The 57,671-nt window shown below is 61.2% G+C and carries 52 protein-coding genes (1 of these 52 running past the window's edge); 10 read left to right on the top strand and 42 right to left on the bottom strand.

Annotated features, from left to right (window positions below):
* Positions 1 to 87: the start of a response regulator gene (locus tag CKO15_RS04985; RefSeq protein ID WP_200193126.1), read on the bottom strand. The gene continues 2,340 nt to the left of window position 1, outside the view; only the first 87 of its 2,427 coding nucleotides appear in the window; the start codon lies at positions 85 to 87; its stop codon lies beyond the left edge, outside the window.
* Between the two features lie 225 nt (positions 88 to 312).
* Between CKO15_RS04985 and CKO15_RS04980 the strand changes: the two genes are divergently transcribed.
* Positions 313 to 4,962 carry a PAS domain S-box protein gene (locus CKO15_RS04980; protein WP_200193124.1) on the top strand — a complete coding sequence of 1,550 codons (4,650 nt, stop codon included), beginning with the start codon at positions 313 to 315 and terminating at the stop codon, positions 4,960 to 4,962.
* 8 nt (positions 4,963 to 4,970) lie between these two features.
* Positions 4,971 to 5,882: a diguanylate cyclase gene (locus tag CKO15_RS04975; RefSeq protein ID WP_200193122.1), complete on the top strand. Its 912-nt coding sequence runs from the start codon at positions 4,971 to 4,973 to the stop codon at positions 5,880 to 5,882.
* Positions 5,883 to 5,904: 22 nt separating this feature from the next.
* On the opposite strand, the gene CKO15_RS04970 is transcribed toward CKO15_RS04975, so the two are convergent.
* Positions 5,905 to 6,354 (bottom strand): YaiI/YqxD family protein, encoded by a 450-nt coding sequence (locus CKO15_RS04970; RefSeq protein WP_200193120.1) that lies wholly within the window; start codon positions 6,352 to 6,354, stop codon positions 5,905 to 5,907.
* Between the two features lie 241 nt (positions 6,355 to 6,595).
* Between CKO15_RS04970 and CKO15_RS04965 the strand changes: the two genes are divergently transcribed.
* Positions 6,596 to 6,745 (top strand): hypothetical protein, encoded by a 150-nt coding sequence (locus tag CKO15_RS04965; RefSeq protein ID WP_200193118.1) that lies wholly within the window; start codon positions 6,596 to 6,598, stop codon positions 6,743 to 6,745.
* 58 nt (positions 6,746 to 6,803) lie between these two features.
* On the opposite strand, the gene CKO15_RS04960 is transcribed toward CKO15_RS04965, so the two are convergent.
* The 3 genes from CKO15_RS04960 to tnpA all read right to left on the bottom strand — a co-directional run bounded on the left by CKO15_RS04960 (position 6,804) and on the right by tnpA (position 11,114).
* Complete coding sequence (locus CKO15_RS04960) at positions 6,804 to 7,880, bottom strand: outer membrane beta-barrel protein (protein ID WP_200193116.1); 1,077 nt, start codon at positions 7,878 to 7,880, stop codon at positions 6,804 to 6,806.
* 263 nt (positions 7,881 to 8,143) lie between these two features.
* Positions 8,144 to 9,982 (bottom strand): hypothetical protein, encoded by a 1,839-nt coding sequence (locus CKO15_RS04955; RefSeq protein ID WP_200193114.1) that lies wholly within the window; start codon positions 9,980 to 9,982, stop codon positions 8,144 to 8,146.
* 718 nt (positions 9,983 to 10,700) lie between these two features.
* Positions 10,701 to 11,114 (bottom strand): IS200/IS605 family transposase, encoded by a 414-nt coding sequence (gene tnpA / locus CKO15_RS04950; protein WP_200193112.1) that lies wholly within the window; start codon positions 11,112 to 11,114, stop codon positions 10,701 to 10,703.
* Between the two features lie 21 nt (positions 11,115 to 11,135).
* Between tnpA and CKO15_RS04945 the strand changes: the two genes are divergently transcribed.
* Positions 11,136 to 12,380: an RNA-guided endonuclease InsQ/TnpB family protein gene (locus CKO15_RS04945; RefSeq protein ID WP_200193111.1), complete on the top strand. Its 1,245-nt coding sequence runs from the start codon at positions 11,136 to 11,138 to the stop codon at positions 12,378 to 12,380.
* A 163-nt stretch (positions 12,381 to 12,543) separates the two neighbouring features.
* Here CKO15_RS04945 and CKO15_RS04940 read toward each other — a convergent pair whose 3' ends face one another.
* From CKO15_RS04940 to CKO15_RS04855, 18 genes are all read right to left on the bottom strand, one after another.
* The gene (locus CKO15_RS04940; protein WP_200193109.1) at positions 12,544 to 12,933 is read right to left on the bottom strand and encodes a CBS domain-containing protein; all 390 of its coding nucleotides are present in this window, start codon (positions 12,931 to 12,933) and stop codon (positions 12,544 to 12,546) included.
* A gap of 76 nt (positions 12,934 to 13,009) precedes the next feature.
* Positions 13,010 to 13,357, bottom strand: coding sequence for a P-II family nitrogen regulator (locus tag CKO15_RS04935; RefSeq protein WP_200193107.1), 348 nt, complete (start codon positions 13,355 to 13,357; stop codon positions 13,010 to 13,012).
* Complete coding sequence (locus CKO15_RS04930) at positions 13,354 to 14,862, bottom strand: DUF1538 domain-containing protein (RefSeq protein ID WP_420842116.1); 1,509 nt, start codon at positions 14,860 to 14,862, stop codon at positions 13,354 to 13,356. Before CKO15_RS04930 ends, CKO15_RS04935 begins: the two co-directional genes overlap by 4 nt.
* Positions 14,863 to 15,004: 142 nt before the next feature.
* Positions 15,005 to 16,141 (bottom strand): aminotransferase class V-fold PLP-dependent enzyme, encoded by a 1,137-nt coding sequence (locus CKO15_RS04925; protein ID WP_200193104.1) that lies wholly within the window; start codon positions 16,139 to 16,141, stop codon positions 15,005 to 15,007.
* 34 nt (positions 16,142 to 16,175) lie between these two features.
* Positions 16,176 to 16,706: a hypothetical protein gene (locus tag CKO15_RS04920; RefSeq protein WP_200193102.1), complete on the bottom strand. Its 531-nt coding sequence runs from the start codon at positions 16,704 to 16,706 to the stop codon at positions 16,176 to 16,178.
* Positions 16,707 to 16,968: 262 nt separating this feature from the next.
* Entirely contained in the window at positions 16,969 to 18,801 is a 1,833-nt protein-coding gene (locus CKO15_RS04915) for a TonB-dependent receptor plug domain-containing protein (RefSeq protein ID WP_242464571.1), read from the bottom strand.
* Between the two features lie 172 nt (positions 18,802 to 18,973).
* Positions 18,974 to 20,146, bottom strand: coding sequence for a hypothetical protein (locus CKO15_RS04910; protein WP_200193097.1), 1,173 nt, complete (start codon positions 20,144 to 20,146; stop codon positions 18,974 to 18,976).
* The gene (gene tmk, locus CKO15_RS04905) at positions 20,146 to 20,826 is read right to left on the bottom strand and encodes a dTMP kinase (protein WP_200193095.1); all 681 of its coding nucleotides are present in this window, start codon (positions 20,824 to 20,826) and stop codon (positions 20,146 to 20,148) included. The genes CKO15_RS04910 and tmk overlap by 1 nt, the downstream gene beginning before the upstream one ends.
* Positions 20,827 to 20,931: 105 nt before the next feature.
* Positions 20,932 to 21,984 (bottom strand): endolytic transglycosylase MltG, encoded by a 1,053-nt coding sequence (gene mltG, locus CKO15_RS04900; protein ID WP_338035997.1) that lies wholly within the window; start codon positions 21,982 to 21,984, stop codon positions 20,932 to 20,934.
* On the bottom strand, positions 21,984 to 22,829 hold the full coding sequence (pabC, locus tag CKO15_RS04895; protein ID WP_200193093.1) for an aminodeoxychorismate lyase: 846 nt from the start codon (positions 22,827 to 22,829) through the stop codon (positions 21,984 to 21,986). Before pabC ends, mltG begins: the two co-directional genes overlap by 1 nt.
* Positions 22,830 to 22,831: 2 nt before the next feature.
* Positions 22,832 to 24,079: a beta-ketoacyl-ACP synthase II gene (gene fabF / locus CKO15_RS04890; protein ID WP_200193091.1), complete on the bottom strand. Its 1,248-nt coding sequence runs from the start codon at positions 24,077 to 24,079 to the stop codon at positions 22,832 to 22,834.
* An 86-nt stretch (positions 24,080 to 24,165) separates the two neighbouring features.
* A complete protein-coding gene (acpP, locus tag CKO15_RS04885; RefSeq protein WP_011814030.1) occupies positions 24,166 to 24,405 on the bottom strand; it encodes an acyl carrier protein in 240 nt (79 codons plus the stop codon).
* Positions 24,406 to 24,553: 148 nt separating this feature from the next.
* The gene (gene fabG, locus CKO15_RS04880) at positions 24,554 to 25,312 is read right to left on the bottom strand and encodes a 3-oxoacyl-ACP reductase FabG (protein WP_200193089.1); all 759 of its coding nucleotides are present in this window, start codon (positions 25,310 to 25,312) and stop codon (positions 24,554 to 24,556) included.
* 112 nt (positions 25,313 to 25,424) lie between these two features.
* A complete protein-coding gene (gene fabD / locus CKO15_RS04875; protein ID WP_200193087.1) occupies positions 25,425 to 26,378 on the bottom strand; it encodes an ACP S-malonyltransferase in 954 nt (317 codons plus the stop codon).
* Positions 26,379 to 26,457: 79 nt separating this feature from the next.
* On the bottom strand, positions 26,458 to 27,429 hold the full coding sequence (locus tag CKO15_RS04870) for a beta-ketoacyl-ACP synthase 3 (protein ID WP_200193138.1): 972 nt from the start codon (positions 27,427 to 27,429) through the stop codon (positions 26,458 to 26,460).
* A 2-nt stretch (positions 27,430 to 27,431) separates the two neighbouring features.
* Positions 27,432 to 28,466, bottom strand: a complete 1,035-nt coding sequence (gene plsX, locus CKO15_RS04865; protein ID WP_200193086.1) for a phosphate acyltransferase PlsX — start codon at positions 28,464 to 28,466, stop codon at positions 27,432 to 27,434.
* Between the two features lie 59 nt (positions 28,467 to 28,525).
* Positions 28,526 to 28,705 (bottom strand): 50S ribosomal protein L32, encoded by a 180-nt coding sequence (rpmF, locus tag CKO15_RS04860; protein ID WP_200193084.1) that lies wholly within the window; start codon positions 28,703 to 28,705, stop codon positions 28,526 to 28,528.
* A 106-nt stretch (positions 28,706 to 28,811) separates the two neighbouring features.
* Positions 28,812 to 29,354 carry a YceD family protein gene (locus CKO15_RS04855; protein WP_200193082.1) on the bottom strand — a complete coding sequence of 181 codons (543 nt, stop codon included), beginning with the start codon at positions 29,352 to 29,354 and terminating at the stop codon, positions 28,812 to 28,814.
* Positions 29,355 to 29,424: 70 nt separating this feature from the next.
* Here CKO15_RS04855 and CKO15_RS04850 point away from each other — a divergent pair, with 70 nt between their 5' ends.
* Positions 29,425 to 30,006: a Maf family protein gene (locus tag CKO15_RS04850; RefSeq protein WP_200193080.1), complete on the top strand. Its 582-nt coding sequence runs from the start codon at positions 29,425 to 29,427 to the stop codon at positions 30,004 to 30,006.
* A gap of 44 nt (positions 30,007 to 30,050) precedes the next feature.
* Here CKO15_RS04850 and CKO15_RS04845 read toward each other — a convergent pair whose 3' ends face one another.
* Together CKO15_RS04845 and CKO15_RS04840 are read right to left on the bottom strand one after the other, a co-directional pair.
* Positions 30,051 to 30,998, bottom strand: coding sequence for a S49 family peptidase (locus CKO15_RS04845; RefSeq protein WP_200193078.1), 948 nt, complete (start codon positions 30,996 to 30,998; stop codon positions 30,051 to 30,053).
* Positions 30,995 to 32,011: an RluA family pseudouridine synthase gene (locus CKO15_RS04840; protein WP_200193076.1), complete on the bottom strand. Its 1,017-nt coding sequence runs from the start codon at positions 32,009 to 32,011 to the stop codon at positions 30,995 to 30,997. The genes CKO15_RS04845 and CKO15_RS04840 overlap by 4 nt, the downstream gene beginning before the upstream one ends.
* A gap of 661 nt (positions 32,012 to 32,672) precedes the next feature.
* Here CKO15_RS04840 and CKO15_RS04835 point away from each other — a divergent pair.
* Complete coding sequence (locus tag CKO15_RS04835) at positions 32,673 to 35,558, top strand: Rne/Rng family ribonuclease (RefSeq protein WP_242464570.1); 2,886 nt, start codon at positions 32,673 to 32,675, stop codon at positions 35,556 to 35,558.
* Here CKO15_RS04835 and CKO15_RS04830 read toward each other — a convergent pair.
* Positions 35,555 to 36,046: a low molecular weight protein-tyrosine-phosphatase gene (locus CKO15_RS04830; RefSeq protein ID WP_200193074.1), complete on the bottom strand. Its 492-nt coding sequence runs from the start codon at positions 36,044 to 36,046 to the stop codon at positions 35,555 to 35,557. The genes CKO15_RS04835 and CKO15_RS04830 overlap by 4 nt on opposite strands.
* A 213-nt stretch (positions 36,047 to 36,259) precedes the next feature.
* Here CKO15_RS04830 and CKO15_RS04825 point away from each other — a divergent pair, with 213 nt between their 5' ends.
* A complete protein-coding gene (locus CKO15_RS04825) occupies positions 36,260 to 37,501 on the top strand; it encodes a PP2C family protein-serine/threonine phosphatase (protein WP_200193072.1) in 1,242 nt (413 codons plus the stop codon).
* 91 nt (positions 37,502 to 37,592) lie between these two features.
* On the opposite strand, the gene kdsB is transcribed toward CKO15_RS04825, so the two are convergent.
* The 9 genes from kdsB to CKO15_RS04780 form a co-directional block, all read right to left on the bottom strand.
* On the bottom strand, positions 37,593 to 38,387 hold the full coding sequence (gene kdsB, locus CKO15_RS04820) for a 3-deoxy-manno-octulosonate cytidylyltransferase (protein ID WP_200193070.1): 795 nt from the start codon (positions 38,385 to 38,387) through the stop codon (positions 37,593 to 37,595).
* Between the two features lie 96 nt (positions 38,388 to 38,483).
* Positions 38,484 to 39,542, bottom strand: coding sequence for a tetraacyldisaccharide 4'-kinase (lpxK, locus tag CKO15_RS04815; protein ID WP_338035996.1), 1,059 nt, complete (start codon positions 39,540 to 39,542; stop codon positions 38,484 to 38,486).
* An 84-nt stretch (positions 39,543 to 39,626) separates the two neighbouring features.
* Positions 39,627 to 41,429 carry a lipid A export permease/ATP-binding protein MsbA gene (gene msbA / locus CKO15_RS04810; RefSeq protein WP_338035995.1) on the bottom strand — a complete coding sequence of 601 codons (1,803 nt, stop codon included), beginning with the start codon at positions 41,427 to 41,429 and terminating at the stop codon, positions 39,627 to 39,629.
* A 74-nt stretch (positions 41,430 to 41,503) separates the two neighbouring features.
* A complete protein-coding gene (locus CKO15_RS04805) occupies positions 41,504 to 41,923 on the bottom strand; it encodes an ExbD/TolR family protein (RefSeq protein ID WP_200193134.1) in 420 nt (139 codons plus the stop codon).
* Positions 41,920 to 42,564 (bottom strand): MotA/TolQ/ExbB proton channel family protein, encoded by a 645-nt coding sequence (locus CKO15_RS04800; protein ID WP_200193063.1) that lies wholly within the window; start codon positions 42,562 to 42,564, stop codon positions 41,920 to 41,922. Before CKO15_RS04800 ends, CKO15_RS04805 begins: the two co-directional genes overlap by 4 nt.
* A gap of 16 nt (positions 42,565 to 42,580) precedes the next feature.
* Positions 42,581 to 42,940 (bottom strand): H-NS histone family protein, encoded by a 360-nt coding sequence (locus CKO15_RS04795; protein ID WP_200193061.1) that lies wholly within the window; start codon positions 42,938 to 42,940, stop codon positions 42,581 to 42,583.
* Between the two features lie 198 nt (positions 42,941 to 43,138).
* Positions 43,139 to 44,032: an ankyrin repeat domain-containing protein gene (locus tag CKO15_RS04790; protein ID WP_200193059.1), complete on the bottom strand. Its 894-nt coding sequence runs from the start codon at positions 44,030 to 44,032 to the stop codon at positions 43,139 to 43,141.
* Positions 44,033 to 44,114: 82 nt separating this feature from the next.
* The gene (locus CKO15_RS04785; protein ID WP_207123884.1) at positions 44,115 to 44,984 is read right to left on the bottom strand and encodes a PHP domain-containing protein; all 870 of its coding nucleotides are present in this window, start codon (positions 44,982 to 44,984) and stop codon (positions 44,115 to 44,117) included.
* The gene (locus CKO15_RS04780; RefSeq protein ID WP_200193057.1) at positions 44,984 to 46,777 is read right to left on the bottom strand and encodes an ABCB family ABC transporter ATP-binding protein/permease; all 1,794 of its coding nucleotides are present in this window, start codon (positions 46,775 to 46,777) and stop codon (positions 44,984 to 44,986) included. Before CKO15_RS04780 ends, CKO15_RS04785 begins: the two co-directional genes overlap by 1 nt.
* A gap of 192 nt (positions 46,778 to 46,969) precedes the next feature.
* On the opposite strand from CKO15_RS04780, the gene typA reads away from it, so the two are divergent.
* Positions 46,970 to 48,790, top strand: coding sequence for a translational GTPase TypA (gene typA, locus CKO15_RS04775; protein ID WP_200193053.1), 1,821 nt, complete (start codon positions 46,970 to 46,972; stop codon positions 48,788 to 48,790).
* 97 nt (positions 48,791 to 48,887) lie between these two features.
* Here typA and CKO15_RS04770 read toward each other — a convergent pair whose 3' ends face one another.
* From CKO15_RS04770 to CKO15_RS04755, 4 genes are all read right to left on the bottom strand, one after another.
* Positions 48,888 to 50,510 carry a methyl-accepting chemotaxis protein gene (locus CKO15_RS04770; RefSeq protein ID WP_200193051.1) on the bottom strand — a complete coding sequence of 541 codons (1,623 nt, stop codon included), beginning with the start codon at positions 50,508 to 50,510 and terminating at the stop codon, positions 48,888 to 48,890.
* A 275-nt stretch (positions 50,511 to 50,785) separates the two neighbouring features.
* The gene (locus CKO15_RS04765; protein WP_200193130.1) at positions 50,786 to 51,250 is read right to left on the bottom strand and encodes an FKBP-type peptidyl-prolyl cis-trans isomerase; all 465 of its coding nucleotides are present in this window, start codon (positions 51,248 to 51,250) and stop codon (positions 50,786 to 50,788) included.
* 134 nt (positions 51,251 to 51,384) lie between these two features.
* Positions 51,385 to 51,768: a DUF6164 family protein gene (locus CKO15_RS04760; protein WP_200193049.1), complete on the bottom strand. Its 384-nt coding sequence runs from the start codon at positions 51,766 to 51,768 to the stop codon at positions 51,385 to 51,387.
* 95 nt (positions 51,769 to 51,863) lie between these two features.
* Complete coding sequence (locus tag CKO15_RS04755) at positions 51,864 to 52,541, bottom strand: haloacid dehalogenase type II (protein WP_200193048.1); 678 nt, start codon at positions 52,539 to 52,541, stop codon at positions 51,864 to 51,866.
* A 52-nt stretch (positions 52,542 to 52,593) separates the two neighbouring features.
* On the opposite strand from CKO15_RS04755, the gene CKO15_RS04750 reads away from it, so the two are divergent.
* Positions 52,594 to 53,418 (top strand): TatD family hydrolase, encoded by an 825-nt coding sequence (locus tag CKO15_RS04750; protein WP_200193046.1) that lies wholly within the window; start codon positions 52,594 to 52,596, stop codon positions 53,416 to 53,418.
* Between the two features lie 8 nt (positions 53,419 to 53,426).
* Here the strand turns inward: CKO15_RS04750 and CKO15_RS04745 are convergent, their stop codons facing one another.
* Both CKO15_RS04745 and CKO15_RS14500 read right to left on the bottom strand, forming a co-directional pair.
* The gene (locus tag CKO15_RS04745) at positions 53,427 to 55,550 is read right to left on the bottom strand and encodes an EAL domain-containing protein (protein WP_200193044.1); all 2,124 of its coding nucleotides are present in this window, start codon (positions 55,548 to 55,550) and stop codon (positions 53,427 to 53,429) included.
* Positions 55,551 to 55,625: 75 nt separating this feature from the next.
* On the bottom strand, positions 55,626 to 56,342 hold the full coding sequence (locus tag CKO15_RS14500; protein WP_207123882.1) for a copper chaperone PCu(A)C domain-containing protein: 717 nt from the start codon (positions 56,340 to 56,342) through the stop codon (positions 55,626 to 55,628).
* Positions 56,343 to 56,837: 495 nt separating this feature from the next.
* On the opposite strand from CKO15_RS14500, the gene CKO15_RS04735 reads away from it, so the two are divergent.
* On the top strand, positions 56,838 to 57,209 hold the full coding sequence (locus CKO15_RS04735) for a hypothetical protein (protein ID WP_200193039.1): 372 nt from the start codon (positions 56,838 to 56,840) through the stop codon (positions 57,207 to 57,209).
* A 103-nt stretch (positions 57,210 to 57,312) separates the two neighbouring features.
* Here CKO15_RS04735 and CKO15_RS04730 read toward each other — a convergent pair.
* Positions 57,313 to 57,671 (bottom strand): hypothetical protein (locus tag CKO15_RS04730; protein WP_200193037.1); only part of this gene is annotated, 359 nt, incomplete at its 5' end.

Genomic DNA, 57,671 nt, shown 5'->3' with positions numbered 1-57,671 from the left:
GTCATCGGTACGACTCCGGGCCGCGTTGCTCGTACTTGAGGTGGCAGTACGCTCCGATCCCGCCGGCCGATCCTCTGTACTCTCCACTGCCGTTCCCCTTAGTGGGCGTCGTACAGAATTACAATTTACTCTTTGAGGCTAAGGAAATCCAGAAGATCATGCGGCAACGAGAGCGACTGGACAAGCCGACACATCACCCCCTACTCTCACGGTGTAATCCGCACTGTAAGTCGGGTTGGGTGAATCCTTTAGCCTACCCTGCCCTGCTTTTTCAAGGCCTTGCTGCCCAAGGTCGCAGAGGAGAGCATCGAAGTGGACGACAGCACGGAGGAGCATCTTGATGAGCGGGAGATTCACTCCGCCCTTTTTGAACTCTACCCCGATGCCACCCTGCTCATCGATGCCGACAGCGGCCTGCCGGTGCGGTTCAATCGGATCGCCCATGAGCAGCTCGGCTATACGGCTGAGGAGTTCGCCACTCTCCACATCGCCGATTATGAGGCCCTCGAAACACCGGAAGAGATCGCCGCACACATCCGTACCATCTTTGAACAGGGGCAGGACGACTTCGAGACTCAACACCGTTGCAAAGACGGCAGAATCATCGACGTGCGGGTCTCAGTGGTACTGCTGCCGGCTCGGGAACGGACCCTGTTGCTGGCCGTATTCCGCAATATCAGCGAGCAAAAGCAAGCCCTCCGCGATCTTGGGCAGAGCGAGCAGCGCTTCCGCGACGTCGCTCAGGCGGCCGGGGAGTACATCTGGGAGATCGACGCCCAGGGAGTCTACCTGTTCGTGACCTCACCTGCGGAACCGCTCTTAGGCTACCCGGTCAACGAGATCATCGGTCGCTCGCCGTTTGAATTTATGCCGGATGAAGAGGCCGAGCGTGTCCGCAACCTGCTCACCGACTACGCCCAGAACAAAAGTTCGTGGCGGGATCTTGAACACATCTCCATCCGCTCCGATGGCCAGGTAGTCCATCAGCGCGTCAGCGGTCTGCCCATCCTCAATGAGTACGGCGAACTGACCGGCTTTCGTGGCACCGGTCGCGACATCACCGCCGAAAAGGAGGCCGAAAAGACCCGACAAGCGCTGACCGACCGTCTGGCCTTGGCCACCTCCGCAGCCGAACTCGGCATCTGGGACTACGACCTAACCAGCGGTCACCTCGAATGGGACGAGGGCATGTTACGCCTCTACGGCATCCAGCCGAGCGACTTCGGCTACAGTTTCGAGGATTGGACCGACGCCCTACTGCCGGAATCGCGCGAAGCGGCCATAGCGGCTTTCCAGACTGCTGTGTGTTCCGAACAGCCGTTCGACACCCGACTGACGATCCGCCGTGCCTCTGACGGAGCGATCCGCACCCTGCACGGCCAAGCCCGGATCATCCGCGACAGTACCGGTTCGGCCGTGCGCGTAGTCGGGGTCAACCGCGACATCACCAATGAGGAAGAGAGCCGCCAGCGGCTTGCTGCAGCGGAGGCGAAGTTCCGCACTCTGTTCGAGCTCTCGCCGGTAGGCATCGCCATGAATGACTACGCCACCGGTGCCTTCCTCGACTTTAACAACGCCATCATCGAGCCCACTGGGTATACCCGAGAAGAGTTCCTGCAGCTCGACTACTGGCGGGTCACACCGAAGGCGTACATGGCCGAAGAACAGGCTCAGCTTGAGTCGTTGGAACGCACCGGACGCTACGGACCATTCCGCAAGGAGTACATCCGCAAAGACGGCTCGCGCTATCCGGTCCTGCTCTACGGCTTTAAGACCACCACCCCGGAGGGGCGTGAGGTCATCTGGTCGATCATCCAGGATCTCTCCAGTATCGAACGCACCCGGCAGGAATTGGAATCGACACGCAATCAGCTTACTTCACTCGCAGCGCAGCTGCCTGGTTTCGTCTACCAATACCGAATCTGGCCCGATGGCCACTCGGCCTTTGTCTATGCCAGTCAGGGCATAAGGGAGATCTACGGCACCACCCCCGATCAAGTAGCGGACAGCGCCACTCCTGTGTTCGATATCATCTGCGATAAAGACCGGAGCGGTATTGCCCACTCCATCGAACAATCAGCCCAAACGTTAACGCCATGGCACGAAATCTACCGAGTCAACCACCCCACCAAGGGCCTGATCTGGGTGGAGGGTCACGCCACGCCGGAACCACTTGACGATGGAGGCACGCTATGGCACGGCTACATCCATGACGTAACCGAGCGTACGCAAGCCGAAAGAGAACTCGCCGATAACAAGGCCCGGCTCGACGCCTTCTTCGCCCAATCGGTGAGCGGCTTTTTCTTCATGATGCTGGATGAACCGATCGACTGGAACGGCGCCAATGAAGAGGAGAAGGAGGCGCTGCTCGACTACGTCATGGCGCATCAGCGGATGACTAAGGTTAACCGGGCTATGTTGGATCAGTACGGTGCTGAGGAGCAGGATCTTCTCGGCCTAACCGGCAACGACCTGTTCGCCCACGATTTAAAGCACGGTCGTCAGATATGGAGGGATCTGCTCGATCGGGGCCGTGCGCATGTAGAGACGCACGAGCAGCGAGTAGATGGAAAACCGATTATTATCGATGGCGATTATATCTGCCTCTACGATGAGCAAGGTCGTCTGACCGGTCACTTCGGAGTCCAGAACGACGTTACCGAGCGCAAGCAACAACAGGAAGCACTGGAACTCGCCCGCACAGAGGCCGAGCGCGCCAGCCGCTCCAAGAGCGAATTTCTCGCCAATATGAGTCACGAGATCCGCACCCCGATGAATGCAGTCATTGGCCTAAGTCAACTGCTAGCACAGACCCGTCTTGACGAAAGGCAGCGCGACCAGGTACGCAAGATCTACCAGTCTTCGCGGATGCTGCTCGGTATTCTCAACGACGTCCTCGACTTCTCCAAGATCGAGGCTGGACGACTGGAATTGGAATCCCGTGAGTTCAAGCTCCACGAAGTCGTCGAACAGATGGCGACTTTATTCGGCGAAAAGGCCCACTTTAAGGGGCTAGAGCTTCTCTACGATATTCCGCCTAATCTACCACGGACCCTAATCGGCGACTCTCTGCGCCTCGCTCAGGTGCTCGGCAATTTGCTCAGTAACGCCATCAAGTTTACCGGTAACGGTGGAACCGTGGAGTTTGGCATCCGCGAGATTGCACCGCCAGCCGATACCCATGTCGATACCCATGGCGATGACCGGTCCAATGAACGGGCTACGCTGCGCTTTCACATCCGCGACACCGGCATCGGCATGAGCGAAGAGCAGCTCGCCCGCTTGTTTCGCCCCTTTAGCCAGGCCGATACCTCCACCACTCGCCAGTACGGCGGCACCGGCCTTGGGTTGGTGATCAGCCGACGGCTGGTAGAGAAGATGGGGGGGAGGCTAGATGTGGAGACCACCCTCGGCAAAGGCAGCACTTTCAGCTTCACCTTGCTCCTCCCCCTCGGTCCCAATCATGGAGAGGCCATCACCTGCCCCGATACTCAAGGGCGTCGAGTGTTGATCGTCGATGACCAGGCGAGCGCACGCCAAATCACGCGAGAACTGCTCCATCACTGCCACTACATCACCGAGGAGGCGGCCAGTGGCGAGACAGCGATTGAACGAATCATTGCCGCTGAACGACGCGGCGAGCCGTTCGACTTCATCCTGCTCGACTGGATGATGCCTGGCGGCATGGATGGGGGCGAAACCTGCGAGGCGATTGAGCGACTCCATCGGAGTGGTGAGTTAACCCAGACCCGATCGCCCATCCTGATGGTCAGCGCCTACGCCCGAGAAGAGCTCGATATGCCTGAGTCGCTGATTACCGGCTACCTAGCCAAGCCGCTAACCGCCTCTGCGCTTTACGATGCCCTAGTCCACGCTGAGGGTGGTTCGACTGTGGATCGCTCTTTACCCGCGGTTCAGGTGCCGGACTTGAGTGGCCAGCGGCTGCTTCTGGTCGAGGATAACGCAATCAACCAAGAGGTGGCCCAGTTGCTGCTAGAGCAGACTGGCGCGACCTTACGCCTAGCCGCGAACGGTGTCGAGGCAATTGAGGCGGTGCGTGCCGAGTCCCCGGGCCTGATCCTCATGGACCTGCAGATGCCCGTTATGGACGGCTTCGAGGCCACCCGGACGCTGCGAGCGGAGGGCTATGGTGGTCCCATTATCGCGCTGTCGGCCGCTGTGATGGACGACGATCGTCGACGTGCCTTCGAGGCCGGCGTCGACGCCCATTTGGGCAAACCGATTGAGAGCGAAGAACTCTACGCCACACTGGCAGCTCATCTTACAGTAACCGACTCCGCAACAACCGGAGCAACGGTTGCTGCGGAGCCGACCGAAAAGCCGGCCGCAGCGACTCTGCCCGCCAAGTTAGCCGGCTTCGATCTGACCCGTGGTCGTCGTCAGCTCAGCGGCGACAATGCCGTTTACACCCGCCTGCTGCGGCGCTTCCGAGACAGCCTAGAGAGCGACTACGCCCCACTGGTTGAACACCTGCGCGCCGGGCGCGACGAAGAGGCACGCCGTATTGCGCACTCGCTTAAGGGCGTTGCCGGTACCCTAGCGGCAACAACTTTGCAGCAGCTGGCCGAGAAAATCGATGCGGCGCTAAAGCGTGATCAGCCGGTTACCGCGGACACTATCGATGCACTAGAGCACGCCCTTGCAGAGGCCCACCAAACGCTTAGCACTTTCGTACCTGACGAAGAAGAAGCGGACGAAGGAGAAGCGGCTGATCAAGGTGGCTCATTGGAGGCAGTCGAGACGCTGCGTCGGCAACTAGAGGCCAGTGAGTGGATTGAGGACTCAACTCTCCGCGCAGCCATCGGCTACCTACGTAGCCGCAATCTGGAATCTGATCTCCTGAGGGCACAAGTCGAACGGATGGACTTCGATCAGGCGCTGCAGAGCCTCGAACAGCTTCTGCAAGACGGCAACCAGAACAGCCATAGCCAGGACAACTGAGAAAAACCATGGATAACACAAGCGGCAAGGCCACTATTCTTGTGGTCGACGACGAACCAGCCAACATTCAGGCCCTAGGTGCCTTGCTCAAGGGCGAGTACCGCATCCAGATAGCCAATAGTGGTAAGAAAGCCCTCGCTATGGTTCAGAATGCTAGCCAGCCGCCGCCCGACCTAATCCTGCTCGATATCCAAATGCCGGACATCGACGGCTACGAGATTTGCCGCCGTCTCAAAGAGGATCCTGCCACCACCGGCATTGCGATCATCTTCGTTACTGCCCTTGATGCGGCTAGTGATGAAGAGCACGGCCTTAACCTCGGCGCAGTCGACTATATCGCCAAGCCGTTTAACCCGGCGATCGTCCGCGCCCGCGTCCGCACCCACATGAGTCTCAAGCGCAAAACCGATCTCCTAGAGCAGTACGCCCTGCTCGACGGTCTGACCGGCATCCCCAACCGGCGCTACTTCGATGAGCAAGTGCAGTCGGAGGTCAGAAGAAGCGTCCGCGAAGGTAGCCCGCTGTCGCTGGTGATGCTCGATATCGATCACTTCAAGCTGTTCAACGACCACTACGGTCACGGTGCCGGTGATCTCTGCCTACAGAAGGTGGCCAGAGCGCTCTCCGGCGCCCTGTTGCGGCCTGGCGATCGCGTTTGCCGCTACGGCGGCGAGGAGTTCGTCGCGCTCTTGCCCGCTACGGATGCTGCGGGTGCTCGCGTGGTCGCCGAACAACTGCGCGCGGCGGTCGAGGCACTGGCCATCGATCACGAATACTCGAGCACCGGTCCGGTAGTTAGCATCAGCCTCGGCATCGCGACCATCGATCTCAACACCCCGTCTCCGGCCCTACTGCTCCAGCAGGCTGACGAGGCGCTCTACCGGGCGAAAGTGGCCGGCCGCAACCGTGTGGGCGGTTAACACATGCGGAAGAATCAAGCGATCACTGGGCATTCTGAGCCAAGATGCGATCGAGCGCGTTGGCGAAGTTCTGCCGATCACGAGCGCTGAGTGCCGGCGGACCGCCAGTCTCGATACCGCTAGCACGCAACGTATCCATAAAGTCACGCATATTGAGTCGCTCCCGGATCGTTTCGGGGCTATAGAGTTCGCCACGCGGGTTGAGCGCCTGCGCACCGGCTTCGATCACCTCAGCTGCCAAAGGGATGTCAGCGGTGATCACAAGATCTCCGGCCGCCACCCGACGAACGATCTCATGGTCGGCCGCATCAAACCCTGAAGCAACCTGCATGAAGCGCACGAAGGGCGACGGCGGCACTCGCATGGCGTGGTTGGCCACCAGCGTCAATTCGATCCGGGTGCGTTCGGCAGCACGGAACAGGATCTCCTTGACGGCACCTGGACAAGCATCGGCATCGACCCATATTCTCATCGCGAACAGTGACCTTTGGTTAGATAGGGTTTGAGCAGTTCAGTCTAAATCTTCTCATATCTATTTATATATCTCCATTTTGTTAAGCTAATGCCGATAGTGATCAGGTCAGCATTTGGATATAATGCGCTTGCGCTGATGGTGTTGCCTGCTCGACAGGCATGTCAATCCGGTTCCACATAGTGGCAGCGCCTACGGCGAGTTCCGCCGGATGTGAAGCCTGTGGAGAGGAAGGCCCTGAGTGTCAACCAGAACGCCACAGCGGCGTCCGTTGAGCACCCCTCCGAACGCTTTTGGGCACAGCAACGGCGATGCCGATCACTACCTCTTCTTTCGCTGTCCGTTCTCCGGCGTTCGCACCTCAGTGCGCTTGCTCTACGTCTTGATCTAGCCGCCTATAAAGACGCTGATTCAATCGGCTCGACCTTAGAGGTAAACGCCTCCCTTTACTAATCAAAGTAATAAGCAACTCCAGCGCTCAACATTTCTACGTCATAGTCTAGATCCTCACCTAAGAAAGAGAATTCAGCATCGCGATCATACCATACCCACTCGGCATGTAATGCTATGTTTTCATTTAAAAAATAATTTGCACCCACGCCGTACGATAAGCTCGTGTTGTCGAAGGTATCGGTAAGTGTTCCTTCATGACCATCAACTCCTAATAGCTCGCCAGCTTGGTTGTACTCTTCCTCCTCTTCTCTTTCATAGTATTCAAGATCAAACTCTGTTCGTGTCAACCCTCCTAGCACGTAAAATGAAAAAGAATCCCACTGGATGACATCAGCCACGAGGTAGAGACCGAAAAGAGTAGTCGGTTCTACGGTGATTTCTGCCTCAAATTCGCTTTCAAGGCGCATATCCAGAAAAGGCTCATCGATTGTCCATGAAACAGTGTCAGAGTTGCTGTCGTCCGAAAGGCCGATACCAATGCGGCCCTCGATAGCGAACCGTGGATGGAAAGAATAACCTAAGCGTCCTTTTAGGTAATCAAAATCCCACTCGTTGTCCACTGATAAGTTGTCATCTCCCGGGTACTCTCCGGTTAGGTCCTCATCAATCTCAAATGAGGCCTTTCCGTAGCTAACACCAGCATAGATGCGACCACTCTTAGCTGCAGCAAGACTACCACTGGCCTCGCTGCTCGCGCCACTTCCAGATACTTGCTCCTCTGTCGCGTCGCCTTCCTCGGCAACCGCACCGGCATTCTTGTCGGCTGTTCCCAGGTCGTCTGCGTCCAGTTCTTCTGCTGCCTCTTCAGGAGCGTCATCAAAAAGCTGGTCATCATCCATTGATAAATGCACATTATCGATACCGCATGTATTGCTGATGACCTCTTCCGGGATGTCGTTCATAATCATCCTTGCCACTTGTGCATCCGTACACTGATCAGCCCAGGCAGAAGCTGATAGGAAGACGCCCAGCGTACCGGCCGATATGTATAAAAAACTGCGGCAGGCAGGTGAAGAGAGATTCAAACGATCAGGAAAAACAGAAACTGAATCATCACGGAGACCAGAAAACATTATTTCCTCCAACAAAAAAAACGTAAAGCCCGCTGGTTAGCTTTGCTTGGGTCACACCGCATGAAGGGCATCAACGCACAACAACCCAATTCGGCGAACGGGTCACAAGCAACCGATCAGCCTTAGCCACCGCCACGGCAAGCCTCCCTCTCTTTAAGGAGCAAACCGGGCTGCCATAGCGGCGGCTAACCTATCCATACACTCCTCTAACGTGTCCTAAATATGACCCACACCATCACTCCAAGATTAGTGCAGGTACTCCTTCAGCGGTCGGTGATATGGGTGTTGGAGATTTCATCCACCAATCGTAACCTTCTGTCCTCGCCATCGATCTCGAATACGTGCCACCACCGATCAGCACTCCCATCATCATCAATGGTCACATCACGGATTAGGCCGTGGCGGTCGTAGACGCTGACACTGGCGCCTGATCCGGCCAAAGTTCCCGAACCCGCAAATTTGTGCACGCTATACGTGTAGGTTCCGTCGTAGAGCTGTCCAATCGTTATGGTCTCTGGGCCAAACCCGGATACTTCGTCCGTATCCAGGTGGATGTAAGGTGGACTGCTAAGGTCATACGTCCGACGAGTTCCGAAGTACAGGTGGTGCTCCTCTCCAACGACAGGAGGTTCATCTATGCGTGGTGTCAATAGATGGGCATCGAGATCCCTAGGATCCTGGCCCCACTCCAACACAAAGCGATACTCATCCGCGCCGTCGGTGCTGCCGGGAGTGCCACCGACTGAGGCAGCTTCCAGATTGTATGCCGCAGAGGACCAATCTCCACCATCCTTTTCGACACCAACCGCATACCAACCAGGCTCTGCTGCCGACTCAATCGACACATACTCGGAGCCATCATCTCTATCAGATCGGTTGGAGTGATCAAGCTCCTCTCCGTCTGGCCCGTATAGTGTGAGGTTCAGGTTACTTCTGGCGTGATTAAAGCGGATTTTTGCGTCCCAAGCATTGCCCTCATTGAGATAGACCCGGTAATAATCCGGATTATTATCGCCGACAAACAAGGGGCCCTCACTCCGGCTACGCAGGCGCACCGCCTCATCGAGCGAATCATTAGGCTCATAGTGATCTTCGTAACCGACAGGAAACACTGTTATTGTCACATCGAATGGACTCCTCGTGTCCCAACCCTCAACACTAGCCCAAACCCTCGTATCCCCTGTTACAGCTCCGGAATCACTGTATACCCTCTCTTGATTATGCTCTGAAATGGCATCAACGACCACATCCACCGCATTACTTCCTGTCGCCCCCAGTGCAAAACTAGCAAAACTTGGGCTCCCTGTAGCCATCCCAATTCCTACTTTAACAATAGCCCCCTGGGCCTGATACGAAGCATCGACAAAATCCATGACATCGCTGATGCTTGCTTTAATAATGGTAGACCTATCAGAGACGATCGCATAATTTTCTAACCTTACTCGCTCCATTCTGTATGTATTGATGGCATAATCAATTTGAGCCGCCCCGACAGTTACGGCTGTAAACGTAAGTAACGCTGCAGTGACAAAGACAGCCTGGGGCTCAACTGTCGCTGAGCCAGTATCCATTCTCTGGATTTGGGAGGAACCCTCGCCATCCAGCGCTGGATCGCCGCGATAATAGACTGGCGCATACTCTTCAGAGGGATCATAAGCTATTATTTCAAGCACCCCTCTGGCGGCTCGCCAGTGCACAACCATTCCAGTCAGAGGATCTTCCTCCTCTGTCTGAAACTGCACTGTCAAGTTTTCGCGGAGTTGCTCACTTTCTATAGACGCCTCATTTTGACCCGTCAGCTCAATCACTCCGGAATCGTGATCGAACGAGTCGAACGTCATTTGAACTTCATCCGTCTGAGCTTCATCTATCTCCGGGGTGGTCGTATCGGAAACGGAAATATCTATATCATCGCTATTATCGAAACAACCGCTGATACCAAGAGCAATCATCAAGAAGACAAACAGGGATGATGCTTTTCTAACACGCCCGCCTAAAGTAGGGCGAAAAAAATTTAAGTCCGAAACAGAGACTGACGGCGGAGCTTTCCAGGCAGTAATTTTGCCGCGTAGAGTGCTGTGTGACATCGCAATCCTGCCCATCTCAGGCACCTCCTGTTTATTGTGGCAGTCCCGGTGCAATAAGCTGCTACTGAAACGACCAAGCTGGCGTGCTCTTCTACCGGATGTTTTGAACACAAGGGAGCCCCGAAAATTCGGTCTGTACCCGCTCCTGCTGGATATCAAATTTGCGGCTCGAACTTATTACGAGGCCCTAAACACTGAATACGATGAGCCAAGCAGCGATAACAGACTGCGCACAGCCGAGCCTCCCAGCCCCGCTTCCAAGGAAGGCGAAGGGCTGCTCACCGTATCTATATTGGACGAGCCATCTCGCTCGGGGGACAAGCGACCACGCCGCATTGAAGCAAGAGCAAGAGACTAAAACAGCGCGCATGACGGACCTCACGCGGGTTCTGTTCGCGAGCTGAAAGAGCCGCCACATGGAGGGGCGCACCAACGACCCTGCATCCTCTCACCATGGACGCAAACACCCGTGGCGCCAGCTAATGCCGGGGGGATTTGAGCACGTCACTGCCGCCAGACCGGAGGCTGGCATGTTCCGGCACACTCCTCAAGGCGGCGGATCGCCACGGGCGAGAGATGACGTCCCGGTGCCCGTGTTTTCCGCAGATGCCTCTGTCGCGCCGAACAAAAGACCGACCTAGAGCACTGCCCAGGCCGGTTGACCCAGCGCGCGACAAGCCCCGCCGTTCAGGGCGGGGAAGGATAGCGCGGACGGCGAAGCCGTCCTTGGGTTTCAATGAGGTGTCTGCTGCTGCTCGATGTACTGGCGCACGATGGAGATCGGCGCGCCGCCGCAGGAGGATGCGAAGTAGGACGGCGACCACAGCACGCCCTTCCAGTAGCGTTTCTCGATGTCCGGGCGCTTCTTGCGAAGCAGACGGCTGGAGACGCCCTTGAGGCTGTTCACGAGGTTCGAGACGGCCACCTTGGGCGGATACTCCACCAGCAGATGCACATGATCGTCCTCGCCGTCCATCTCGATCAGTTGTGCCTCGAAGTCGGTGCAGACCTTGGCGAAGATCGTGCGCAGCCGGTTGATTGCGTCGGCATCGAAGACCCTGCGGCGATATTTCGCCACAAAGACCAAATGGACGTGCATCTTGAAAACGCAGTGTCGACCGTGTCGAATATCATTGTCGTTGCTCATAGGCCAAACTATAATCTCTGCATGCAACAACTCCAAGCCTTCAAGTTTGAGCTACGCCCCGACGGCCAGCAGGAACGGCAAATGCGCCGTTTCGCTGGCTCGTGCCGGTTCGTGTTCAACAAGGCGTTGGCGTTGCAGAAGGAGCGTTACGAGCAAGGCGAGAAGAAGCTTGGCTATGCCGGACTGTGCAAGCTGCTCACCGAGTGGCGCAAAGGGCCGGAAACGCCGTGGCTGGCCGATGCGCCGACGCACCCGCTTCAACAGACGCTCAAGGACCTGGAGCGCGCCTACGCGAATTTCTTCGCCAAGCGTGCGGACTTCCCGCGCTTCAAGAAGAAAGGCCAGTCCGACAGCTTCCGCTACCCCGATCCGAAACAGATCAAACTCGACCAAGGCAACAGCCGTATTTTCCTGCCCAAGCTGGGCTGGGTGCGTTATCGCAACAGCCGCAAGGTGGTGGGCGAGGTGCGCAATGTCACCGTCGCCCTCTCGGGCGGGCGCTGGCATGTATCCATTCAGACGCGACAGGAGATCGAAGATCCCCGCCACCCGGCTCGCAGCATCGTCGGCATGGATATGGGGGTGGCCTGTTTCGCCGCCCTCTCCAGCGGAGAGATCATTGCCCCGGCCAGTGCCCTGAAAAAGCGCCAGCGGCAACTGGCACGGGCTCAGCGGGCGATGAGCCGCAAGGTCAAATTCAGCAACAACTGGAAAAAGGCCAAAGCCCGTATCCAGCGCATTCACACCCGCATCGGCCATGCCCGCCGCGACTTCCTGCACAAGACCTCGACCGCGATCAGCCAAAACCACGCAGTCGTGGTGATCGAGGACTTGCAGGTACGGAATATGTCCAGTTCGGCTGCAGGCACGGTCCATCTGCCGGGGCGAAATGTCCGGGCCAAATCGAGCCTGAACCGATCCATCCTGGATCAGGGATGGTTTGAGTTCCGACGTCAGCTTGAATACAAGCAGGCATGGCGCGGTGGAATGGTTATTGCGGTGAACCCACGCAACACCAGCCGGATGTGTCCGGCTTGTGGCCATGTGGACAAGGCCAACCGCAAGACCCAGGCCCGATTCAAATGTGTTGCCTGCGGTCACACGGCTCATGCCGATGTGAATGCAGCCAACAATGTATTGGCGGCAGGGCATGCCGTCATGGCCTGTGGAGGGGATGTAAGGCCGCGCCCACACCTCGGTGTAGGCACGGCAGCCCCGATGAAGCAGGAACCCACCGAAGCGACTCAAATCGCATCAGCGAACTGAGCGCCGTAGGAATCTCCGGCCTTCAGGCCGGGGAGGATGTCAAGATCGCCGGACTCAGCGCTGGACTGCAGAGCACTGGCTAGCAGACCAAAAGGTACACAACGCCCATGACCCGGCTCGCGAGATGGCGTGAAGAGGATCGCTTTCTCACGGCGGCGATCGTTTACGACTCCGACATCTCTACGATCGCGGAGACGATGTCGTTCATAGTGATTAGGCCCGCGAGCTCGTTGTCGTTCAGCACCACGATGCGGCGAATGCTCTGCAAGACCATTAGCCGTGCTACGTGCTTCAGATCCATCTCTGCCGGGACGGTGATAACCGGCTTAGAACAAATGTCGTAGACATTGATCAGGTCAATGTCCCCCTCCTCCGCAACGATGGTGCGAAGGATATTCGTGTAAGTGATGATGCCGAAGGCGTCGTGGGTGTTTCGCTTCTCCACCACCAACGACTTCACTCTATGGCGCTTCATCTCGCGCATAGCGGCACGGATGGTGGCGAGGGGGGAGATCGTCGCCACATTCGTGACCATGAGATCTTTAACCAGCATGGATAACCTCTGTATGGTGTGAAGAGATCAATGATCTCGGCGCGATTTCCAACTGCCTATTGTTCAATAGCCTATACTACAGTTCGTCCTTAATCCGCTCCTCAAAGCGTGCCACCTGCCCCAGATCGATCCCAGCGATGTGTTCAAGAGGCATCGTAAAGACCACTCCCTTGGAGTGGGATTTCAAATCCAGCTCATCGCGCAGTGCCTTCATCACAGCAAGGGAGAGTTTTTTTTCGAGCACGAAGATCAATACCGACTGACTGCCTTCATAGGTCAAACCAAAGAAGGTCTTTTTCTCCTCGCCGCCGATGCCCCGAGCATCCAGGATCGTTACGCCTCCCGCCCCGGTCTTGCGCGCCACATCAATGGCCTTCTCTTCCAATTCGTCGGCCAGGATGGCCACAAGCACGGCAAACTTCATGGTTGCTGCCTCCAGCGATTGACGAGTTCAACGGCGATAGCATAGAGCATCACACTGATAATCGGGAAGATCGATGCGAAAGCGATGAGACCAAAACCATCGATAAGAACATTGCGGTCCTCGATATGGGTAGCCAGGCCGATGCCCAAGGCAGTGACCAGGGGCACCGTCACCTCGGAGGTCGTCACCCCACCAAGATCGTAAGCCAACGCGACGATGTAGCGAGGCGACAACCAAGTCAGCAGTATCACCACCGCATACCCCCCCATGATGTAGTAATGGATCGAGTCTCCAGCGATGATCCGGTGTACACCCAAGGTGATGCCCACAGCGACCCCGATAGCGACGAGCAGGCGGATGGTGTTGCCGTTGAGCTTCCCCTTGCCGGCCTCCTGCGCCTTCTGACCGATGGCGATGAGGGCGGGCTCGGCCATGGTGGTGGCAAATCCGATACTGAAGGCAAACAAGTAGACAAACAGAAACCCGTCCAGGGTAATCAGCTGCTCTGCCATGCTGCGGCCGATGGGGAAGAGACCCAGCTTCAGCCCCACGACAAAGGCGTAGAGGCCGAAGATCACCAGCACGAAACCGGCGACTACCTTATGGACGTGGGCGATGCCTCGGCGAATCACCAGGTACTGGAAGAGCACCACCACTGCAATGATGGGCAGGACATCACGGAACATCACCAGCAGATCGGTGAGCATGCCGAGCAGTACGCTGCCGCCTACTTCTCTCAGCGCCTCGTCCTCTGCGGCCTCGGCCAACGGCGCTGCCCCGCGGACCATCTCCGGATCCCCCAGGGAGTAGACCAAGATCCCATAGAGCTGTACAGCGATCATCGGCACCATCACCGCCAAGCCCACCAGGCCAAACCCGTGGGTCAAGGCGTTGCGTCCGCGAATCGAGATGGCCAAGCCGATACCCAGGGCAGCGATCAGGGGAACGGTGACAATGTTCGTGGTCACACCGCCGGAGTCGTAGGCCAGCCCGACGATCTCCTCCGGCGCAAAGAAGGTCACCGTGACCACCAGCAGGTAGCCGATGATCATGTACCAGTGCAGACTGTGCCCCAGGACGATGCGCACGATCCCCAAGGCCACCACCGCACCTACGGAAAGCGCGACGAGCAAGCGCAGTACTAGAGCACTGATCTCGCCGCCGCTGATCATCTCGGCCTGACCGGCGACCGCGATCAGCGCCGGCTCGGCGATCACCGCCGAAAAGCCCAAGCAGAACCCGAAGATCATCAGCCAGAAGAGCGACCCCTTCTTGGCAAACTCGTTGGAGAGGTTCTTGCCGATGGGGAAGATCCCCATCTCCAGCCCCTGGAGAAAGAGGGCCACGCCCACCACCACCACCAGCAGGCCGACGGCCATCGGCAGCCAACCGTCGGGGACCTGCCGGATGATGGCAAACTGAAAGACGGCCACCACGATGATGATGGGCAGCAGGTTCCTGAACGAGTGCTGCAGGAGGTTGTAAAATTCCCTGATCTGATTCAAGAGGCTGCGCTTTCGGAGATGTCGGTCATTGTACTCACCCATGCCGTCCTGGGAGGGGGTGGCCCCTAGAGTATACCGTCATCGTACGCGATCTCGGAGGATCAGCACATGCACTGTTTGTAGTGGCTCGCGCAAGGTACGCTTAAGAAGCAGCGCCAATGCACTCATCTAGCAACGCCCAAGCCAGCTCTAACTCCTCCTCAGCGTGATAGAAGTGCGCGGAGAAACGGATACCACCGCATCGCTCGGCGCAAGCAACCCCCGCTCGCCGCAGGGCATCGAGCAGCTTTAACGGGTCGTGCAACGGTACTTGAAAAGTGACGATCCCGGCATGACGGTCCTCCCGCTGCGGGGTCACGAGCGGGTAGCCGCGGCGGCGGGCTGCCTCCATGTTCCAGCGGGCGTGTTTGAGTACGGCCTCTTCGACCTCACACGGGCCGCTCTCTTCAAGCACTGCTAAGCTCGCCTCTAGGGCGTGGGCGGCGAGTAGATTGGGGCTGCCAGGCTCGAATCGGCGCGCACTCGCCGCTGGCTGCCAAGCTGCGGCGCTAAAGTCACCGAGCGATTCGACCATGTGCCAACCGAACTGATTGAGCTGCAGACGTTCACGCAATTCCGGGCGCAGGTAGAGGGCACCTAGACCCTCGGGGCCGAGCATCCACTTATGGCCATCGGCCACCACACAGTCGGCATCAATAGCGAAGCGGAGTGCACCGAGGCTTTGAATGGCGTCGACACACAAGAGCACCCCGCGCTCACGGCAGGCGGCACCGAGTCGTTCCAGATCCATCCGCAAACCAGTGCCGTACTGAACGCTGCTGACGGGCAGCAGGCGAGTGCGCGCACTCAGCGCGGCGATCAGGGCATCCTCCGGGGTGGGACCGTCATCAAGGCAGACACGGCGGATGGTGACGCCAAAACGCGGTGCCAACGACTCCCAAACCCAGCGATTGGAAGGGAACTCCTGATCGTTAATGACGATTTCGTCACCCGGCTGCCACGGCAATCCATAGGCGAGCAGCGATAACCCGGCAGAGGTGTTGGGAACAAGGGCGATATCGGTACTCGCCACACCACCGAAGAGGCGTGCTAAGCGCTGTCGCAGACGCGCCTCGACCTCCAACCACGCCGGATAGTCAGCGGACCCACGTGTGACACACTCGGAGGCAAAGCGCTGTACGGCCTCGCCAGCCCGCAACGGCCACGGGCCGACCCCGGCGTGGTTGAGATAGACGCGGTCAGGCTCTTGAGGAAACTGCGGATGGCGCCGGATCGACATGGATAGATCCTATCTATAGGGACAGATTGGTTGGTCAGAACCGCCCAGCTGTTCGGCCCGAGACGCTTACACTGAAAATGACCTCGTTCTCACGCTCGTCTCCTACGGCCTCGTAGAAGAGATACTTTACATTCGCCCGGACCCGCACATCGCCAACGCTACCGCGCAGCGCGGCCTCAGCGAATGGGGCGTGTTCGCGGACACTGGTAAAGCGATAACCTCCGCCCGCCTCGAAGGCAATCCCGACCTGATCGTTGAGACGCGTGCCGCCGCCAGCGAGCAACGATGTATCGAGCCCGTAGAAATTGTCCCTGTCGGAGTAACTGCGGTAGAACCCAGCATTTCTCCAGTTCAGCCAGGAGGTAAAGTGGGTATTCAGGGCGGCTTGGCCTTCGGCAAAAGAGCCTTCGGCGCTGGAGTAGCCGCTCCCAACCCCGATATCGTAGCTCCAGAACGGGTAGGACTGGCTGCGTTCATCGGCAGCAACCCCAAAAGAAGCGATCGACAGAGCGACCGACAAGGCGACAGCGGTCGTCGCCGTGAGCACCTTGGTCTGTCTCCGCATATTCACCTCCTCGAGACCCCAGGACGCTGCGCTCGGCAGACGGCCACTTGGCAGCGCGCTCCACACCAGCGATCCCGTTCTGCATGAGCACGTTATCCGAGCACAGCGTCCAGGAATCACCGCTCCGCGCCCCCAGTATCTGACGAAGCGCAATCAATTGCCAGTCCAGTCGTGCCAATCACAGTCGTGCCAGTCCAGTCGTGCCAGTCCAGTCGTGCCAGTCCGGCTCGGCGATAGGCGCTCCATGCCGCCACGGCATCGACTACCGGGCGCGCCAACTTAGCCCCACGAAGAGGGCCCGCCCCGGTTGTGGGGCAAAACCGGCCTCAATCACCTCTTCGTCGAGTAGATTAGTCCCCTCGACGAAGAGTGCTACCGCCGCAAACTGACGCTGCAGACGTGCGCTGATAAGGGCAGCGCGACCGCTTGAGGTGCGGTCGACACCCCTCGCCTGGACCGAAAGCTCACCAGCCGCAGCCAGATCGAAGAGACCGTTCAGTACGAGTGTTTGGCGCGGATAGTCGAGTGCGTACTTGATCTCCATGCCCTCTTCATCCAGGCGCGTCTCAATGCCAGTCCAAGCGACACCCAGCGAGCGTATCACCGCTCCATCGGCGGGCTGCCAGCGCCACTCGATCTCACCTCCGCGGGTGCGATGACCATCGAAGTTGTCCGCTTTCCACTCGACGCTGCCGGGGTCACGCCCCCAGTCGATCAAATCGTCGGTGCGGCGCTCGAAGAGTGCGCCGGTTAGCCGATGGTCACCCGTTGTGAAATGCAGAGCAACCTCATGAAGATCAGAACGCTCCGGCGCGAGCTCCGGGTTGCCGACATTCCCCGACGTCGACAAATGTTGCTCGGTCCACGACGCCACCCGCACAGAGCGCGCCGACGAGAAAGAGGCGCGCCAGCGCTCTGAAAAGCGATAGCCAAAGCCGAACGAAGGCAGCCACTCGTTGCCGTAATCGCTGAAACGTACACCGTTAAGTCCAGCCTCAAACACGCCGCGACCACTCCAAAGGGCTTGGCGATGAGCGATCCATGCGGTCGATTCCTGACGTCGATGATCATCAAGCGCACTCGATTCAATTCGCTCGCCGATCACCCCGACGCCAAGCGCTACATGAGCGGTTTCGTCACTCCCAATGCTGCGCTCGCTGGCCAATTGCACACCTCGTACATCGGTCTCGTGTTCGTTAATGTGTTCGTCATCGCCGACTTGTGTGCTAAACCAGTCTTCGTGCCCGCGCCAAAAGATCCGCGGTGCAATCGACCACTCGCCGATTTCGCTGCGACCGCTCAGATAGGCGAGCCGCGAGGCGGTCTTCTCGCGCTGCTCTGGAAAGTCGGCCGTGTAAAACTTCCAAGCCCCAAAGGCGCGCTCCTCTGCACCGACTCCCCAGCTTAGCGATCCGGCATCCAGGTGTGCATAACCCGTGTAGCTCATCTGCCTCAGATCACTATCGGCGCGTGATCCGGAGAGATGGCCGTCGCTGACCTCGATACTTCCCGAGAGCAGATGTCCACTGCGCCCATCGCCATACCCGGTATGCGCGTGCAACCCCCGCGTGGCGAAGCTACCGCCACGAATAGTGAAGCCGTGTTCACCGCCATCCGGTTCGCGCGTAATCACGTTGATCAGCCCCCCAGTGGCGTGTCCTCCATGTTGGATGCCACCGGGACCACGGACGATCTCGATGCGCTCTATCTGCTCAAGCGGTAACGGAAGGTTAAGATCGTGGTGGCCGGTTTGTGGATCCCTAAGCGGGATACCGTTGAGCAGCACCAAGGTCTGTTCATAGGCAGTTCCGCGTATACCGATATCGGCCTGGACACCGGCACCGCCCCGCCGACGTACATCGACACCTGCAACAGTGGAGAGCAGATCGGCTAGCGTCGCTGCCGGCACCGATTCGATATCACTCCTACTGATCACGCTTACGCTCTGGACCGATTCCCTGTCGGCTGCGCTCGAAGGACTGCTGGTAATAACGACAGGCTCTAACCGGGTCGGTGGAGAGTGTGTCTCGTTAGCGGCGAATCCGATAGAGGGTACGAGTATGATCCAAATGGTTTTTAGCCAGTGTTGTGCCATTGGGTATTCCTAAGAGTATGTAGGTATGGTTTGTGGTCGTAATTCAAAATATGTCCCTATCTAAAGGGGTGCAAACATTAGCACCACCCTGATTAGTTCTCAATACGCAATCACACGGCAGGCAGAGCTGAGACCGCTGCAGCAGCGGTTTTACGCCGAACTTCCAGCGCCATTAATGGCTCCTGCAAGGGGTCTCCTTTTTGACCGCGCTCAGCCAATCGAGCCAGATCGCCTCGGCGCTCAAGCGTCCTTGCAGCGGCTGCTCAAGGTGGCGTCGATGCAGCAGCAAGCGCTCACTCAGCTGGTGTCCTCTTTCCGGAGTGATCTGCTGGGCCAGTCGCGTAACCAAAGACGCAGGCAACAAATCAAGGTCTCCATCGCTTCCCTGCCCGGTCTGCCGATAACGCAACACTTCGACGATCACCTGAAGCAAGAGATCGACGAGCAGCCGCGGCTCCTCTTGCCACGCCTCGGCCTCTTTCACGGGATCACCACCGGCGCTCAACCGTTCCAGCTGTCTAAGCAACTCCTCGAAACGCTCAAGTTGCCGCTGCTCAATCACCGCCTCGGCGCGCAACGGCGTGCCAGCTGCCAAAATCAACGCCCGCTGCAACCGCTCACGGCTGGTCTTCGGATAGCGCGCAGCGAGCCACTCTTGCGCTGCCGCAGCCTCGGGGCGAGGCACCGTATAGCTAGCACAACGACTTCGAATCGTCGCCGGAAGGCGCGCGGGACGGTCCGTGGCAAGCACCAAGAAAGTCCCGCCGGGTGGCTCTTCCAGAACCTTGAGCAGTCCATTCGCCGCAGCCCGGTTAAGCCGGTCGCAAGGGACAATCAAGGCCGCACGATGGCCACCGCGCTGCGCACTCAGGTGGAGAAAATCGACCAGCTCGCGAACACCGTCGATCACGATTTCGCCGTGCTCGTTAGCACCGGCAGTGCTTCCGCCACTCAACCCTTTAGCCCCTTGAGCATGGGTTTCTGAGCTTTCGCCCCGCCTCTGCTCCCCGGTTTGTTTTTTTTTGCTGCGCGTTTTGCTGCTTTCGCTTGCACCGCTCGCGGTGAGCCCTAGAGGGTTGGGTGTCAATTCGCGAATATCGGGATGGCTCCCAGCGACACTGAGGCGACAGTCACGACAGTGGCCGCACGGCCGCTCACCCGGATCGGCGCGGCACAGCAGCCCGCGTACCAGGGCGGAGGCGAGTAGACGCTTGCCCACTCCGGTGGCGCCGGTCAGCAGCAAAGCGTGGTGCAGACGCTCCTCATCGCAGAGCGCCAACAGCCGATCGAGCACCGGCAAAAGCCACGGCGGTAATTCACTGCGCTGCGGCCGGGAGAGCATCATTACGAGGCCCCCGCCCCCACACTCTGCTGACGAAGGCGGAGCGCTTGAAGAAGCTGAGTGCGCACCTGTTCGGCAACCGCTGCGGCGGGTGCAGCGGCATCGATGACGATAAAGCGCTGCGGCTCGGCGGCTGCGCGCTGCAGGTAGGCTGCGCGCACCTTATCGAAGAAGTTCGACTGCTCCTGCTCGAAGCGATCCGGCGCCTCCCCACGCCCCTCAATACGCTGCCGGCCAACGTCCGGTGCAACGTCGAGCAGCAGTGTCCAATCGGGCTCTACGACCGGTTCGAGCCATCGTTCCAGGGCAGCGATACGCGCCTCACCGAGCTCCCGCCCCCCGCCTTGATAGGCGTAACTGGCGTCCGTAAAACGATCACTGACGACCCACCGACCGGCTTGCAGCGCGGGGCGAATGACCTGCGCGAGATGTTCGGCGCGCGCAGCGAACAGCAGCAGCGCCTCAGCATCGGCGCTCATCCCCCGAAAAGAGCGGTCTAATAAGACCGATCGCAGGCGCTCGCCGAGCGGTGTACCACCCGGTTCGCGGGTAAAAAGCGGCTCGGCAACGCCACTCACAGCCAAGACCTCGGCCACCGCCTCCAGACAGGTCGTCTTGCCCGCACCCTCAATGCCCTCAACGGTGATGAGGCAGCCGCTACCACGCACCGCTCCTAAAACCATGGAAACATCTTCCTATGCTCGTTAACCGAACAGTATGACGGGCTCGCGATCTGAAGTTTCGCCAGCCGCGGGCGAATAGGCCGCTCCGAAAAAGTCAATGACCAATTATTGCCGCCCGAGGATATAGCGCTGGACTGCGCGATTGTGCTCCTCGAGGGTCTTGGAGAAGTGGTGCGAGCCATCGCCGCGCGCAACGAAGTAGAGCTCATCGCCGGGCGCCGGATCGACCGCCGCCTGCAACGAGGCGGAACCTGGAAGAGCGATCGGTGTCACCGGCAAACCGTGGCGCGTATAGGTGTTGTACGGCGTATCACGGCGCAGATCGGCACGACGCAATCGTCCCTCAAACTCATCGCCGAGACCGTAGACCACCGTCGGGTCGGCCTGCAGCCGCATCCCCTTCTCCAGTCGCCGAATGAAGACTCCGGCGATGCGCGGGCGCTCTTCGGCCAAGGCGGCCTCGCGTTCGACGATCGAGGCAAGAATCAGCGCCTCGTAGGGGGAGTCGAGCGGTAAACCACTTTGCCGCTGCGCCCAAACCGCCGCCAACCGTCTCTGCATCTCAGTATAGGCCTGCCGCAGCAGCTGCCGATCGCTCGTTCCGCGGGGGAACCGGTAGGTCGTTGGGTAGAAAAGGCCTTCAGGATGCCTCTCAGAGTGGAGATAATCCGGCGTCTCAATACCGATAGCGGCGAGCAGGTCCGACTCAGCCACCCCCTCCAGGGTAAAGCGAATCGCATCGTGGCGGCGTAGCGCCCCGATCAGATCAGCAACCGTCCACCCTTCAATGACGGTCAGGCGGTGGTTCACGACCTCCCCACGCTGCATACGGTCGAGCAGATCACGCACCCGCAACGACTCTTCAACCGCGTACTCGCCCGCCTGCAACCGGGTGAGTTCGCCACCTGCACGTGCATAGAGGCGCAGCGCCCACACCGTCTGCTCGTCAATCCAACCTGCCGCCGCCAACCGATTCACCACCCCTCTAAAGGAGGAACCCGGCTCGATCTGTACGATGCGCTGCTCCTCGGGAGCCATCTGTAGCGGCGCATCCAAACGCTGCCCCACCCACAGATAGCCAACGACCGGAACGGCCAGCACCAGCACGGCCACTGCCGAGACGAAAACCAGGGTGATACGAAGCGCGCGGGAAGACACTAGTCGTCGATCCACTCATCGGGCGCCAGCGTCTCCGCGGCGACCCGGGTCAATAGTTGCTGGGCCACGGGGCCGACCGCCACCGTATCACCGGAGATACTGCGCACGGGCCAGAGACCGATCAAACTGTTGGTCACGAACAGCTCATCGAACCCGCTTAGCTCTTCGGGGTAAAGGCTACGCTGCTCGATCCGCAATCCCAGCTGTGGCGCCAACTCCAGTACCCAGCGCCGCATTACCCCAGCGACCCCACACTGATCGAGCGGCGGGGTAATAAGCGCAGCCGACTGGACGGCAAAGACGTTTGTAGCCGTCCCTGAAATGACCAGTCCGTTATCATCGAGCATCAAGCCTTCACCAGTCTCGCGATCACGCCACTCGCTCCGTGCCATGACCTGCTCAAGGCGGTTAAGGTGCTTGATGCCGGCGAGTGCTGGCTGCCGACTGAAACGGCCTTGGCAGAGGCGAATGTGGACACCGTGCCACCGCTCGGCGGGGTGGTTGGAAGGCTCCTGGAGTGAGAGGATCCGGGTCGGCAGGGGCCGCACCGGTGGCAGATAGCCGCGCTGCTCGCTCGGCCCGCGCGTGTAGAGGATTTTGAGCACCGCGTCACCGACATCGCGCACCAGATAGCGCGCCTCTTCGCGCAACGTCGTCAGCGGCGGCTCCGGCAGACCGATGCGGCGGGCGCCATCCAACAGGCGGTCCATGTGGTAGTTCCACAGACAGAGCCGCCCCTGACGCACCGCAACGGTCTCAAAGAGGCCGTCCCCGTAGATCAGGCCACGATCCCCTGGATCGACGATCGACCCGGTCCGGCCGTTGACCAACTGCTTATCGCGCAAGGCTAGCCAAGACTCCTAAAAAGCAGCGAGGCGTTCGTCCCACCAAAGCCAAAGGAATTGCTCAGTACCGTCTGCAGCTTTTGCGAACGAGCCTCGCCGGGCACAGGATCGATGCCACTGCAGCGGGCATCAAGCTGCTCTAAATTGATCGTCGGCGGGATAACCCCTTCATGCAGGGCCAGCACACTGAGCGCCGCCTCGAGCCCGCCGGCGGCCCCGAGCAAGTGCCCGGTCATCGACTTCGTCGAACTCATCGGCACGCGCGCTGCCTGCGCCTCACCCAGCAGACGCTTTACTGCCGTCGCCTCGGCGATATCGCCAACCTGGGTCGAGGTGCCGTGAGCATTGATATAGTCGATTTGCTCAACGTTCATACGCGCATCGGCCAGTGCTCGCGCCATACACCGCTGCGCCCCCTCTCCGCTTTCCAGCGGCTGGGTAATGTGGTGCGCATCGGCGCTGTTGCCAAAACCGGCGAGTTCAGCATAGATTCGCGCGCCCCGTCGGCGGGCGTGCGCATACGACTCCAGCACCAGCAAGGCGGCTCCCTCGCTGAGCACAAAGCCGTCACGCTCAGCGTCCCACGGCCGGCTAGCCGCCTGAGGGTCATCATTGCGCTGCGAAAGCGCCCGTGCTGAGGCAAATCCGGCCACCCCGAGCGGGGTAATGCACTTCTCAGCACCACCGGCAATCATGACATCGGCATCGCCTGCCGCGATTAGGCGCGCTGAGAGACCGATATTGTGCGTCCCAGCCGCACAGGCAGTCACTGTAGCGAGATTGGGTCCACGCAAGCCGTAATGAATCGACAGATTTCCGGCGGCCATGTTGATGACGCTGCTCGGCACCAAGAAGGGCGAGACCTTGCGCGCTCCGCCATCCATAAGGGCCTGATGCCCCTGCTCAATCCCCTGAATACCACCGATCCCAGAGCCTACCGACAGGCCAATGCGCTCAGGATCGAGCCGCTCGAGGTCGAGTCCGCTGTCTTCGAGGGCCTGCGCACAAGCGCCGAAGGCGTAGTGAATGAAGGGATCCATCCGGCGGGCCTCTTTCGCCGGGAGGTAGCAACCGATATCGAAGTCCTCGATCGTGCCCCCAAAGCGCACGCTGTAAGCCGAGACATCAAACTCGGTGATCGGGCGAATCCCGCTGCGCCCGGCAGTGATCGCTTCCCATGTTTCCTGGACGGTATTGCCGACTGGGGAGACGATTCCCAAACCTGTTACGACAACCGCTTGATCATCCATTGACTCGCTCCGGGGCGCGAATGTGCGGAAGCCGGCCCCAAGGGGACCGGCTCCGCTGCGCCTTCAGACTGTAGCCGGACGGAGGGTCAACCCTCCAAGTGCTTCTTGATGTAGTCCACCGCCTGCTGAACAGTCGTGATCTTCTCTGCCTCTTCGTCGGGGATTTCGCACTCGAACTCCTCCTCGAGCGCCATCACCAGCTCTACGGTATCCAGCGAGTCAGCGCCAAGATCGTCCACAAAAGAGGCCTCTCCGGTTACCTCTTCCTCCTTGACCCCCAGTTGCTCTACGACAATCTTTTTGACGCGGTCTTCGATGCTGCTCATGTAGACAGTCCTCCGAAAATGTTCTTTAGGCGCAGTCTTCCGGCTGCGGCGCGTATTGTAGGGGAACAGAACGCCGAGCACCAGAACCCGGCCATAACTTTTGTTATTCGTCTAACTCTTTGATCACAAGAAGTAAGGCAGAAAATCGCTACGACGACATATACATGCCGCCATTGACGTGCAGCGTCTCACCAGTGATGTAACCAGCCCCCGGCGAGGCCAAAAAGAGGACCGCCGCAGCCACATCGGCCGGCGTTCCAAGCCGCACCAACGGCACGTTGGCAATCAGCGCACGGCGTTGCTCTTCGGTCATCGCCGCGGTCATGTCCGTCTCGATGAAGCCCGGAGCCACGGTATTGACCGTAACCCCGCGCGCCCCGAGTTCGCGCGCCAATGCCCGTGTGAAGCCGGTCACACCCGCCTTAGCTGCGGCGTAGTTCGCTTGACCAGCATTGCCCATCGCCCCAACGACCGAACCAATGTTGATGATCCGCCCACGGCGCGCTTTACTCATTCCGCGCAAACACGCCTTACTGAGCCGATAGACCGAGGAGAGGTTGGTATCGAGGATCGCATCCCACTCCTCATCCCTCATCCGCATGAGTAGGTTATCGCGCGTAATCCCGGCATTGTTAACGAGGATCGTCGGCGCCCCGAACTGCTCGGTTACAGCACCAACGACCCCCTGCACCTGCTCCGCAACGGTGACATCGAGGACCATACCGGTCCCACGCAGTCCCGCCTGCTGCAGGTCGGCAGCGATTCGCTCGGCACCCTGTGGGCTGGTCGCGGTACCGATGACCGTTGCCCCGCTCTCGCCCAGCGTGCGCAGAATGGCCTGGCCGATCCCTCGACTTGCGCCCGTTACCAGCGCAATCTCATCGCTCAGCTGCAGCTGCTCCACCATCGCTCCCCTTCTGTTGCAGAGACTCAGCATAGAGCGCGGCAAAACCATCCGGTAGCAGAGTCAAAACCAGCCCCGGCCCATCGCCACGCCCCGCCCCATACTCGCCAAAAAACTAGCCACGCTCAAGCAGCGCCGTGAAGGAGTCCGGCTCGACCATTGGCACGGCCTCAAGACGCCGCTCAATACGGCGCGTCAAACCACTAAGCACCTTACCGGGGCCACACTCGGCAAAGACCTCTCCCCCCGCTGCGGCGATCTGCTGCACGGTCTCGCTCCAGCGCACCGGCTGAGCCAACTGAGCGACCAGGCGCTGCCGGATCTCCTCGGGGGTCCTACTGACCTGCACATCGACGTTGTGGAGCACGCGCATCGACTCTGATGGCTGCCGGATATCGATTGCGGCAAGGCGCTCGGCGAGCCGCTCAGCGGCCGGCTGCATCAGCGTACAGTGCGACGGGACACTGACCGAGAGCGGCAGAATGCGCTTTGCGCCCGCCTGCTCGGCCGCCTCACCGGCACCCTCTACGGCCTCCCGCTCACCGGCGATCACCACCTGCCCCGGGGCGTTAAAGTTGACCGCCTGCACCACTTGCCCCCGCTGTGCTGCCGCCTCGGCGCAGACGGCACGCACCTGCTCATCTTCAAGGCCGATCACTGCCGCCATCGCCCCTTCACCGGGGGCAACGGCCTCTTGCATCAGGCGACCACGTTCAGCCACCAACGCCACGGCATCGGTGAACGCCAGCGCCTCTGCAGCCACCAAGGCGGAGTATTCGCCGAGGCTGTGTCCAGCCAGCCACTGCGGCAGCACTCCAGCGCGTTCACGCCACAACCGCCACAACGCTACACTTGCGGTCAAGATCGCCGGCTGCGTGCAGTCGGTGCGATCGAGCGTCTCGCTCGGCCCCTCCTCGACCAGTGCCCATAGGTCGTAGTCGAGCACTTGCGATGCCTCGGCGAAGGTCGCGCTCACCGTCGAGTTGTCGCTCCAGTCGCGCATCATGCCGACCGCTTGCGAGCCCTGTCCGGGGAAGATAAACGCCAATTGTGCATTCGAGACTGTCATAGCAACCGTTCCTTTAGTGGCTGACCCGCAGAGGATCCGTAGTGAAACGGCCGCGAATCAGTAGCGACTCAATGACGACTCAGTAACGAATCAGGGCCGAGCCCCAGGTAAATCCACCACCGAAGGCCTCGAGCAACAGCAACTGGCCACGCTGGACCCGACCGTCGCGTACCGCCGTATCGAGGGCAATCGGCACCGACGCCGCCGAGGTATTGCCGTGCTCGCCAACGGTCAGAACGACCCGACTCATCGGCAAATTCAACCGCTTTGCGGTCGCCTGGATAATCCGGACATTCGCCTGATGCGGGATCAGCCAATCGATCTCCGACTGCTCGACACCGGCCGCCTCAAGGCTCTCTTCGGCGATGCGCGCCAGGGTATTGACCGCCACCTTGAAGACCTCGTTGCCGCGCATGCGGATATAGCCGCCACGCTCTTGCAGCGCCGGGAACCCCTGCCCGGGTCCCCACGGCACATAGAGCAGCGACTCGTAACGCCCATCCGAGTGCAGGCGGGTCGCCAGGATGCCCTCCTCCTGCTCGGTCGCCTCCAGCACCGCCGCTCCGGCACCATCACCGAAGAGCACGCAGGTGCCGCGATCTTCCCAGTCGAGGATGCGGGTCATCGTCTCCGCACCGATCACTAGGGCGCGCTGGGCGCTGCCCGCCCGAATGAACTGATCGGCGATGCCGAGCGCGTAGATGAACCCGGAACAGGCGGCAGAGACATCGAAGGCCGGAGCGCCGGGGCGAACCCCGAGGATGCGCTGCAGCCCGGATGCGGTGCTCGGGAAGATGTGATCGGGGGTACACGTCGCCACCACGACCAGATCGATCTCCTGACCGCTGATCTGCGCCGCCGCTAGCGCCCGCTCCGCGGCACGCCGGGCCAACGCCCGACAATCCTCATCGGAGCCGGCCACCCGCCGCTCGCGAATCCCGGTCCGCTCCTGGATCCACTGATCGGAAGTCTCAACGAGGCGTTCAAGATCATGATTCGTCAGCACCCGCTCGGGCAGAAAGCTGCCGGTGCCGATAATCCTCGACCGGATCGTCACCGCCGTCTCCTAAAGCCGCTCAGCAACCCGCCGATTCGCTCATCAATGCGCCCCGGCACGCCTTGGCGCGCCTCGACCACCGCCGTATCGATCGCCCGTCCAAACGCCAATACATCGGCCGAGCCGTGGCTCTTCAGTGCCACGCCACGCAGCCCCAGCAGGCTCGCTCCATTGTACTGCCGCGGGTCGATGCGCCGGCGCAACGACTTGAGCACCGGCAAGGCTACGGCACCGGCAAGACGGGTGAGAAGATTGCGGTGGAACTCCATGCGCATGTAATCGGCGATCAGCGCAGCGACCCCTTCGCTGCACTTGAGCGCCACATTACCAACGAAGCCGTCGCAGACAACGATATCGACCTCGCCTTTGAAGATGCCGTCCCCTTCGACGTAGCCGGTGTAGTTGATCTCCTCGGCGCCGGCCAACATCTCGGCCGCCCGCTTGACCTGATCGTTGCCCTTGATCTCCTCTTCGCCGACGTTCAACAGCCCGACCCGCGGCCGCTCAATGCCATAAACGGCTTCGGCCACTACTGCGCCCATCACCGCAAACTGGAGGAGATGTTCGGCCTTACAGTCGACGTTCGCGCCCAAATCGAGCATGTGGGTCGCACCGCCACGCGTCGGAATCGTGCTCATGATCGCCGGGCGATCGATCCCCGGCAGCGTCTTGAGCAGATAGCGGGCCGTCGCCATCAGGGCGCCGGTATTTCCGGCGCTCACACTGCCGTTGGCCTCACCGGCCTTGACCATATCGAGCGCCACGCGCATTGATGAGTCGCGTTTGCTGCGCAGCGCCAGCGACGGTGACTCGTCCATGCCGACTACTTGGGTGCAATAGCGCACCTGCAGTCGCGACGACTCACTCACCCCCAGACGCTTAAACTCGGCGGCCAAAGGCTCCCGTAGACCAACCAGCACCAAGTTTAGATCTGGATGGCGTTCAAGGGCCTCGACCGCCGCCGGGACGACCACGCACGGCCCGTGATCCCCGCCCATTGCATCGAGTGTCAGCGTCGTGGTCGCAACCATCGCTCTCTCAGTTCCTAGACTCGCCGCGGCGTCGGCTTTGGTTGCCTCCCGCTGCTCGGTCAATCGTCTTGGCCGCGGGCAATCTTACGCCCCCGGTAGTAACCGTCCGCACTGACATGGTGGCGCAGGTGAGTCTCACCGCTTTTTGGCTCAACCGAGAGCGTCGGTTTCTGTAGGCCATCGTGGGCACGCCGCATACCGCGCTTCGAAGGGGTCTTACGATTTTGCTGTACCGCCATCGGTCTCTACTCCCATACTCCCAGCATAAAATACTTGATTGATCGCGCAATTTAACCCCGTGAACGCCCCAAATTGACAACGCTTCACGGGGTCTTCACGCGGACGTCACCGCCCTTTCTTGCCACCACTGGCGCTGCCTGAGATACGCTCGCGCAGCTCGGCAAAAGGGCTCAACTGCTGACGCTCGATGCCCGCGCTGTGTGCCGGCGGTCTACACCCGCCCGGCGGATGACGCGGCGGAAACGGCAACGCCAACAACAGCTCCTCCTCGACCACATCAAGCGGCCGCACCGTACCACTTCCGCTTACATAGGGCTCGAGTTCGGCGGGCAGCACCTCGGCCTCCGCCTCCGAGGACACCACGATCAGGCGAAACGTCGTCTCGATTGGTTGCTGATAGCACCGCAAACAGCGCTGACAGATCAGCGGTAAAATCGCCTCAATCGAGCCCTCTAAGATGCGCCTGCCGGCCTCATCGCGTGCGGCGGAAAAACGCAACCGCACCGGCTCGGCACCCGCATCATCGGCGTTGGCGAGCAACGGCGACAGCCGCGACATCGCCGCTAGCGCGAGCACGCCTTCATAAAAGCGCGCATCGCTGCCAAAATCCTCAGGAAGCAGGCCATCCGGTAGCATAAAGTGTGGCATGTTATAGAGGTGCCCGTAACCTGTAAAGCACGGCGCGGCTTCCTTACCACCATGATCGACCGGCCCTACCATGTTAAAATCTGAAAACCTGATCCTGGCATCCACATCGCCTTATCGTCGTCAACTGCTTGCGCGGCTCGGCATCGAGTTCGCTGTAGCAGCCCCGCAGGTCGATGAGACGATCGGCGACGACGAGCGCCCTCAAGAGGCTGTCCTCCGCCTAGCCGCCGCCAAGGCGCACGCAGTCACAGCCGACCATCCTGGGGCAGTGATCATCGGTGGCGATCAGATCGCCCTACTCGGTGACGAGATCCTTGGTAAGCCTCACACGCGCGAGGCCGCCATTGCCCAACTCACGCGCGCCTCGGGCAACCACCTAGTCTTTCTAACGGGCCTCGCCGTCACCGACGGCGACCGCACCGAGTACGCACTGGAGCCAGTCCATGTGCACTTTCGCCGCCTCGATAGCACGACCATCGCTCGCTATGTCGACGCCGACACCCCCTTCGACTGCGCCGGAGCGCTGCGCTCCGAGGGGCTCGGCAGCACGCTGTTGGAGGCCATCGAGAGCCGCGATCCCACCGCCCTAATCGGCCTGCCCCTGATTGCTGTCAGCCGGCTACTGCGCCAATTCGGCATCCCCCTGCCCTAGCACAGGAAGGGGGTGCCGCCGGGTCGGTGGCCATACGAGGCCGATCAGCGTGGCTGATACTCCAGGCGCAGCAGCGCATGGTAAAGCGAGTGCGCCACACTGGTACCGAAACGCTCGGTCAACTCGGTAAAAAAGTCGCGCTTGGCCGTGTAGTCGACGATCTTCTCTTCACCGACGACGTCACGGGCGACGCTCTCGACGCTGCCAATTGCATCGGCCAACCCAAGCTCAATGCTCTGGCTGCCGGTCCAGACGAGTCCGCTGAAGATCTGATCATCGTCACTGAGCCGATCGCCACGCCCCTCCTGGACTGCCGTGACAAACTGCGTATGGATCTCATCGAGCATCAGGCGCAGGTGCTCGACGTGCTCCGAGCGCTGCGGGGCAAACGGGTCGAGAAAGGCCTTATCCTCGCCCGCGGTATAGACACGCCGCTCGATCCCAAGCCGTTCAATCGCCTCTTGCAGCCCGAAACTACCGGCAATCACCCCGATTGAACCGACGATACTTGAGCCGCTGACGTAGATCTCATCGGCGGCAGCAGCAACGAAGTAGGCCCCTGACGCGCCGATATCCTCGATAACCGCATAGACTGGGATCTCCTCGTTCGCCTCGCGCAGGCGTTTAATCTCATCGTAGATCTGCTGTGAGTGCACCGCACTGCCACCCGGGCTATTGATGCGCAGGACGACCGCGGCGACCTCTTTTGCCTCAAAGGCCGCGTTCAGCCCCCTGATCACTTGCTCGGCACTCGATGCCGAGTCGGCCATGATCGGGCTATCGATACGCACTTGCGCAGTGTGCGGGCCGATCTCTTTCTTGCGTTCGCCACTCATCATCGCGCACTGCGTGATGCTAATCGCCAAAACCAGCACAGCGACCACCATCAGCACCCGCATGATCAGCTGCCAACGGCGTGTTCGCCGACGCTCGCGTAACGCCTCGTCAATAATCTCGCGCAGCGCCGCGCGCTCCCAAGCTTGATCGCTCATGGACTCTCCTCAATTCTTTGCTCATTGTCTAAGCGGGCGAGCGCCCGCTGTAGATCCTCACTGAGCGGGGCCACAACCTCCAGCGGCGTCCCGTGATCAGGGTGTTCAAAGGCCACGCCACTGGCGTGCAAAAAGAGCCGCCGCAGCCCGCAACGGCGGCGCAACTCGGCGTTGGCGGCGTGCTCACCGTAGCGGGCATCGCCGGCTACCGGATGGCCGATGTGGGCGCAGTGAACGCGGATCTGGTGCGTTCGTCCAGTGGCCAGATCGACATCGACCAATGAGACCCCTCCCCCGATGACCGGTTCCCCGACGACATAAGAACGCCGAAGCTGCAGCTCGGTGCGGGCCGCTCGCCCCGCCTCGGAAACCCACACCTGCCGCTCATGGCCGGCCCCTGAACGCCGCTCAAGGGGCGCATCAATACGGTAGTGCGACTCAGCCAGCGTACCGACTAACAAAGCGGTATACTGCTTGCGCACCGCCCCGTCACGCAACTGTGCGTGCAAGCGGCGCAGCGTCGAACGGCGCTTGGCCAGGATCAGACAGCCGCTGGTCTCCTGATCGAGCCGGTGGGCAAGCTCCACGAACGGCAACTGCGGGCGCAACTGGCGCAGCGCCTCGATCAGCCCGAGCCGGACCGTGCTGCCGCCGTGGACCGCCAAGCCACTCGGCTTATTGAGAACGATCAGTCGCTCATCTTCATAGAGCACCGCATGGCGCAAGCGCTCTAGCAGTGCTGCAGGCAGCCGCGCTGCCGCCCCACCGCCCGCTACGCCCTCAGGCCTCGCCGCCTGGGTGACGGGCGGAATGCGTACGAGCTGCCCTGCTTCAAGGCGTGCGGTTGGCCGCACACGCGCCCCATCAATGCGCACCTCACCGCGCCGCAGCAACCGATAGACGCGACTGCGTGGCACGCCTTTGAGCCGACGCAGCAGAAAGTTATCGATGCGCTGCCCGGCCTCATCGGCGAGCACACGGTGGTGGGAGACGCTGGATCGAGACTCTGACATAACTGCACAGTATAGCAGAATAGTTACATTTGTATGCGTGTACAACTGACTGATAGAATTGATCCCAAGCTGCAGCGGGCGCACTGAAATCGCCGCTGCAGCAACAGACTTCCGGGGGGCGGCTTGCCCGATGTGGGCAGCGGGCGATTGCTCGAAGGATACGGCGGGCAACGGAGAGACTTAAGACGTACGCGGAGATATCGCGTGCGGGCCTGTGGAGCAGAGGCGTTAGACACCGCTGCACGACAGGAGCCCGGGACCGACCATATGACCGCCCCACCAGCGGCGCAATCGTGCCGTCTGGAGTCCCCGTTCTTTGAACGGGGGGATGTTAGCGGCGGACAGCCAGGATGATTACCAAAGATCGCCTGGCAGAACAGAACAGAAAGCGGGAATTACGAGAGCGGCCCCGCGCGATCGCGCTCAAACAGCGCACCCGCAGTGTAGGCGGAGAGAGATTAAGCGAAACAGATACCGGGGCTCTTGCGATCTGCGGCAGTCGCCTTGTGGGTGCGGCCGAACGCAAGAGTCGAACCAGCGAACAGACCAATGGCCCTGCGCCCCTTCGGAGTAACGCGCATGATCGACAACGACCTGAGACGGTACGGCCAGACTCACGCCGCCGAAGCGTTGGCTGCAGGGCTGCGGAGACGCATCGACCATGAAAAGAATGCTCATCAATGCAACTCAACCGGAGGAGTTGCGCGTAGCCCTTGTTGATGGCCAGATCCTCTACGATCTTGACATCGAGGCCCCCTCACGCGAACAGAAAAAGGCGAACATCTATAAAGGCATCATCACCCGGGTCGAGCCCAGCTTAGAGGCGGCCTTCGTCCGCTACGGCGCTGAGCGTCACGGCTTCTTGCCCTTTAAGGAGATCGCACCGGCCTACTGTACGGATACCACCGGCCAACGCACACCACCGCGCGAAGCCCTCTACGAGGGCCAAGAGGTGCTGGTGCAGGTCGACAAGGAGGAGCGTGGCAACAAGGGAGCCGCGCTGACGACCTATATCAGCCTAGCCGGTCGCTATTTGGTGCTGATGCCGAACAACCCGCGCGCCGGCGGGGTCTCGCGCCGCATTGAGGGCCCCGAACGCGCCGAGATTCGCGAAAGTCTGCGCAGCCTTGATGTCCCCGAAGGAATGGGGCTGATCGTGCGCACCGCCGGCGTCGGTCGCAACACTCAGGAGTTGCAATGGGATCTCGACTACCTTCTCAAGCTCTGGGAGGCCATCCTTAAGGCAGGCGCCGAACGCCCTGCCCCCTTTCTCGTCTACCAAGAGAGCGACGTCATTATTCGCGCCCTGCGCGACTACCTGCGCCCGGACATCGGTGAGATCCTCGTCGATGATGAAGAGGTCTACGGCAGAGCGCACGAGTTTATCGAGCAAGTCATGCCGTACAACCAGCAAAAACTCAAGCGCTATCGCGACCCAGTGCCGCTCTTCTCGCGTTATCAGATCGAAAGTCAGATCGAGTCGGCCTTCCAGCGTGAGGTCCGGCTCCCCTCGGGCGGAGCGATCGCTATCGATCACACCGAGGCCCTGATCTCTATCGACATCAACTCCTCGCGCGCCACCAAGGGGGCCGATATCGAGGAGACGGCACTCAATACCAACTTGGAGGCAGCGGAAGAGATTGCCCGCCAGCTACGGCTGCGCGATCTCGGCGGCCTGATCGTGATCGACTTCATCGATATGGGGCCGCCGCGCAATCAACGCGAGGTCGAAAACCGCTTGCGCGAGGCGGTCAAGGCCGACCGGGCGCGGGTTCAGGTCGGGCGCATTTCGCGCTTCGGCCTCCTTGAGATGTCCCGACAACGTCTGCGCTCCTCCCTTGGCGAGGCCCACCAGGAGGTCTGCGCCCGCTGCGGCGGCCAAGGCACCGTGCGCAGCGTCGAGTCGCTCGCGTTGTCGATCCTACGCATCATCGAAGAGGAGGCGATGAAGGATAAGACCGGCAAGGTGCTTGCGCAGTTGCCGATTGAGGTCGCCACCTTCCTGCTCAACGAGAAACGAGCCCAGATCGCCGATCTAGAATCGCGCCACGCTGTCCACATTCTGCTCATTCCCAACCGCAACCTCGAGACCCCTCACTACGAAGTGCAGCGGATGCGCAACGAAGAGGAGAGTCCGGCGACCGAACTCAGCTACCACATGGTCACCCCGGCGGATGAACCGAGCCTGGTCGAAGCCGGTCTGCCGGCCTCACGCCCCCCGCTGCCAGCGGTGCGCGGCGTCCTACCAAGCACCCCGGCACCCTTCCCAGGTGGTGCCGAAACAGCACCGCGCGGTATCAAGACGATCCTCTCCGGGGGGGATCAAGTCCCGCTCGAATCGATCTTTCAACGCCTACGCGGCCTGCTCTTTCAAGGCAGCGAACTAGCCACCGAGGAGCGGCAGCGACCGATCGGTGGGATCGATGAGACGGAGACCGACTCGAAAGGTCCGCGCAGCGGCCGACGCGCCAAACGCAGCAGTGGCCGCTCGCGGGGCGGACGTGGTCGCCGCGGTCGCGGTACAAGCCGGCGCAACGACGCCGAGGGCAGCAACGAGGCACCGCCAGCGCAAGCGGAACACGACGATAGCGAGGCGGATGCAGTAGCGGAGAGCGAGTCCACTGCGGTCACCGGGAGACGACCCACTGCTGCTGCCCCACCACCAGCAGCAGAGACGGCCGAGACTGAGGAGACAGCGCACCACGACGACATACTCAGCAGCGGAACGGCACCGGCGGCCCTGGAGGGCGAGAGTCAGGAGAGCGGGAGTGCAGCGGCGGCAACCGACACCGCTACAGCGTCGGCAACGGCATCCGAAGAGAGCGATGAGGGCGACGAGGAGACCAGCGAGGACGGCACCCGCAAGAGTGCAAACCGTTCCGGTCGCAGCCGCCGTGGCCGCCGCGGCGGACGGCGGCGGCGGCGTAGCACAAGCGCGGATGGCGCCGCTGAGCAGGGCGCGCACGATGAATGGGGCGAGAAGGACGTGCATGGTGCAGGGGATACGCTTGATACCGATGCCACTGCCGATACCACTGCCACTGCCGATGCCGATGCCGATGCCGATGCCGATGCCGATGCTGCCCCTGCCGAAGAGAGCGGGAGCGGTGGCACGACGCGCACGCAAACGGAAGCGACTCCGCACCCGAGTGGCAAACGCGTGCGCTCAGGACGCCCGCGGCTGCCGCGCGCCCAGTTAGCCGAACGGACACGCCCGTCGGCTGAACCCTCTGAACCCGCCGCTGCGCACGATCACGCGGCGATGTCAGCAGCGGCATCCGAGGCACCGGAAGAGAGCGTGGCAGCAACAGCGACGACCGAAACCGCCGCAACCGCGGCCGCCGTTGCAACAGCCGCGGCGGAGAACGACGCAGCGGCGGCACCAACCCCGCAACCGCAACCCGAGGCGGCGGCAACCACCGCGAGCGAACCAACGCACCCCTCCTCCGGGCAGGCGTCGTTCTGGACACCGCCGGCGGATCGGCACTCGGAGACGGCGGCGGTACACGGGGAGGCCGAGGCTGAAGCCGACGAGCAGAATCGCTAGCGGCCCAATCGCTGTTCGAGTTGCTCGATCAGCCCAGCGCTGGCCTGCTCGATGAGATCAAGCACATGCTCGAAGCCTTGCGCCCCGCCAAAGTACGGATCGGGCACCTCGCGCTCGCGGCACTGCGCTGCATAGTCGAGAAACATTCCGATTTTAGCAGCGTAGCGCGGCGGCGCGTCGGCGCGCAGTATGGCGGCATTGCCCTCGTCCATGGCCAAGATCGAGTCGAAGGTCGCAAAATCCTCCCGCTCGACTTGGCGCGCGCGCAGATCACTGATGTCGATCCCGCGCTGCAAAGCCACCGCCTGGGCGCGTGGATCGGGCGGCTTACCGACATGGTAGTCGTGGGTGCCGGCCGAGTCGATCACCACCGAATCCCCGAGTCCAGCACGGCGCAAATGCTCCCGTAGGACCCCCTCTGCCGTCGGTGAACGGCAGATATTGCCCATGCAGACTAGCAGAATGCGAAATGGCTCTTGATTGCTCATGACTTCTAAAACTCTCCGCGTCTATTGACAATACTCAAAAAAATCACCGATCGTAGCGGGGTATATGGCAGTCTCCCGGCGCGTTCGGCGTCAACGCGCGCTCCCTGCCCACCTTGAGCTCGGCGCGCCACCTTACTGGCTTTAGCCCGATCGTGCCACACGTGCCACACCCACCCCTTTGAAGATGGACGCAATAGAGGAACAATACGCCGCATGCTGACCGCACCAATCCCCGAAAACGAGGCACAACGTCTCGCCGCCCTCTACCGCTACAATATCCTCGACACCCCGCGTGAAGAGCCCTTCGAGCGCGTTATTCGCTTGGTTACTCGGCTGTTCGACGCCCCACTCGCCACGCTGACCCTCGTCGATCGTGACCGACAGTGGTTCAAATCCTCCTGTGGAGTCACCGCCTGCCAGACCGACCGTGGCATCTCTTTTTGCGGTCACGTCGTCTATCACGGCACTCCGCTGATCGTACCCGATACTCACGAAGATCCGCGTTTTTGCGACAACCCACTGGTCGTCGGCGAACCACACGTCCGTTTCTATGCCGGCGTCCCGCTGACGACCTACGACGGCTGGCATATCGGGGTGCTGTGTGTTCAAGATACCGCACCCCGCCCCCACGGCATCAGCGAAGCGGAGCTGCTCAACCTGCTCGATATCGCCGCGCTGGCGATCGACGAACTCGAACTGCGCAAGGCACAGCGCCAAGTCGATGCCGAACAGGAGATTGCCCGGCAAGTCATTGAACGGGCGACAGTGAACACGTGCCTGAGCACGCCGGGGGTGCGCCACTACTATCAGCCCGCCGCACAGCTCAGCGGCGACATCCTGCTGGCAAGCCGGCGCCGAGAGGATGCCGCGCGGCTCTTTCTGATTGGCGATTTCACCGGCCACGGGATCGGAGCGGCCATCGGGGTTCCAGCCCTAGCCGGGGCCTTTTACGCCGCCGTGGAGCGCGGCGTCGATTCCGCACTCCTGCTTGGGACGCTCAACGAGCACCTCCACCGCTATCTGCCAAGGAACATGTTCCTGACAGCGACACTCATCGAAGTCGAAAACAGCGCGCAGCAACGACGCATCAGCGTATGGAACGCCGGCATGCCGCCTCCGCTACTCATCCACAACGGACAAGTCGTAGCCCGCTTTGCCTCAACGGGGTTACCGCTTGGCATCCTCCCCGAATCGCCGGATGAAGCGGGCGGGGCGGTCTACTTCGATCCGCCTCCCGGCGCCCGCCTCTACGCCTACTCCGACGGCGTCGTTGAAACCCGCCTCAAAAGCGGTGAGTGGCTCGGCATAGAGGGACTCGAGGGGCTGCTTAGTCAAGCCTCGCCCGAGCAGAGCTTCCAGCGCCTGACCGCAACTCTGGCCCACGCTCGTCGCCTACCTCAGGCGAACAGCGACGATATGACTCTACTCGAACTCGATCTCGACGCCCTGTGTTGATTTGGGTCACTCAAACCGAACCGGCAGCAGCCCACTCACCCCGCGCATCCATGCGCCCCAACCCTCTGTCGCCCGCACGCGAGCTGAGCCACTAGCGAGCGGGCGGCAGTTCAGCCTGAAGCAGCGCAGCGACCGCCGCGACATCCTCGGGGGTATCCACCCCGGGCCCCGGGCGCTGGCTGCTGTAGGCAACCTCAATCGCAAAACCGTGCCACAAGGCGCGCAGCTGCTCCAGTGATTCGCAGCGCTCAAGCGGCGCTGGGGCTAGCTCGGCAAAACGGCGCAGAAAACCAGCCCGGTAGGCGTAGAGACCAAGATGCCGCCACCACGTTCCAGCGGCCACCGCGGCATCATCGAGCTGCGGCATCTGCGCTCGTTCCCATGGAATCGGTGCCCGACTGAAGTAAAGAGCACGTCCCTGAGCGTCACAGACCACCTTGACGACCGCCGGGTCGTATAACTCCGCCGCGCGCTCAATCTTCACCGCCAGAGTCGCCATTGCGCTGTGTGGTGCGGCAGCCAAGGTGGCAGCGACTTGGGCCGGCAATTCAGCTGGCAGCAGCGGCTCATCGCCTTGCAGATTGACGACGATAGCCTGCTCATCGAGGCCTAACCGTGCAACCACCTCGGCGATCCGCTCTGTGCCACTGGTATGCGCCTGGTCGGTCAGCCACGCCTCCGCCCCAAATCGAGCGCACGCTGTGCGGATGCGCTCATCGTCAGTCGCAACGATGACCCGCTCCGCCCCGCTCGCCGCAGCACACCGATAGACGTGCTCAATCAGAGGGCGCCCGCCGATCTCGATCAGTGGCTTACCCGGCAGACGACTGGCTGCATAACGCGCTGGAATCACCACCGTAAAAGTGCGATTTGCTGCTGTTATCATCGGCTCACTACGAATGGCCCTACTCTCCATAATCCCATACACGCGCCCGGGTACCTTGCTCTGCCCGCTCATCCTGGGAAGATTCGTACCGAGGCCCTAACCTGCTTCGCTCGACCCGCCTGACTCACCCGTCGCTGTGCTCGTAGCTGCGCTGAGCAGCCCAGCCTGCTGCTCCCCCTCACCCCTCCTTCTAAGCCCGGCAAGGCGTTGCTCAAGCGCTGCGACGAGTGCCGGCTCGGCACTCACAGCCACCGGCAACCACCAGATCCGCTCACGTTGCGGTAGTTCACGACACTTAACCGCATCCTTCTCTGTCATTAAGATCGGTCGTGTCGGATCGATAAAGTCGAGATCGCTCGCTCGAAAGGGGTGGTGATCCGGAAAAGCGTGGCACTCGGCGTTGATGCCCTGCTCCCGCACGGTGGCAAAGAAGCGCTGCGGGCGACCAATTCCGGCGACCGCGTACGCCATCCCGCCGGGCCACGGCCGCCTGGAACCATCGAGAGCACGCGGCGCCCCAGGGCGCAACCGAAAGACGTAAGGGGTCTCAGGGTGTGGTGCATCGCGTGCCACCACCAGATCGACCGTCGCCAAGCGCCGCGGCGACTCACGCAGCGGTCCAGCGGGCAGCAGGCGAGCATTGCCGAAACCGTGCTGACCATCAATGACGACAATCTCCAGATCACGCCCCATGCGGTAGTGCTGCAGCCCATCATCGCTGACGACGATATCGCAGCCGGCCTCAACACAGGCGGCCACTGCCGCCGGTCGATCGGCCCCGACTCGTACCGGCACTCGACAGCGACGAGCGAGGAGCAGCGGTTCATCGCCGACGGCTGCCGGATCGGCCTCAGTGCTGACCGCCACCGGACCACGCCCTGCGCGCGAGCCGTAGCCACGCGCTACGATCCCCGGCCGATAACCGTGCGCCTGCAAACGCGCCACCAACCAAGCGACAAAGGGGGTCTTACCGGTGCCGCCGACGCTCACATTACCCACCACAATGACCGGCACCGGCGCAGCGACCGTCTTCAGCCAGCCCCGCCGAAAGGCCAAGCGCCGCACTGCACTCACACCGCCGTAGAGCATCGCCAACGGTGCCAATAACCGAGCACTCACGCCATTACGCTGCCAAAAGTCCGGAGCTGCCGCCACCGCCACTCTCCTCCACTCACCATGACGCACGACCACAAATAGCGGTACGTTGACCCATTGTGAGGCGTCATCAATTAGGCGTCATTACGCATCGGCAAATTGCAGCCGGTAGAGTCCGGCGTAGCGCCCCCCCCGTGCCAGCAACTCGGCATGGCGACCACACTCGACGATCCGCCCCTGCTCCAGCACCAGGATCTGATCGGCGTTCTCGACGGTTGCCAAACGGTGCGCAATGACGAACGTCGTGCGCCCCTGCATCAGCCGCTCAAGCGCCTGCTGAATCGCCCGCTCCGACTCGCTATCGAGCGCCGAGGTCGCCTCATCAAGGATCAGCAGCGGGGCATCTTTAAGCAGCGCTCGGGCGATAGCGATGCGCTGACGCTGCCCCCCGGAGAGCAACACCCCATCCTCGCCGATTGGGGTATCCAAACCGGCCGGTAAGCGCTCAATAAACTCAGCGGCGTGAGCCGCCTCGGCGGACGCCCAGATCTGCCCCTCGGTGACCGGTGCGTTCGATCCGTAGGCGATATTCTCCCCCACGGTGGCGTTAAAGAGGGCCACCCGCTGACTGACCATGGCGATCTGTCGGCGCAGAGCGGCGAGCCGATACGTCGATAATGCCACACCATCGAGGCTAATCTCACCGGCGGTTGGCTCGTAAAAACGCGGCAGCAAGTGCACCAGGGTCGACTTGCCACCGCCGGAGGGACCAACCAGCGCAATGCGCTCACCCGGTGTAACCACGAGATCGATACCCTTAAGCACCTCACGCTCACTGTCGTAGGAGAAGTGCACGCCGCTAAACTCAACACGACCACCCGCTCGCACCACCTCGTACTCGCCTCGATCACGCTCACACGGGGTGTCAATCACCTGAAAGATGCTCTGAGCAGCAGTCAAACCTTTTTGAATCATGGCACTGACCTTGACCAGACTCTTCAGCGGACCGTTGAGCAGCAGCGCCGCCCCGGCAAATGAGGCGAAGGTCCCGACCGTAATCTGCTCAGCCACGGTATCAAGGGTCATCAGGAATATGACCGCAGCCAGCGCCACGCCGGCCAAAAGACGAGTAATCGGTACGGCAGCGTACTGCGTCGCGATAAATTTCATATACTGCTGGCGATTGCGCTCATTGACCCGCTCAAAGCGCTGCCGCGCCCGCTCAGCCTGACCAAACGCCTTGATAACGGTATACCCATGCACAGTCTCCTCGGCCACACTGCCGACACCGCCGACGGCTCGGTGCACCCGCTGCGTGATCTTACGAAAGCGTTGCGTCACATAGGCGATCAGACCACCGACAATAGGCGCAACTACCGCAACGATAAGCATAAGCAGCGGTGAGAGGTAGATCATGTAGCCGAGCAGAAAGAGGATACGCGCCGTATCTTGAACCAGGGCAAGCACCGCTCGAGTCACCGAACCGGCGACTTGCTCAGCCTCATAGGTCAGTTTGGAGATCAAGCGCCCAGAAGCAGCGTGGTCGAAGATGCGATTCGGCAAGCTCAGCAGCTGGCCGTGGAGTTGGCTGCGCAACGCCTTGACCAGGCCACGACCAATCCACGTTACCAAATAGTGGGCAAAAAAGTGCGCCACCCCCTGGAAGAGGATCAGCGCAATGAGCACCATGGCGTAGAAACGGATCGTCGCCGCGTCCTTTTCCAGGAAGCCGTCATCAAGCAACGGCTGAATCAGCGCCACCACTCCGGTCTGAGTTGCCGCCACGGCCACCATCGCCACCACCGCCACTAAGCCGATCCGCCAGTGCGGGCAGACGTACCCGAAGAAGAGCCGCTTGAAGGTCGGCCACGTCCCCTGGCACGCGGCAACTCCAGAACGCTCATCGAGCGGTCGTGCCACATCGGCCTTTTTAGCTGGGGCAGCCACGCATCCATACTCCTCGGAGAAGCGACCTAAGCCCATTACAGGCCCATCCAGGCCTGAACAGGCCCTATTTAGGACTATTCGGGCGCGGGTACCGTGGCGATCGAGACACGCTCAATACCAAGCCGCCCGGCCCCATCCAAGGCCTGTACCACCGCCCGGTGCGGGGCATCAGCATCCGCCTGGATTACCACCCCGACGAACTCCTCCTCGGCCATTGCCGTACGCATAGCGCGGACCAGGGTCTCAATACGGCGGTTAATCAGCGCCTCGCCGGCGACGGCATACTCCCCTTCAGCACTGATCCGAACCTCAAGCAGTTGTGGGGCGCGCTCGGGGCGCTCGCTCTGCGCTTGCGGCAGCGTAATCTCTAGTCCCGCGTCGTGTACAAAGGTCGTCGTTACCATGAAAAAGATCAACAGCAGAAAGACGACGTCGATCAACGGCGTCAAATTGATCTCTGGCTCCTCCCGGCGCCGTCTGCCACGCAGATTCAACCGCTCCTCCCGGAGAACCACTCGCCACTTCGCTCGTCACCACCTTCCATGGCCGCCTCAATCAGCAGCATTGCCTCCTGCTCCATCTCGACAACTCGCTGCTCGACCAAACCGCGCAAATAGCGGTACGCGATTAGGGCGGGAATGGCAATCGTTAGACCAGAAGCCGTAGTGATTAACGCCTCAGCGATCCCCCCCGACAGGGCCGGCATGTTTCCCATGCCCTCGGCACTGATGGCACCAAAGACCTTAATCATACCAATCACTGTGCCGAGCAAACCAAGCAGCGGCGAAATTGCCGCGATCGTCCCCAGGGTGTTCAAATAGCGCTCCAGCCGGTGCGCCTCGTGACGCCCGGCATCCTCAATCGCTTCAGCCATAGCGGAGCGTCCTTGATCACGATGGGCCAACCCCGCAGCCAAGATACGCCCCAAAGGGGAACTCTCCTTGAGTGCTTTAAGGTAGCGGCTCTCCAGCTGCCGCTCGCGCGCTAGGCGCCAAGCCCGCCCACGCAACGCCGCCGGTAAGATTCGCTGCTGTCGTAAAGTCCAAAATCGTTCGATGATAATCGCCAGGGCGACCACAGAACACAGGAGGATTGGCAACATAAGCCATCCTCCTGCCTGTATGAGTTCGAGCATGGAGATCCCGATCCGCTCAATCGGCGATCTTCAAATCGTCGAGATCATTGCCCCCATCGATCCACTCTTGAATCCAGTGCGGCCGCCGACCACGCCCCGTCCAGGTTTTCGAATGATCGTGAGGATGACGGTACTTCGGCGGTAATTTACCCTTGCCACTCCCTCCTGACGCACTCTTTGGCTGCCCAGCGACGATCTCATGCAGACTCATGCCGTACTTCTCAGCAACTGCCTTCATCTCCTGTTGCGCTTGGCGCCGCGCCTCGCGCTCGCGTCTTCTGCGCTCTTGCTCAATCAGCTGTCGCGCCCGATCGAGAGCATTGAGATCGAGCTCGCGCGCCGCTTCCGCAATTTGTTCCAGTTGCTCTTCACTCATCTTGAAAAATCTCCTGCTTTTAACCGCCTACTGTTGTGGGGACACTACTTGGCACCGAAACCAATGACGTTTCAACCACTTCATCCCACGCTAGACCACGTTCGCCATCACCAGAAGATCGAAACGAATCCTCTCTTCGTCGTGGTGCCGCGAATATAGCCTAAAAAAACAGCGTAAAGCAAGAGCGATTCTCCCCCCCTATTCATTATCTGAAACCTGCAGCCGCGCGAAGACGGAAGACTCCCGCACTGAAGAATTATAGGCGCTGGCCCAATAGGCAGCATCTTTCCCAGAGTTATCCGCAAGCGCCGGATCGGCCCCAGCATCGAGCAGCCGCTCAACGATATAGGGCTCGTTGAGCTTGGCGGCAATCATCAAGGCGCTCAGCCCATTTTCCTGTTGTGCGTTGACCGCCGCCCCAGCCTGCAAGAGGGCTTCGGTCATCGCTAGATCGTCGCTGTACTCGGCGGCCAACATCAGCGCAGTGACACCATTTTCACTGCAGGCATTGACATCGGCGCCGGCACGCAACAGCATTTCGACAACCGCCGTTTTACGGCTAAAGGCCGCCGCCATCAGCGCCGTCACCCCGTCGTCACGGCAGGCATCGACCCGGGCACCAGCCTGCAGCAAGGCCTCGACGACCTCAGGGCCATTGTTATAGGCAGCGATCATCAGCGGGGTCACACCATTGGCCTTCTGCGCGTTCACCTCGGCCCCGGCAGCGAGCAGACGCTCGACAAAAACCACTTGCTGATTGAGCTGTGCCGCGACCATCAACGGGGTGGTACCGTTATTCTTGGCCAAATTCACATCAGCCCCTTCGTCGATCAGCCGATCGACAAGTGTCGGCTCCGGGTTGCAAGCGACCGCCACCATCAATGCCGTCGTCCCCTGCTTTTTCTGGGTATTGACATCGACTCCACGGGCCAATCCGGCCTCCAAACGCGCCGGATCCGATTTGCTCGCAGCCCGATGCAAAGGGTGGCGAAACATATAGGCACCGACACGGCGCACGACCCTGCGCCAGAGCGCATCCCGAGGGGCGGTCCTCCCCGCCTCCGTGTGCCTCTTTTGCTCGTGTTCAGCCATACACGTCCTTCTCCTGAAGCGGGCGCTACGCCCATGCGACAAAGCGCGGTCTCTATGATCCAATAGGCCGCTCCGGGGCGGCCTATTCGGCGGCCGGTATCGGTGCTCGTTGCGCCTGCTCGATATGCCAGATCGCCGGCAGATCGGCCGGCAGCGGCGGGGCTCCGCCCAACTCCCGAGCGCCGTGTCCCGGACCGTGAAAGTCGGACCCGACCGAGGCCGCAAGATTAAAGCGGCGGCACCAGCCGCCGAGCTGTTCGACTTGACGAGGAGTCGGCGCCGTCCCACAGCTCACCTCAATCCCCTCACCACCAGCAGCGACGAACGCCTCCAGGGTGCGCCGCAGCCACGCACCGGTCAGATCGTAGCCGAGCGGATGCGCCAATACAGCCACCCCCCCGGCACGCCGGATCCACTCCACACCCTCTGACATCTCAACCCACTCGCCATCGACGTAGCCGCTGCGGCCCCGCCGCAAGTAGCGGCGAAAGGCCTCCTCGTAGCCGGCAACCCAGCCGTGCTCGACCATCCAGCGCGCATAGTGCGCTCGGGTCAGTTCAGCCGCCCCGGCAACGGCCTGAGCACCGGCTAGCGCCCCACGGAGTCCAGCACGCTCCAGACGCTCGCCAATCGCCACGCCTCGCACCGCACGCGCCTGCTGCATACGCGCCAGGCCAGCGCTCAGGTCAGGAGCGTGGCGATCGATCCACAGACCAACGACGTGGAAGGTACGCCGCTGCCAAGAGACCGACAGCTCAACGCCGTCGATCAGCTCAATTGCATGCTGCCGTGCCGCCGCATGCGCCGCCTCAAGCCCGGCAACCGTATCGTGATCGGTCAACGCCAGGTGGGTCACCCCTTGCCGCGCAGCACGGGCCACCACCTCCTCCGGCGCCAAGACGCCATCGGAGGCATTCGAGTGGCAGTGCAGATCGTAGACCGCCGCCACCATCACGACTCACCTTGTGCTTGCTGATGGCGCCACAGCCGTGCGTAGGCGCCGTTACGCTCGAGCAACTCCTCATGCCTCCCGGCCTCCACCACCTCTCCTGCCTCAATGTAGAGGATCGTATCGGCATCCTGAATGGTCGATAAGCGGTGCGCAATGGCCAGAGTGGTGCGCGAGGCCGCCACCTCATCGAGGGTGGCCAGGATCGCACGTTCGGCCGTCGAATCGAGCGATGAGGTCGCCTCATCGAGGATCAACAGTGGCGGATCCTTAAGCAGCACCCGAGCGATCGCAACCCGCTGCTTCTCGCCGCCGGAGAGCTTCAGCCCGCGCTCGCCGACCACCGTATCAAGCCCTTGTGGCAGCGCCGCGATAAAGCGATCGAGATGCGCCTGCTGCACGGCCCGCCAGATCGCCTCATCGCTCGCCTCGGGGCAACCGTAAGCGATGTTATACCGGATCGTATCATTGAACAGCACCGTATCCTGCGGAACAACACCGAGTTGAGCGCGCAGGCTCGCCTGCTTCACGGTGCGGATATCGTAGCCAGCGATGGTGATCCGCCCCGCATCAACGTCGTAGAAGCGAAAGAGCAACCGGGCGATGGTCGACTTACCCGCCCCACTCGGCCCAACCAGAGCCACCTTACGGCCAGCCGGAATGGTAAAGCTTACGCCACGCAGAATCGGCCGCTCGGGTTGGTAACCAAACTCAACCGCCGCGAAGCGGACCTCGCCCCCAGCCGGGGGCAATTCGTGCGCCTCTTCACTATCGGCGACCCGCGGTGAACGCTTCAACAACCCAAAGATCCGCTCGATGTTGATCAGCGACTCGCGCATTTCGCGATAGATAAAGCCTAGATTGTTCAGCGGGATAAAAAGCTGCAACAAGTAGGCGTTGATCATCGTCAGATCGCCCAGGCTAATGCGCCCTTCGGCGACCTGCCACGCCGCCATCGCCATCATCACCGTCATCGCCACAGCAACGATAAATGCCTGCCCGATATTGAGCATCGCCAGCGAGACGCGGTGCTTGATCCGCGCCTCCTCCCAGGCGGCCAGATCGCGGTCGTAGGCGCGCGCCTCGTGCGCCTCGGCATTAAAATACTTCACCGTCTCGTAATTCAGCATGCTGTCGACGGCGCGGGTGTTGGAGCGGTTATCCAACTCGTTCGCCTCGCGCACGAAACGGGTCCGCCACTCGGTGATGAGAAGCGAGTAGACGACGTAGACGGCAACGGCCACTACCACGGTCAAGACGAATTCGATATCGAAGGCGATCGCCAAGATCAGGGCAACCAGCGCCACCTCGATCACTGTCGGCACGATATTAAAGACCAGCGTGCGCAGCAGGAAGGCCATGCCGCTGGTGCCGCGCTCGATATCGCGTGCCAGCGCGCCGGTGCGCCGCATCAGATGAAAGCCCAACTCGAGTCGATGCAGATGCTCAAAGACTTGCAGCGCGGCTCGGCGCATGGTGCGCTCGGCAACGCGCGCAAAGAGAGCGTCGCGCAACTCTTGGAAGGCGGTCCCGGCAAAGCGCAGCGCCCCGTAGGCGAGCACCAAGGCGATCGGCACCATCAGCACCAGCTCGCCCCCTCGCCCTTCATCCAGGTAGTCGACCAGCCACTTTAAGGTCACCGGCACCATCACCGTAGCAACCTTGGCCAGCACGAGCAGGCCGAGGGCTAAGAGAACCCGCTGTCGAAACTCGCTGAGGTAGGGAAGAACGCTGGCGATGATTCGCCAGTTGGGTCGCTGATCACTGCTGTACTCGTTCTGCCGGCGATTCCTCAATGCAGTCCCTTAGTTGGTTCCGGTGAAAAGATGATAAGATGCCGCGCCACGCAGACAGCGGGCGGTGCCAGCGGAACCGCTGCGCTACGGAGGCCCTATCCTACTCGTTTCGAGACGGCATTGCCACGCAGGTCAGCCCACGCAGGTCAGCTAGCCAGCCCACACTTCGATCCAGGGAATTCGGTGACATTCATGCTTGAAAAGCTACGCAACATCGCCATCATTGCACACGTCGACCACGGTAAGACGACCCTGGTCGATCGGCTCCTGCAACAATCCGGCACGCTCGCTGCAAGCAGCGACCGCGAGCGCGTCATGGACAGCAACGACATCGAGCGTGAGCGCGGGATCACCATCCTGTCGAAGAACACAGCGATCGATTGGCAGGAGTACCGAATTAACATCATCGACACTCCGGGGCACGCCGATTTCGGCGGCGAAGTCGAGCGGGTGCTGGCCATGGCCGACTCGGTGCTGCTGCTCGTCGATGCTCAGGACGGCCCCATGCCGCAGACGCGCTTTGTCACCGAGAAGGCCTTCGCCCTAGGCCTCCATCCGATCGTCGTCGTCAACAAGATCGACCGCGCCGGTGCCCGCCCGCACTGGGTCGTCGACCGCACCTTCGAACTCTTCTTCGATCTCGGCGCCAGCGAAGAGCAGCTCGACTTCCCCATCGTCTACGCCTCCGCCCTAGGCGGCTACGCCGGATACGAGCCGAAGATCAGCGACGGCGATATGACGCCGCTCTTTCAGACCATTGTCGAGCGCGTACCGCCGCCGCGAGTCGATCGCGACGGCCCATTCCAGATGCAAATTACCTCGCTCGACTACTCCCAATACTTAGGCCAGATCGGCATCGGCCGCATCCAGCGCGGTCACGCCACTCCGAACCACACCGTGCGCCTGCGCGATCGCCACGGCGCCGAGCGCGACGCCCGCATCCAGAAACTACTCGGCTTCCGCGGCCTTGAGCGCACCGAGATCGAGCGGGCACAGGCCGGCGATATCGTGGCCATCACCGGTATCGATCCGCTCGATATCTCCGATACACTGTGCGACCCGCAGCATGTCGAAGCACTCCCGCCATTGACCGTGGACGAACCGACGGTCAGTATGGATTTCGAGGTCAACAAATCCCCCTTTGCCGGCCGCGAAGGGCGTTACGTCACCGGCCGGCAGATCCGCGAACGTCTCGAGCGCGAGTTGAAATCGAACGTCGCACTGCGCGTCGACGCGACCGCCGACCCCGATCGCTTCCACGTCTCTGGCCGCGGCCTGCTGCATCTGTCGATCTTGCTTGAGAATATGCGCCGCGAGGGCTATGAGATCGCCGTCTCACGCCCGCAGGTCATCACCCGCCGGGGCGCCGACGGCAGCATCGAAGAGCCCTACGAACTGCTCGTCGCCGATATCGAGAGCAGCCACCAGGGCGCCGTGATCGAGGCGCTGAATGAGCGCGGCGGTCGCTTGCAGGACATGCAAGTCGATAGCAACGGCCGGGTCCGTCTCGAGTATCTAATCCCAGCGCGTGGCCTGATCGGCTTTCAGACCGACTTTCTCAGCCTGACTTCAGGCACCGGCATCTTAACCCACGTCTTCGCCCACTACGCCGCCCGCAGCGGCCGCGAGGTCGGGCAGCGGCGCCAGGGGGCGTTGATCTCCGGCAACGACGGCAAGGCCGTCGCCTATGCACTCTTTAATCTGCAAGAGCGTGGCCGCTTGGTGCTTGGACCGAACGAACCAGTCTACGAGGGGATGATCGTCGGCCTACACAGCCGCGATAACGACCTGACTGTCAACCCGCTCAAGGCCAAAGAGTTAACCAACGTCCGCGCCTCCGGCAGCGATGAGAACGTCATCTTGACACCGCCGTTGCGCCCAACCCTTGAACAAGCGCTTGAACTGATCAACGACGATGAACTAGTCGAAATCACCCCGGAGTCGATCCGCTTGCGTAAAAAGGATCTGAAAGAGAGCGAGCGCCGCCGCCGCTATCGCGCAACCTCTTCATGACTTTTGTTTCAAATGGTTATTTGGGGCTGTGCTGCGATTGCGTGGAGCGATAACGGAGTGTAAGGGCCGGGCTGGGGCCGGATTAGGCAGCCTGCCCTTACACCCGAAATCGTCCGACTTGGTCTTTGAGTCTCTCCGCCAGTTCACTGAGGCGGTTGGCCAATTCCACAGTATCAGTGACCGAGTGGCTGGTGCGCTCGGCCGAGTCGCTGATGTAGGTGAGGTTGCGGTTGACCTCTTCGGCGACCTGAGACTGCTCCTCGATGGCGCTGGCGACCTGCACGGTCATATCTTCAATGCTCGAGACGACTCGGGTGATCTCATCCAGCGTCGTCCCGGCGGTCGAGGCCTCACCGGCGGTACGCTCGGCCATCTGCTGATTGTTTTCCATCGCCTCGACGGCACGCTGGGTCCCGCCCTGAATCCCCTCGACCATCTCCTGGATGTCACCGATCGAGTCTTGGGTCTTCTGGGCGAGTTTGCGCACCTCTTCGGCAACCACGCTAAAGCCGCGGCCGCTTTCGCCAGCACGCGCCGCCTCGATGGCGGCGTTGAGCGCAAGGAGGTTGGTCTGATCGGCGATGCCACGGATCACCTCAAGCACTTGTCCGATTTGTCCGCTCTGCTCATTCAGACTGTGGATACTCGCGACCGACTGATTGGCGTTATCGGCAAGCGCGTGGATGGTTTCGATGGTCGTGCTGACACCGCTTTGGCCAGCGCGCGAACGCTCGCTGGCTGAACGCGCGGCTTCGGCCGTCTCTTGGGTATTGCGGCTGATCTCCTGGATCGAGGCGCTCATTTCATTCATGGCCGTCGCCACTTCTGAGGTGCGGCTCTGCTGTTCGCCGACACCTTGCCGATCCCCCTCGGCGCTGCTGTGCATCTGTGCGGCAGCAGTGGCGATCTGGTGAATTGAGTCGAGACTGACCTGGACCATCGTCTGGATCTTATCGATGAACTGGTTATAGGCCGTAGCAAGCTGCGCGATCTCATCGCGTCCGTCGCTCTCCAGACGCCGGGTTAGATCGCCGTCGCCTGAGGCGATCTCACACATCCCGGCAACCGCCGCCCTAAGGCGTCCGGTTATGTGGCGCGAGATGCCGATGGCCAGCGTCAGTGCAGCGATCAGCGCGATCAGTGTGCCGACGGTGCTGATTGTATTGGCGCGGCGCTCAGCGGCCTCCGCCTGCGCAATCCCCTCGTCGCGTGCTTGCTCCAGGAGGGCGCGGAACTCGGCGAGCCGCTCCTGGAAGGTTAGGCGTGCCTGCTGCGCTTGCTCATGGTAGAGCCTTTCGGCGTCACCAAAATCGCCCGCCTCTTGCAGCTCACGGATGCGTGCGCCCGCCTCGTGCAGTTCGATATGCGGCTGCTCAAGCGTATCAAACGCCTCGCGTAGAGGCGCATCGGCCGCTGCGTAGTGGGGCGAGTCGCGAAAGGCGTAGAACCATCTGCCAAAGGCGCACCCGGTGTAGTCGAGTTCGCCGGTAAAAGTACGCTCGGTCAGGAAACTGTCGGCTAAGTCGTTCATCCACGCCAGATGTTCGACTTCGCGCTCGACCATGGTGGTCGACTGCTCCATAAAGGCGACGGCCTCACGATACTCGCCGGCGATCCGCTGCTGCCCAAGATAGGCTAGCAGGGTCGTAACGAGCATCAGCAGCAGCAGTATGCTGAAGGCGCCTATAAGTTTATGGCGGATCGGCCAATTTGCAAGCATACTGGTGGCCCCCGAGGGCTGATTGCGACCATCGCTCTCCGCGTCAATGGCCGCTCGGCGGTTGCGCTCGACGGACGCCGCCAGGCCTCAGCGACGCCTCTCCGCTCTATTTTAACACGCTACCTCAACCTGAAGGGCGCTTGAACAGGGCACTCGGGTGGAGGGCCGAGGGGGGAGGCGCAGGCGTGCATGAAGAAAGTGCCAGCGCCCCCCCCCCGGGGAAACTGCAGCGGCAGTCACGCAGCGACCGCCGCAGCACTTAGCTAGGGCTCCGGCTAAGCGCGAACCTGTCCGTCGGCAACTTCCTGCTCGGTCGCCTCGCGCACTTCGACGATCTTGACCTCGAAGTTAAGCGTCTCGCCAGCCAGCGGGTGGTTGGCATCGACCTCAACTTCTTGCTCCCCAACGCCGGTGACCACCAGCGGAATTGGCGTACCATCCGGGCCTTGCGCTTGGAACTGACTGCCAACCGTCACCTCGACCTCGCCCGGGAACATGTCCTTGGGCACATTCTGCACCAGGCGATCATCGCGCTCTCCGTAGGCATCCGCAGGCTCGAGCGTAACACTGAGCTCATCCCCGGCCTCCTTGCCTTCAAGGGCCTGCTCCAGACCCGGGATGATATTCCCCGAGCCGTGAAGATAAGAGAACTCACCGCCCTGGGACTGGTCGAGCACCTCGCCTTGGCTCTCGGTCAGGGTGTAGTCGAAGGTGACGACCTTTTGCTTACCTACCTGCATCATTGGCTCTCCACTGCGAACAAAGCGAACTTAGCAGCCCATGCTATCAGAGGACCCCGGGGGAGGCGCAATCACCGCTGCCCGCCCCGAATCTCTTTCCACACCCGCCAGCAAGCGGAAGACGAGCCGGAATACTAATAGAGCGTCCGCCATCCCAGCGCCAAGTGGGCAAATGGCACAATCATGAAAGCCAAAATCAAGCCCATCAGGATCAGGTAGAGGAGAAAACGTAGCGGCTCCCGCGCGATACGCTGCCAGAGTGTTTCCAGCTCGCCGCGCGCACGCTGCGCCTCGTGCTCAGCACGAACCCGCATCGAACGCTCTTCTTGATAGCGATCGAGGAGTCGTTTGGCCTCTGGAAACAACGTTTTATCATGCAACCAGATCCCACCATTGGTGATTCCCCAACGATTCGGCGGCGTCTCGTAAAAATCGATACCATTCGCCCGCAGGAGCTCGCGCACCTCATCGGCCTCATCGTCAGGTACACCGCGTAAATTCATCAGTAGCTTCGCCATAGCACTCGCTGTCAGCTTATCTAACCCAAGCCAATCCCTAACCAGCCGCCTTGGAACTCAAGGGGAAGACCCTGCAGGGGGAGCATGCAGCGGCCTTACGGCGGCGGTAGCACCCGCGGCAAATCGGTCAGAGTCGATACGTTCGCCGTCGGTTCCGCCCCCCAAGGATCGTAGACGCCATTATTCGGTAGGCGGCGCACCCACACCGCCTGCCAACCGAGCTTACGCGCCCCGATAATGTCGAACGGGTTGCTCGAAATGAGCCAAATATCATCCGTCTGCGCACCAGTATGGGCGGCAAAAGCGGCGTAGACACGCGGGCTCGGCTTAAAGGCACCTGCCATCTCAGCGCTAAAGATATCCTCGACGTAGGCGCGCAACCCGTTATCCCCAAGCAATTTGCTGACTGCCTCGCGGCTGCCGTTGGAGAAGGCAAAAGCACGATAGCCGGCGCGCTGCAACGCATCAAGCCCCGGGTCGGCATCGAGAAAAGCGGGCAGGCGCTGATAGGCAGCGAGCAGCTCGGTGCGCGCTGCATCGGTCAACGTTACGCTGAAGGCGCGCAGACTGTAGTCAAGAGCATCGGCAATACAGACCGAGAAGTCTGCAAACTCCCCCATTAGGGTACGACGAAAGGCGTACTCGAGCTGTTTATCGCGCCAAGTCCGCGCCATCACTGGCGCGCGGTCGCCAACGTGCGTGCGCAGCGTATCGGTAATGGCGTTCGTATCGACGAGCGTGCCGTAGACGTCAAGTGCCAGCGTCGTGGTCATTGTCTTCCCTTAGCTGTGGTCACTGTATCGCGGTTCCCGTTATAATGGGCGCATGGAATGGATCGACATTGGCGCCAACCTTACCCACCAAACCTTCCGCAAAGACTTTTCCGCAGTCTTGGAGCGCGCTACCCGAGCCGGTGTGCGGCAGCTTATTGTGACCGGCACCGACGAGCGTGAATCCGTCCGGGCTCAGGCACTAGCCGCCGAACACCCGGGGCAGCTCTATGCTACGGCCGGGTTTCATCCGCACATGGCCAAGCACTTTAGCAGCGAATCGGAGTCAGTGCTGCGCGAGTTGGCAGCTCGCCCCGAGGTCGTCGCGATCGGCGAGACCGGACTCGATTTTTACCGTAACCACTCCCCCCCCGAGGTTCAACAACGCGTCTTTGAGCGCCACCTGGAGCTGGCCGTCGAGCTGCAGCTGCCGGTCTTCCTCCATCAGCGTGACGCTCACACCCGCTTCGTCGAGATTGTCCGTGCCTACCGCGACGACTTGGTCGATGGGGTTGCCCACTGCTTCACCGAAGGCCCTGAGGTCGCCCGTGACTATCTCGACCTTGGGCTGCATATCGGCGTCACCGGCTGGATCTGTGATGAGCGCCGCGGTCAAGCAGTGCGTCGAGCAGTAGCCCAGATCCCCAGCTCGGCCCTCATGGTCGAGACGGATTGCCCCTACTTGCTCCCGCGCGACGTCGAACCCCAACAGGTCGGTCTGCCGGTCAAGAACCGCCGCAACGAACCCTGCCTCCTACCTCATATCGGCCGTGCAGTGGCTCACTATAGCGGTCGCGACGTCGGCGAGCTGGCGGCCTCTTCGGCGCAAGTAGCGCGGCGCTTCTTCCGCATCGATGAGCCCCCATCCCCACCCGCCTAGCGGAACACTCAGCTAGCCAGCGCCGACGCCCAACCAGCGGCGACGATAGATTCGGCGAACTGCTCGGCGGGCTGTGGGCGGCCAAAGAGGAAGCCCTGCGCCTCATGACAGCCGATCTGGCGCAGATAGGCCAGCTGTTCGGTTGTCTCCACCCCCTCGGCGATTACCCGCAGGTTGAGACCGATCGCCATGTTGACGATGGTACGGGTAATCACCGCATCCTCGGCATCACCAGGTAGGTCGCGGATAAAGGATTGATCGATCTTCAGTTTCGCTAACGGCAAGCGTTTCAAATAGCCGAGGTTCGAGTAACCGGTGCCGAAGTCATCAACAGCCAAACGCAGCCCGTACGCCTGCAAAGCGTTCAACGTAGCCAATAACGCACTATTATCCTGGAAAAAAAGACTTTCGGTCATCTCCAGCTGGAGGGCTGAGGCAGCAAGCCCGTGGCGCTCAAGCGCGCGCGCTACCGTCGCCGCCAATTCGCTGCGACTGAGCTGCAGCGCCGAGACATTCACCGCCAACGGCCCATCGAGCAGTCCGCTGGCGGCCCACTCCGCACGCTGACGGCAAGCCTCCTCGATCGCCCAATCGCCGAGCGAGACGATCAAGCCACTCTCTTCGGCAACCGGAATAAACCGTCCCGGCGAGACCAATCCCCATTCGGGATGGCGCCAGCGCATCAGCGCCTCAGCGCCTACAAGGCGGTTACTGGCGATATCGATCTGCGGCTGATACCACAGTTCAAGCTCCCCGCGCTGCTCCGCGCCGCGCAGACTCGCCTCCAGCTCGATCCGCTCCTGTACCGAACGGTGCATATCAGCGGTAAAACGACAATAGCGGTTGCGCCCGCCGCTCTTGGCCGCCTGCATCGCCGCCTCGGCGTTACGCAGCAGCACACCGCTGCCGGCGGCATCATCCGGAAAGAGAGCCACACCAATACTCGGCGTCACGATGTGCTCAACGCCGTTGACTACCAGAGGCGCCCGCAGCTCCGCCAACAGCCGCTCAGCAAACTCGGCGACCTCATCAAAGGCATCGACCGGAGAGAAGAGAAAAAGAAACTCATCGGCCCCCTGACGCCCGACCGCGACGATCGAAGGCGACAGGAGTTCGGAGAAACGAGCCGCCGCCGCGCGCAATAGTTCATCGCCGGCGTGATGACCGAAGGCGTCGTTGATAACGCGAAAACGATCCAGGTTAAGAAAGAGCAGCGCTGAGCGCTCCCCGCGCCGGGCACAGGCTCCGAGCACCCGAGCGATGCGCTCGGACATCGCTTCGCGATTGAGCAAGCCGGTCATCAGATCGTGCTCGGCCAAATAGCGAATGCGGGCCTCCTGCCGCTGGCGCTCGGCCTCCCGCTCTAAGTACTCCACGGCGAAACCGACATCCGCTACCAAGTCTTCGAGCAGTGCGGTGACATCGTCGTCAAAGTAACCGGCATCGTCGGCGTAGACGGCCAGCGCCCCGACCACTTCGTGGTAACAGAGGAGCGGAAAGGCCGCCACCGCACCGAAACCGGCTTCGCGTGCCGCACGGTGCCACGGTGCTGCATCCTGCTCCTCGAGAAAACGTCCAAAAATGACACTGTGCTGCGAAGCGATCGCCCGCCCAACCGGACCCCGCCCCTCCGGGCGTGCCGGATCGGAGCTGACTCGGATCTGCCCAAGATAGCGCTCACCGGCGCTATCCCCGGCCCAAGCCGCCGGTTCCACCCAGCGCTCGGCAGGCTCAATCAAACCGATCCAAGCCAACCGAACCCCGGTGTGATCGACCACAATCTGACAGATGCGCGAAAAGAGAACTTCCCGCTCACGCACCTCCATAACCGCATGGTTCGCCTCACTTAAAGCAGCGTAGAGCGCACTTTTACGCTGTGCCTGCTGCGCCGAACTGAGCAACCGCTCCCCTTCTCGACCTCGGTGCTCAAGCCGAGCGAGCAACCACCACAACAGCGCCGCGGTCGCCACCACAAAGAGCGCGCCCTTGGCCGCCTGCAACGGCACGACCCAATCAGCCGGTGCCCACAGTGCAACAGCCGCATCGCTGCCGGAAATCCACACCAGACCGCCGCAGACATAGCCACCGCAGATCGCCAGCGCCCGCTTCTGCCGATCCCACCACGCGGACACCGGCTCGCCCCTCAGCGCTTTGAACCGTCGCTGTTGGCGATCCACGGCGACGCCAACCTCTCACGACACATCGCGCTACGGCGCATCGGCGATATCGATAGGAGCCTCAATCGTCTTGCGGCTACCATCGGCAAAGTGGAGCGTCATCGAGATGGCCTCCCCGCGGTTGAGTGGACGGCGCAGATCGACCAGCAACAGCTGTGGCCCTCCGGGGCGCAGCTCGACCCGCTCCTCAGGCGGCAGATGCAGCGCCTCCAGGCGCTGCGCATAACGCACGCCACCGCGCCAATGGCTGACGTGCAGAATGGCATCTTCGGCAGCCTCGGTATAGACGGAGACCAGGCGGTGCGGCTGCGCAGAGTGATTTTCAAGCGCCACTTCGGCCAGAATCGTCCCCTCACCCCGCCGCGATGCCGGCAACCAGATACGCTCCACCGCCACCGCCTCGGCAGCGCGCCGCTCGGTCATCGCCGGATCGTCCGCCAACTCGGCAGCAGCCAGCGCTGTCGCTGGTGTAACCCCATCGGGCAACCGCATAGGGTCGCGCTCCCGTGCTTGGAGACGCCGTTCGACCTCCTCCGGGCGCAACTGCAACAGATCGATCGGCTCCCGATCTGGACCAAGAATCGGCAACCGCACCCCCTCACGGCGAATCTCCGAGGCCGCCGCCTGCGCCGCTGCGACACCGGAGAGCAGCGCACAAAGCAGCACGCCAGCGAGCAGGAGGGCAGACGCCAGCGAGCGCCGCCCCACCCGGCCCATCTTCTCCAGCACACACCAGCTGCGACACACGTCCCCCTCCAGAACAACAGCGCCGCCACACGCACTTCCGGCCCGGGACGGACGCCGCCGAATGCATCCGGAGCTCACCGCTCTCCCCTCAGGCATTCCCCCTCCTCCGGTATTTAGCAAACGTGGCGGGCGAAAAAGATGAACACAAAAGATGAATACGGAGAACGCACACACAGAGGGCGCCATTGCGCAACCGCACTTTCTCAACTTGTACCGTATATCGCCTCCGCGAGCAAGAACTTGAGCGAGTGAGGCCCGCTCTCAAGTCCGTCGTCGTGCGCCACCACCGCCACCGCCCTCTCTAGAGCTGTGTGCCGTTCTAGTGTGTGCCGTAGCCGCCGCTACAGCCCTCCCCCTAAGGGCGAGCAAATACTTGCAAAATATCAAACATGATAAGTGGTTCACATCTCACTTTGATCTGCTAGAATATGCTGCAGGACAGCATAAGCAAAGCTTATGCGCTTCGCTCAGCGACCTCACGGTGAGGAGCACACTATGTTTACTGCACTGGTCAGCCCCGAATACGCAGAACGCTACGGTCAAAACACGGCAGTAGCAGGGGGGTTTATTGCGCACGGCCTGGTGCCTTCGCACCGCAGTAACGAGCCTTATACCGGCTGGTTCTATGCGCTGTTACCGGGCTCACCAGAAGAGGCCGACACCGCCCATGTGCGCCCCTTCCCGGCCAACCGGATGGAGGCCATACTGCGCGCCGAGCGCGATCGCTACCTGGCGATGGCGCACGCCGACGACGACTCGGTTTGGGCCGATGCTGCAGCCAGCATCGACGATATGATCGCTTGCTTACAAGCGGCGCACGCAGCCGCCGACTCGAGTGTCGACAGCGACGCAGCGTTCAGCCACTAAGGGCTGCTACTGCGGGCGTCCCCACGATTCGGTCAGGGTCTAATGCCGGCGGGGACACCGGCGCCCCTAGAAGACAGCACCCCGAAGAGGTGGGCGCTGTAGGCTACTGCCTCTCTTCGTCGCTCCCGATCAGCCGTTCAGTGACCGTCGCCACCGGCGCCCCGGCCGGGTGGTTGCTGCTACGCCCCAAAAAGACATCGCGATACGACGTATAGAGCAACACACCGAACAACGGCACCAACAATGGCCCTAGCCAACCGGCCGAGAGCACCACTACGAGCACCCCAAACAGCAACAAGCCGAGCGCTCCGGTCATCGGCGCCGGGTTGATCGTGTAGGCGTGCAGGCTCATCACCATGCTCATACCGGGCGGAGCGGCATGCAAAACGACCATCGGCAATAAAAACCACTGCCCAAAGGCCAGCAACCCGAAGACCGCCCCGAGACCCGCCACCCCCCAAA

It is taken from the genome of Halorhodospira abdelmalekii, assembly GCF_016583625.1.
GTDB classification, from domain to species: Bacteria; Pseudomonadota; Gammaproteobacteria; order Nitrococcales; family Halorhodospiraceae; genus Halorhodospira; species Halorhodospira abdelmalekii.
This window is presented reverse-complemented; position numbering and strand designations above follow the sequence as displayed.

Coding starts and splice junctions, on each gene's coding strand:
- CKO15_RS04935 (WP_200193107.1), bottom strand. CDS start 13,357: ATGAAGTTTGCCGTGCTTGTGGCCATCCTGGCCGACGAATTGGAAGAG.
- CKO15_RS04835 (WP_242464570.1), top strand. CDS start 32,673: ATGAAAAGAATGCTCATCAATGCAACTCAACCGGAGGAGTTGCGCGTA.
- CKO15_RS04970 (WP_200193120.1), bottom strand. CDS start 6,354: ATGAGAATATGGGTCGATGCCGATGCTTGTCCAGGTGCCGTCAAGGAG.
- CKO15_RS04920 (WP_200193102.1), bottom strand. CDS start 16,706: ATGCGGAGACAGACCAAGGTGCTCACGGCGACGACCGCTGTCGCCTTG.
- tmk (WP_200193095.1), bottom strand. CDS start 20,826: ATGGTTTTAGGAGCGGTGCGTGGTAGCGGCTGCCTCATCACCGTTGAG.
- fabG (WP_200193089.1), bottom strand. CDS start 25,312: ATGGTGGAGCAGCTGCAGCTGAGCGATGAGATTGCGCTGGTAACGGGC.
- CKO15_RS04795 (WP_200193061.1), bottom strand. CDS start 42,940: ATGAGTGAAGAGCAACTGGAACAAATTGCGGAAGCGGCGCGCGAGCTC.
- CKO15_RS04785 (WP_207123884.1), bottom strand. CDS start 44,984: ATGGTGGCGGCGGTCTACGATCTGCACTGCCACTCGAATGCCTCCGAT.
- acpP (WP_011814030.1), bottom strand. CDS start 24,405: ATGAGCAGCATCGAAGACCGCGTCAAAAAGATTGTCGTAGAGCAACTG.
- CKO15_RS04975 (WP_200193122.1), top strand. CDS start 4,971: ATGGATAACACAAGCGGCAAGGCCACTATTCTTGTGGTCGACGACGAA.
- fabF (WP_200193091.1), bottom strand. CDS start 24,079: ATGGATGATCAAGCGGTTGTCGTAACAGGTTTGGGAATCGTCTCCCCA.
- rpmF (WP_200193084.1), bottom strand. CDS start 28,705: ATGGCGGTACAGCAAAATCGTAAGACCCCTTCGAAGCGCGGTATGCGG.
- typA (WP_200193053.1), top strand. CDS start 46,970: ATGCTTGAAAAGCTACGCAACATCGCCATCATTGCACACGTCGACCAC.
- CKO15_RS04850 (WP_200193080.1), top strand. CDS start 29,425: ATGTTAAAATCTGAAAACCTGATCCTGGCATCCACATCGCCTTATCGT.
- tnpA (WP_200193112.1), bottom strand. CDS start 11,114: ATGAGCAACGACAATGATATTCGACACGGTCGACACTGCGTTTTCAAG.
- CKO15_RS04830 (WP_200193074.1), bottom strand. CDS start 36,046: ATGAGCAATCAAGAGCCATTTCGCATTCTGCTAGTCTGCATGGGCAAT.
- CKO15_RS04800 (WP_200193063.1), bottom strand. CDS start 42,564: ATGCTCGAACTCATACAGGCAGGAGGATGGCTTATGTTGCCAATCCTC.
- CKO15_RS04770 (WP_200193051.1), bottom strand. CDS start 50,510: ATGCTTGCAAATTGGCCGATCCGCCATAAACTTATAGGCGCCTTCAGC.
- plsX (WP_200193086.1), bottom strand. CDS start 28,466: ATGGTTGCGACCACGACGCTGACACTCGATGCAATGGGCGGGGATCAC.
- CKO15_RS04945 (WP_200193111.1), top strand. CDS start 11,136: ATGCAACAACTCCAAGCCTTCAAGTTTGAGCTACGCCCCGACGGCCAG.
- CKO15_RS04750 (WP_200193046.1), top strand. CDS start 52,594: ATGGAATGGATCGACATTGGCGCCAACCTTACCCACCAAACCTTCCGC.
- CKO15_RS04825 (WP_200193072.1), top strand. CDS start 36,260: ATGCTGACCGCACCAATCCCCGAAAACGAGGCACAACGTCTCGCCGCC.
- CKO15_RS04925 (WP_200193104.1), bottom strand. CDS start 16,141: ATGTCGATCCGGCGCCATCCGCAGTTTCCTCAAGAGCCTGACCGCGTC.
- CKO15_RS04960 (WP_200193116.1), bottom strand. CDS start 7,880: ATGTTTTCTGGTCTCCGTGATGATTCAGTTTCTGTTTTTCCTGATCGT.
- CKO15_RS04790 (WP_200193059.1), bottom strand. CDS start 44,032: ATGGCTGAACACGAGCAAAAGAGGCACACGGAGGCGGGGAGGACCGCC.
- CKO15_RS04755 (WP_200193048.1), bottom strand. CDS start 52,541: ATGACCACGACGCTGGCACTTGACGTCTACGGCACGCTCGTCGATACG.
- CKO15_RS04840 (WP_200193076.1), bottom strand. CDS start 32,011: ATGTCAGAGTCTCGATCCAGCGTCTCCCACCACCGTGTGCTCGCCGAT.
- kdsB (WP_200193070.1), bottom strand. CDS start 38,387: ATGATAACAGCAGCAAATCGCACTTTTACGGTGGTGATTCCAGCGCGT.
- CKO15_RS04735 (WP_200193039.1), top strand. CDS start 56,838: ATGTTTACTGCACTGGTCAGCCCCGAATACGCAGAACGCTACGGTCAA.
- CKO15_RS04915 (WP_242464571.1), bottom strand. CDS start 18,801: ATGGCACAACACTGGCTAAAAACCATTTGGATCATACTCGTACCCTCT.
- CKO15_RS04845 (WP_200193078.1), bottom strand. CDS start 30,998: ATGAGCGATCAAGCTTGGGAGCGCGCGGCGCTGCGCGAGATTATTGAC.
- CKO15_RS04760 (WP_200193049.1), bottom strand. CDS start 51,768: ATGGCGAAGCTACTGATGAATTTACGCGGTGTACCTGACGATGAGGCC.
- CKO15_RS04955 (WP_200193114.1), bottom strand. CDS start 9,982: ATGGGCAGGATTGCGATGTCACACAGCACTCTACGCGGCAAAATTACT.
- CKO15_RS04940 (WP_200193109.1), bottom strand. CDS start 12,933: ATGCTGGTTAAAGATCTCATGGTCACGAATGTGGCGACGATCTCCCCC.
- fabD (WP_200193087.1), bottom strand. CDS start 26,378: ATGACAGTCTCGAATGCACAATTGGCGTTTATCTTCCCCGGACAGGGC.
- CKO15_RS04910 (WP_200193097.1), bottom strand. CDS start 20,146: ATGATGCTCTCCCGGCCGCAGCGCAGTGAATTACCGCCGTGGCTTTTG.
- CKO15_RS04855 (WP_200193082.1), bottom strand. CDS start 29,354: ATGCCACACTTTATGCTACCGGATGGCCTGCTTCCTGAGGATTTTGGC.
- CKO15_RS04765 (WP_200193130.1), bottom strand. CDS start 51,250: ATGCAGGTAGGTAAGCAAAAGGTCGTCACCTTCGACTACACCCTGACC.